General features: G+C 57.0%; 42 protein-coding genes and 1 pseudogene. 16 read left to right on the top strand and 27 right to left on the bottom strand.

The features are described 5' to 3' along the window. The 8 genes from HMPREF2609_RS00450 to hemE form a co-directional block, all read right to left on the bottom strand. Positions 1 to 1,346, bottom strand: a 1,346-nt coding sequence (locus HMPREF2609_RS00450) for a type IIL restriction-modification enzyme MmeI (RefSeq protein ID WP_141745248.1), incomplete at its 3' end; no start/stop codon positions are given. 293 nt (positions 1,347 to 1,639) lie between these two features. Next, entirely contained in the window at positions 1,640 to 2,635 is a 996-nt protein-coding gene (gene hemB, locus HMPREF2609_RS00445; protein WP_070534463.1) for a porphobilinogen synthase, read from the bottom strand. Between the two features lie 39 nt (positions 2,636 to 2,674). Beyond that, entirely contained in the window at positions 2,675 to 3,580 is a 906-nt protein-coding gene (locus HMPREF2609_RS00440; protein WP_070534462.1) for a uroporphyrinogen-III synthase, read from the bottom strand. A 3-nt stretch (positions 3,581 to 3,583) separates the two neighbouring features. After that, a complete protein-coding gene (hemC, locus tag HMPREF2609_RS00435) occupies positions 3,584 to 4,699 on the bottom strand; it encodes a hydroxymethylbilane synthase (RefSeq protein WP_070534461.1) in 1,116 nt (371 codons plus the stop codon). Between the two features lie 79 nt (positions 4,700 to 4,778). Next, entirely contained in the window at positions 4,779 to 6,143 is a 1,365-nt protein-coding gene (locus tag HMPREF2609_RS00430) for a ferrochelatase (protein ID WP_070534460.1), read from the bottom strand. Further along, positions 6,140 to 6,931 (bottom strand): hydrogen peroxide-dependent heme synthase, encoded by a 792-nt coding sequence (hemQ, locus tag HMPREF2609_RS00425; RefSeq protein ID WP_013397467.1) that lies wholly within the window; start codon positions 6,929 to 6,931, stop codon positions 6,140 to 6,142. The genes HMPREF2609_RS00430 and hemQ overlap by 4 nt, the downstream gene beginning before the upstream one ends. 180 nt (positions 6,932 to 7,111) lie before the next feature. Continuing rightward, on the bottom strand, positions 7,112 to 8,575 hold the full coding sequence (hemG, locus tag HMPREF2609_RS00420; protein WP_013397469.1) for a protoporphyrinogen oxidase: 1,464 nt from the start codon (positions 8,573 to 8,575) through the stop codon (positions 7,112 to 7,114). A gap of 47 nt (positions 8,576 to 8,622) precedes the next feature. Then, positions 8,623 to 9,810, bottom strand: coding sequence for a uroporphyrinogen decarboxylase (gene hemE, locus HMPREF2609_RS00415; RefSeq protein WP_070534459.1), 1,188 nt, complete (start codon positions 9,808 to 9,810; stop codon positions 8,623 to 8,625). Between the two features lie 276 nt (positions 9,811 to 10,086). Between hemE and HMPREF2609_RS00410 the strand changes: the two genes are divergently transcribed. The 4 genes from HMPREF2609_RS00410 to HMPREF2609_RS00395 all read left to right on the top strand — a co-directional run bounded on the left by HMPREF2609_RS00410 (position 10,087) and on the right by HMPREF2609_RS00395 (position 15,122). Continuing rightward, positions 10,087 to 11,334 (top strand): glutamyl-tRNA reductase, encoded by a 1,248-nt coding sequence (locus tag HMPREF2609_RS00410; protein WP_070534458.1) that lies wholly within the window; start codon positions 10,087 to 10,089, stop codon positions 11,332 to 11,334. 148 nt (positions 11,335 to 11,482) lie between these two features. After that, complete coding sequence (locus HMPREF2609_RS00405; protein ID WP_004005102.1) at positions 11,483 to 11,710, top strand: DUF3107 domain-containing protein; 228 nt, start codon at positions 11,483 to 11,485, stop codon at positions 11,708 to 11,710. 420 nt (positions 11,711 to 12,130) lie between these two features. Next, positions 12,131 to 13,873: a DEAD/DEAH box helicase gene (locus HMPREF2609_RS00400; RefSeq protein WP_070534457.1), complete on the top strand. Its 1,743-nt coding sequence runs from the start codon at positions 12,131 to 12,133 to the stop codon at positions 13,871 to 13,873. Positions 13,874 to 13,880: 7 nt separating this feature from the next. After that, positions 13,881 to 15,122 (top strand): DNA-methyltransferase, encoded by a 1,242-nt coding sequence (locus HMPREF2609_RS00395; RefSeq protein WP_246825521.1) that lies wholly within the window; start codon positions 13,881 to 13,883, stop codon positions 15,120 to 15,122. Positions 15,123 to 15,236: 114 nt separating this feature from the next. Here the strand turns inward: HMPREF2609_RS00395 and HMPREF2609_RS00390 are convergent, their stop codons facing one another. After that, entirely contained in the window at positions 15,237 to 16,100 is an 864-nt protein-coding gene (locus HMPREF2609_RS00390) for a PHP domain-containing protein (RefSeq protein WP_070534456.1), read from the bottom strand. Positions 16,101 to 16,226: 126 nt separating this feature from the next. Here HMPREF2609_RS00390 and HMPREF2609_RS00385 point away from each other — a divergent pair, with 126 nt between their 5' ends. Further along, positions 16,227 to 17,756, top strand: coding sequence for an aminopeptidase P family protein (locus HMPREF2609_RS00385; RefSeq protein WP_004005107.1), 1,530 nt, complete (start codon positions 16,227 to 16,229; stop codon positions 17,754 to 17,756). A gap of 94 nt (positions 17,757 to 17,850) precedes the next feature. Here the strand turns inward: HMPREF2609_RS00385 and HMPREF2609_RS00380 are convergent, their stop codons facing one another. Continuing rightward, positions 17,851 to 18,858 carry a hypothetical protein gene (locus HMPREF2609_RS00380; protein WP_070534455.1) on the bottom strand — a complete coding sequence of 336 codons (1,008 nt, stop codon included), beginning with the start codon at positions 18,856 to 18,858 and terminating at the stop codon, positions 17,851 to 17,853. Positions 18,859 to 19,042: 184 nt separating this feature from the next. On the opposite strand from HMPREF2609_RS00380, the gene HMPREF2609_RS00375 reads away from it, so the two are divergent. The 3 genes from HMPREF2609_RS00375 to HMPREF2609_RS00365 all read left to right on the top strand — a co-directional run bounded on the left by HMPREF2609_RS00375 (position 19,043) and on the right by HMPREF2609_RS00365 (position 22,595). Then, positions 19,043 to 20,371, top strand: a complete 1,329-nt coding sequence (locus tag HMPREF2609_RS00375; protein ID WP_004005110.1) for a magnesium transporter MgtE N-terminal domain-containing protein — start codon at positions 19,043 to 19,045, stop codon at positions 20,369 to 20,371. Beyond that, positions 20,364 to 21,155, top strand: a complete 792-nt coding sequence (locus HMPREF2609_RS00370; RefSeq protein ID WP_070534454.1) for a DUF1003 domain-containing protein — start codon at positions 20,364 to 20,366, stop codon at positions 21,153 to 21,155. Before HMPREF2609_RS00375 ends, HMPREF2609_RS00370 begins: the two co-directional genes overlap by 8 nt. 183 nt (positions 21,156 to 21,338) lie before the next feature. Next, positions 21,339 to 22,595 carry a P-loop NTPase gene (locus HMPREF2609_RS00365; RefSeq protein WP_070534453.1) on the top strand — a complete coding sequence of 419 codons (1,257 nt, stop codon included), beginning with the start codon at positions 21,339 to 21,341 and terminating at the stop codon, positions 22,593 to 22,595. 165 nt (positions 22,596 to 22,760) lie between these two features. Here the strand turns inward: HMPREF2609_RS00365 and HMPREF2609_RS00360 are convergent, their stop codons facing one another. The 5 genes and pseudogenes from HMPREF2609_RS00360 to dapE all read right to left on the bottom strand — a co-directional run bounded on the left by HMPREF2609_RS00360 (position 22,761) and on the right by dapE (position 28,037). Continuing rightward, a complete protein-coding gene (locus HMPREF2609_RS00360) occupies positions 22,761 to 24,239 on the bottom strand; it encodes a hypothetical protein (RefSeq protein ID WP_070534452.1) in 1,479 nt (492 codons plus the stop codon). A gap of 164 nt (positions 24,240 to 24,403) precedes the next feature. Beyond that, positions 24,404 to 24,775 (bottom strand): twin-arginine translocase TatA/TatE family subunit, encoded by a 372-nt coding sequence (locus HMPREF2609_RS00355; protein WP_004005117.1) that lies wholly within the window; start codon positions 24,773 to 24,775, stop codon positions 24,404 to 24,406. A gap of 154 nt (positions 24,776 to 24,929) precedes the next feature. Beyond that, a complete protein-coding gene (locus HMPREF2609_RS00350; protein ID WP_070534451.1) occupies positions 24,930 to 26,432 on the bottom strand; it encodes a hypothetical protein in 1,503 nt (500 codons plus the stop codon). After that, entirely contained in the window at positions 26,429 to 26,650 is a 222-nt protein-coding gene (locus HMPREF2609_RS00345; protein ID WP_070450482.1) for a hypothetical protein, read from the bottom strand. Before HMPREF2609_RS00345 ends, HMPREF2609_RS00350 begins: the two co-directional genes overlap by 4 nt. A gap of 252 nt (positions 26,651 to 26,902) precedes the next feature. Continuing rightward, a pseudogene (gene dapE, locus HMPREF2609_RS00340) lies at positions 26,903 to 28,037 on the bottom strand (succinyl-diaminopimelate desuccinylase). Between the two features lie 107 nt (positions 28,038 to 28,144). Here dapE and dapD point away from each other — a divergent pair. The 6 genes from dapD (at position 28,145) to HMPREF2609_RS00310 (ending at position 34,069) form a co-directional block, all read left to right on the top strand. Then, positions 28,145 to 29,119, top strand: a complete 975-nt coding sequence (gene dapD / locus HMPREF2609_RS00335; RefSeq protein WP_070534450.1) for a 2,3,4,5-tetrahydropyridine-2,6-dicarboxylate N-succinyltransferase — start codon at positions 28,145 to 28,147, stop codon at positions 29,117 to 29,119. A gap of 331 nt (positions 29,120 to 29,450) precedes the next feature. Continuing rightward, positions 29,451 to 30,464, top strand: a complete 1,014-nt coding sequence (gene galE / locus HMPREF2609_RS00330) for a UDP-glucose 4-epimerase GalE (RefSeq protein ID WP_070534449.1) — start codon at positions 29,451 to 29,453, stop codon at positions 30,462 to 30,464. Positions 30,465 to 30,812: 348 nt separating this feature from the next. Continuing rightward, positions 30,813 to 31,574, top strand: coding sequence for an amino acid ABC transporter ATP-binding protein (locus HMPREF2609_RS00325; protein ID WP_004005123.1), 762 nt, complete (start codon positions 30,813 to 30,815; stop codon positions 31,572 to 31,574). 10 nt (positions 31,575 to 31,584) lie between these two features. Beyond that, the gene (locus tag HMPREF2609_RS00320) at positions 31,585 to 32,433 is read left to right on the top strand and encodes a glutamate ABC transporter substrate-binding protein (RefSeq protein WP_070534448.1); all 849 of its coding nucleotides are present in this window, start codon (positions 31,585 to 31,587) and stop codon (positions 32,431 to 32,433) included. Between the two features lie 20 nt (positions 32,434 to 32,453). Beyond that, the gene (locus HMPREF2609_RS00315; protein WP_004005126.1) at positions 32,454 to 33,137 is read left to right on the top strand and encodes an amino acid ABC transporter permease; all 684 of its coding nucleotides are present in this window, start codon (positions 32,454 to 32,456) and stop codon (positions 33,135 to 33,137) included. Then, entirely contained in the window at positions 33,134 to 34,069 is a 936-nt protein-coding gene (locus HMPREF2609_RS00310; protein ID WP_070534447.1) for an amino acid ABC transporter permease, read from the top strand. The genes HMPREF2609_RS00315 and HMPREF2609_RS00310 overlap by 4 nt, the downstream gene beginning before the upstream one ends. Before the next feature lie 102 nt (positions 34,070 to 34,171). Here the strand turns inward: HMPREF2609_RS00310 and dapC are convergent, their stop codons facing one another. From dapC to HMPREF2609_RS00280, 6 genes are all read right to left on the bottom strand, one after another. Continuing rightward, entirely contained in the window at positions 34,172 to 35,329 is a 1,158-nt protein-coding gene (gene dapC, locus HMPREF2609_RS00305; RefSeq protein WP_070534446.1) for a succinyldiaminopimelate transaminase, read from the bottom strand. A gap of 176 nt (positions 35,330 to 35,505) precedes the next feature. Then, positions 35,506 to 35,826, bottom strand: coding sequence for a ferredoxin (fdxA, locus tag HMPREF2609_RS00300; protein WP_004005129.1), 321 nt, complete (start codon positions 35,824 to 35,826; stop codon positions 35,506 to 35,508). A gap of 323 nt (positions 35,827 to 36,149) precedes the next feature. Continuing rightward, the gene (locus HMPREF2609_RS00295) at positions 36,150 to 37,529 is read right to left on the bottom strand and encodes a PIG-L family deacetylase (protein WP_070534445.1); all 1,380 of its coding nucleotides are present in this window, start codon (positions 37,527 to 37,529) and stop codon (positions 36,150 to 36,152) included. Between the two features lie 134 nt (positions 37,530 to 37,663). Next, positions 37,664 to 39,574 (bottom strand): translational GTPase TypA, encoded by a 1,911-nt coding sequence (gene typA / locus HMPREF2609_RS00290; protein ID WP_070534444.1) that lies wholly within the window; start codon positions 39,572 to 39,574, stop codon positions 37,664 to 37,666. A gap of 206 nt (positions 39,575 to 39,780) precedes the next feature. Next, the gene (locus tag HMPREF2609_RS00285; protein WP_070534443.1) at positions 39,781 to 40,677 is read right to left on the bottom strand and encodes an NAD(+) diphosphatase; all 897 of its coding nucleotides are present in this window, start codon (positions 40,675 to 40,677) and stop codon (positions 39,781 to 39,783) included. 158 nt (positions 40,678 to 40,835) lie between these two features. Next, positions 40,836 to 43,007, bottom strand: a complete 2,172-nt coding sequence (locus HMPREF2609_RS00280) for an acyltransferase family protein (protein WP_070534442.1) — start codon at positions 43,005 to 43,007, stop codon at positions 40,836 to 40,838. 410 nt (positions 43,008 to 43,417) lie between these two features. Here HMPREF2609_RS00280 and pgi point away from each other — a divergent pair, with 410 nt between their 5' ends. After that, entirely contained in the window at positions 43,418 to 45,088 is a 1,671-nt protein-coding gene (gene pgi, locus HMPREF2609_RS00275) for a glucose-6-phosphate isomerase (protein WP_070534441.1), read from the top strand. Between the two features lie 109 nt (positions 45,089 to 45,197). Here pgi and HMPREF2609_RS00270 read toward each other — a convergent pair whose 3' ends face one another. Further along, positions 45,198 to 45,872 carry a pyroglutamyl-peptidase I gene (locus HMPREF2609_RS00270; RefSeq protein WP_070534440.1) on the bottom strand — a complete coding sequence of 225 codons (675 nt, stop codon included), beginning with the start codon at positions 45,870 to 45,872 and terminating at the stop codon, positions 45,198 to 45,200. A 36-nt stretch (positions 45,873 to 45,908) separates the two neighbouring features. Here HMPREF2609_RS00270 and HMPREF2609_RS00265 point away from each other — a divergent pair, with 36 nt between their 5' ends. Then, positions 45,909 to 46,328, top strand: coding sequence for a hypothetical protein (locus HMPREF2609_RS00265; protein ID WP_048754168.1), 420 nt, complete (start codon positions 45,909 to 45,911; stop codon positions 46,326 to 46,328). 97 nt (positions 46,329 to 46,425) lie between these two features. Here the strand turns inward: HMPREF2609_RS00265 and HMPREF2609_RS00260 are convergent, their stop codons facing one another. From HMPREF2609_RS00260 to HMPREF2609_RS10845, 5 genes are all read right to left on the bottom strand, one after another. Continuing rightward, positions 46,426 to 46,971: an LOG family protein gene (locus tag HMPREF2609_RS00260; protein ID WP_004005139.1), complete on the bottom strand. Its 546-nt coding sequence runs from the start codon at positions 46,969 to 46,971 to the stop codon at positions 46,426 to 46,428. Between the two features lie 160 nt (positions 46,972 to 47,131). After that, complete coding sequence (locus HMPREF2609_RS00255; RefSeq protein ID WP_013397498.1) at positions 47,132 to 47,608, bottom strand: NUDIX hydrolase; 477 nt, start codon at positions 47,606 to 47,608, stop codon at positions 47,132 to 47,134. A 42-nt stretch (positions 47,609 to 47,650) separates the two neighbouring features. After that, complete coding sequence (locus tag HMPREF2609_RS00250) at positions 47,651 to 48,028, bottom strand: DUF488 domain-containing protein (protein WP_048779436.1); 378 nt, start codon at positions 48,026 to 48,028, stop codon at positions 47,651 to 47,653. Positions 48,029 to 48,782: 754 nt separating this feature from the next. Continuing rightward, positions 48,783 to 50,282 carry an amino acid permease gene (locus HMPREF2609_RS00245; protein ID WP_070534439.1) on the bottom strand — a complete coding sequence of 500 codons (1,500 nt, stop codon included), beginning with the start codon at positions 50,280 to 50,282 and terminating at the stop codon, positions 48,783 to 48,785. 339 nt (positions 50,283 to 50,621) lie between these two features. Beyond that, positions 50,622 to 51,711 (bottom strand): hypothetical protein (locus HMPREF2609_RS10845; protein WP_371326025.1); only part of this gene is annotated, 1,090 nt, incomplete at its 5' end.

Raw genomic sequence — 51,711 nt, 5'->3', positions numbered from 1 at the left:
CCGTGGAACTGCGAAATGGAAAGGCGCGTGTTCAGCGATGCATCCAGTGTAAAACCACCCGAGTCCTCTAGCCGATGAATTTCGGTCAGTACCCGAGTCTCAAGCTCACGCAGCCGCATATACGCAACCTGCAAGAAGTTCCCGGAACCGCACGCCGGATCCATAAAGTGCATGCTCCCAAGCTCGTCAAGAAACGCTGCAAGCTCAGCTCGCTTAGTCTTAGACCCCTTGGTAGAAGCAATCAGACTTTCTGCGCGGGCGCGCAAATCATCCAGAAAAAGCGGGTTAATGGTTTTAAGAATATTCTCTTCCGATGTGTAATGCTCACCTGCCGCGCGGCGCGCCTCACGTGACTTCACAAGCTGGAACATTGACCCGAAAATAGCGGTTGAAATCTGCGACCAGTCGAAACCGCACGCAATCAACAGCTGTTCGCGAAGCTCGCGCGTAAAATACTCGGTCGGGGTGCGCTCGGCGAACAAAGACCCGTTCACATAGGGGAATCGAGCCATCAACTCGGGTACATGACGCATGCGGGTACGTTTAGATTCTGGGGTATCTAGATACTCGAAGAGAGCATTAATCTGCGTGCCCAGGTCTGAACCGTCTTCGCGGGTGTGCTTACGCAGAAACCGGGTAAAGAGATGCATTTCCCAAATACCGGCATCATCGCCAAAGAGCAGGAAAAGGATACGGGTGAGGAACATTGAAGTTTCCTGCACGCGAAGGTCTTCATCTTCGGCATTCTGCGCGGCTTCTTCACCGACAGGAGTATCAGTATCGCCCATCATCGCCTGATATAGGTTCGCCATAATTTTCGATGCGGCTATCGTGAGTTCCTGTTGTTCCTCGGCGCTAATAGCTTCTTCGCCCGCTAGGAATTTCAAAGTGTCGTAGCGTTCCGGTAACTTTTCGAGTGTGAACTCTTCCCGGTCACCAGTGCGGCGGTTCACGAATATGAAACGCTCAAAATCACTAACCGCAAGGTAACGCGGCAGGTTCTCTTCGGGAATACTCCCACCAGCTATGTAATCGCGAGCCTGATCGAGCGCTTCCTCAAGGTTTTTACCTTCGGTCTTTTGCTCGACCAAAAGTACAGAAGGCCAAAACACATCGATTCGCCCATGATTACCGGTGCTTGCGCGGCGTGCGGGACGCTCAAACTCGGCGACGGTGCCGGGTTTAATACCAAAACACGCAAGAAGGGAATTCCAGAAGGTTTGGGTCTCACTAATTTCAAAGTTCTTGCGAGATGACCGTCTATGACTGTCAATTTTCTGCCGCCACTGCTGTGTGAAACGGCTAAGTTCGCCCTGAATATAGGTGCGATCATAATAAGTCTGCATCAGATGTCCAGTCCTGATTGATGTGGTGATATAGCGTTTCTATTGTGCCCGGTGGGAAAGGTAAAAACCTAATATTTCTCTGTTGGTATGCATAAAACGCACAACAAATTACGGGTGCGGTAACTATCGTCCGTCGCGGGCAGCGCAGGAACGAGCACGCTCGTCCGTGTTTGAGCAGGGTCGGGGGCGCATCTGGCAGGGTTAAACACAACAAACCCGCACAGGTATACGCAACGTCGCTCGGTTTACGTATACCTTTGCGGGGTCCGAGTGTCAGTACGGACTCCCTAGGTTTAGCCTTCACGCAGCCAGCGGGCGGCTTCGGTTGCATAGTAAGTGAGAATCATGTCCGCGCCCGCGCGGTGAATCGAATGCAGAGCCTCTAACGCCACGGCGCGGCGGTCGATCCAGCCGTTTGCCGCGGCGGCCTCAATCATGGCGTACTCCCCCGACACCTGGTACGCCGCCACCGGGACAGGTGAAAACTCGGCGACCTCACGCACAATATCGAGATAACTTCCGGCGGGCTTGACCATCACCATATCGGCGCCCTCGTCAATATCGGTCTGCACCTCTAGGAGAGATTCACGGCGGTTCGCCGGATCCTGCTGATACGTTTTGCGGTTCCCGGTAAAGCTAGACTCTACCGCATCACGGAACGGACCAAAGAACGCGGAGGCATACTTCGCCGAATACGCCATGATAGAGACGTTCTGGAACCCGGCCTCGTCCAGCGCGGCGCGCATGGCGGCAATCTGCCCGTCCATCATGCCTGAAGGAGAGACCGTGTGCGCCCCGGCGCGTGCCTGGGAAACCGCCATCTTGCAGTACAGTTCCACGGTTGCATCGTTATCGACATTCATGGTGCCGTAACCATCATCGACAAGCACGCCGCAGTGCCCGTGAGAGGTGAATTCATCCAGGCAGGTATCGGCCATAATAACAATCTCGTCGCCAAACTCGGCACGGCAGGCAGCGATAGCGCGGTTCAAAATGCCGTTGTCGTCCCAAGCCGCCGAGCCTACTTCGTCCTTATCATCATCCAACGGAACACCGAAGAGATCAATGCATTTAATGCCCGCCTCCGCAGCCTGGCGCACAGCAGGAATCAGAGACTCCAGAGTGTGCTGGTACTGCCCGGGCATTGAGGAAATCGGCTGTGGTTCGCTAATGCCGTCGCGCACGAAAAACACCTGAATAAGCTGCTCGGGACGCAGCGCAGTCTCGGCGGTGAGGGCGCGCATGGCGGCAGTGGTGCGCAGTCGGCGGGGTCGTCGGGTAAGATTCATCGACATAACCTTTCACATAATACTTCTATTATTTAGCGTCTAGGCGGAACGCAGCAGTTCAACGGCTGCTAGAGCTAGGGCCTCCGGGGTGGGAGAATCAGCCATCCTATGGCGCAGCCCCAGTTCCTCGCAGGTGCGGGCTGTTGTGCGGCCGATAGCTGCCACCGGAGGGATTCGTTCAGGGTTTGGGTTCTCCCCCACCAGCTCTTTGAGCCTTGACGGAGCGGTGGCAACAATAACGTCTACCGCGGCGGAATTCGAGCCAGTACCGGCACCGGCAATAAGCTCACGAGCGTTCACACAGGAGATCTCTCCCGCCTCAAGTACGGAGGCGGTCGCCGGCACCATCTCATATACCACCGCACACACGGCACGGAAGCCTAACCCCACTAGCCCTTCACGCAGAGTTGGGCGGGCGTTTGCCCCTTCAAAGACGAGCACGCTCGCCTGCGCAGAAAGCATATCGTCCCAGCCCAATGCGGCAGATTCCGGGGTATTCTGCGGCTTACGCAGGCTCTCAGGAATGCCCAGCTCGGGGTTGGCGCCCTCGGTAGGGAATTCTGCGAGCATGCCCAGAGCATCCTGTTTTTCAGGCGTGAAGTGGGGTTCCAGGCCGATCTCACGTAGCGCCCGTGCCGTTGCAGACCCCACACAGGCGATCCGGGTTCCGCCATCACGCAGCGCCCACGCAAAGGATGTGCCAAAAAGCTCGGCGCAGGAACGCACCGCATTCGCGCTCGTGAAAGTAGCCCAAAGAAAGGCTCCCTCCGCCGCTAAGCTTACCAAGGAAAACAGCGAATACTCAGGCGCAACTGTACGGGGCAGCTGCATGGGCGCAAAATCCACCTGAATCTTCGGAATGCCTCGCTCCGCCGTCAAATCGTTCAAAGCACGCTCAAAAGGCGTGCCTTGAGCCGCCGTGCGGGTCAGCAGAACACGAGCCACGCTCTATTTCACCTCAAGACCGGCAAGGGCCGCGGCGCCCATCTGAAGCAGGTCTTCGGCAACGCGAATACCCAGTCGTTCAGCGCCGGGAACATCAAGCTCACCGGTGGCGGACGTGTGGCGCAAGCTTTCGGTACCGTCAGGCGATGCGACAACTGCTGTGAGCACAAGATCGCCGTCTTTGACGGTAGCATAGGCGCCAATGGGGGCGGCGCATCCGGCCTCAAGACGGCGCAGAAGACGACGTTCGGCAGTGACCTCAAGGTGGGTTTCAAAGTGGTCGGCAGCAATAAGCGCTTCCCCCAGGGTGCGCACGGGCCGGGAAATTTCAGAGTCGAATAAAGTCGCGGTATCGGGGTTAGCAAATTCTGTTTCGCGTACCTCAATGGCGAGCGCGCCCTGCCCGGGGGCAGGGAGCATGCGGGAGGGGTCAAGGTATTCGGTAATAACGGATTCTTTGCCGAGGCGTTTGAGCCCCGAAACGGCGAGGATGACGGCATCGCAATCACCCGTGTTTTCGGTACCGATTCCACGGTGCGCGGCTTCGTCGGTTTCGGTGCTGTCACGCACGACGACTTGGCGGTTTCCGTGTTCTTCGAGCCCTTTCACGCGGGCTATGCGAGTGCCCACGTTGCCGCGGATATCGACGATTTCAAGGTCGGGGCGCAGAGCACGTACTTGTGCGGCGCGGCGCGGTGATCCGGTACCGACGCGAGCGCCCGTAGGCAGGGTATCGAGGGTGAGGTTATCGCGCGCTACCAGGGCATCGCGCGGGTCTTCACGTTCAAGAATTGCCGCGATGACGAGCCCGGGGCACGGTTCGGCAGGTAAGTCTTTGAGCGAGTGCACCGCAACATCGACTCCACCGGGGGTATCACCGTCGAGAAGGCGTTGGCGCAGTGCGGCGGCGAAGACTCCGGTGCCGCCGAGGGTTGCGAGCGGTCCGGTGAGCACATCCCCGTCGGTTTTGACGGTGGTGATGTCAAAGGATAGGGTGCGTTCGGCGCCGTGTTCGCGGGAGTGAGTGTTGAACACCTGAACGATGTGTTCGGCGGCAAGGGTGCTCTGGGTGAGCGCCAAGGCTGAGCCTCGGGTGCCGAGAATATAGGGGTCGCTCATGGTTCTCCTCAGGTTTTATGGGTGCCGTATGTGCGGACTCATCAATACGGTTGGGATGAACCCGCACATACGGCAGCGCTTATACGCGCTCATTGCAGCAGGCGCAGTCTTCCTTAGGGGTGTACTCCGCAATTACAGGTTTTTCCTGACCGCGCAGGGGTTTACAGCAGTCAGGGTCGCATTCGTCGAACCAACCGAGTTCGCCGGATATGGACTCCCCGAAAACGCTTTCGCGCCTGTCGTGATCGGATTCTGCGGGCTCGGCCATACGCTCGACAATCAGGCGGCGCAGCGATTCCACATAGGCGGGGTGCACGCCGGGAGTGGGGGTGCGCACCGCCACGATACCGTGGTTACGGCAGGTTTCCATCGCCTCGGTATCGAGGTCCCAGAGGACTTCCATATGGTCAGAGACGAATCCCAGCGGAACCATAATGATGCCGTCTACGTCACCAGCGATTTTGTCGATGGCGTCGTTAACATCGGGCTCTAGCCAGGGGGTGGAGGGTGAGCCGGAACGCGACTGATAGACGAGCTCCCAGTCGGTACTATCCAAAAGGCTCTCGTCCTGTTCGCGGATCTTTGCAAGAATAGCGCGCGCCACCTGCAGGTGTTTCTCTACGTAGGCAGAACCGCCCTCGTAGTCGATTCCGCGCGGGCCCGCCTCATTAGCAGCAGAGGTCGGCACCGAGTGGGTGCAGAACATAATGCGAATACGCCCATTCCCGGCAGCCGCCGTTCCCTCAGCAATGCGCTCCGCCACGGTATTGCGAACCTGTTTCAGCCCGTTCTCTAAGCCCTCAGTAAAGGCCTCAACGAACCCGGGCGCATCGAAAAATTGGCGAATCTTATCAATGCGCATGCGGTCTTGAAGACCGAGTTTCTCCAACGCCACCCCGTAGTCTTCGCGGTATTGGCGGCAGCTGGAGTACCCGGGGTAGGCGCTAGTGGCGAGCACCAGAATATTGCGGTGCCCTTCCTCATAAGCCTGCTGTACTACGTCGGTCACATAGGGTTTCCAGTTGCGGTTTGCCCACACGATCGGAATATGCGGCCCGCGTTCCTGCATGACTTCTCGAAGTGCTACCAAAAGCGCACGGTTCTGCTCGTTAATAGGTGAAATACCACCGTTTGCGCGGTAGTGGGTGGCGACTTCTTCCAGACGTTCATCGGGTATGCCGCGCCCCGCCGTAACGTTGCGCAGGAAGGGAATCACATCTTCCTGTCCTTCGGGCCCGCCGAAGGAGGAAAGAATCACCAGGTCATAGGGGGCAGGCACGGCGGTGCGAGAACGGGTAATACCGCACTCCCCCCGGTACGACTTTAGCGTCTCGGGGGTAAGCACTGCTGGCCCGTTAGAAGCGGTATTCGCGGGGTCTGTAGCGTTCGGGCAAACATCGTCCGGGATGTTCCCGCAGCACCCTGCGCGTACGGTCTCACTCACGCGAGCACCTCGGCGACATCGGCGGCGTTCACACGACGACCGGTGTAGAAGGGAATTTCTTCACGCACATGCAGGCGTGCCTCGGTATTGCGGAAGTGGCGCATCATATCGACCAGATCGACCAATTCGGGAGCCTCAAGGGCGAGTACCCATTCGTAGTCGTTCAGACCGAAAGTTGCCACGGTGTTCGCGAGCACCTGCGGGAAGTCGATAGCCTTCATGCCGTGGTTCTTGAGCATTTCGGCGCGGCGTTCGGGATTCATGTAGTACCAGTCGTAGGAACGCACGAAGGGGTACACGCATACCCATGCCTCGGGTGCCTTCTGGCGCGCATAGGCGGGTGCATGGTTGCGGGTGAATTCTGCCTCGCGGTGCACGCCCATAGTCGACCAGACAATGGTGGTCGCGCTGAAGAGCGCGGTACGGCGGATCTTACGCACGGCTGCCTGCAGCTTTTCGGGGGTCGGCCCGTGGGTCCACACCATAACGTCTGCGTTATCGCGCATAGCGGAAACATCGTAGAGCCCGCGCAGCGTTACGCCGTCCGCTTTGAGCTCTTCGATGAGCTGCTCGAACTCGGCGATAGCTTCCGCCGAGGATGCGCTCTCGGCACGCTGCCCGGCACGGGCGAAGACGGTGTACAGGGTATAGTGCAGAGTTTCGCCCTCTTCACGACCGCGTTTGTTCTCATCAGCTGGGGAATGCTGCACGGCATATCCTTTGGGTGCGCCCCCGTACCCGCTTCCATGAGAGCCGTGGGCTGCATTCTGATGTTCTTCGTGAGACATTTTCTTCCTTTCGGTGAAAACCGCCCAAGATTCGCCGGATACGTCGTATTCACCTGCGAGCCTTGACCAGACAGACCTTAATCTGCCTGCGGTTTATGCTCCTCACTCGTGAGGTTTTGTCTTCTGTTTTCTTTGGTTAACACGGTGCCTGCACTGCGCGGGCAGCCGCAAGTATCTTCGTCACTTCGAGGCGCGTTTTTGTGTTATGTGTGCGATGAATTGATCCAGCTGTTCCTGGGTATCGCGCACCACGGCGGCGAGTCCGGAACCTGCGGCCCACGAACCAACCGTGCAGACGGTATCGAGTTCTGCCGCGCGTTCACGGAAAAGCTGCACACGCTCGCGGTATCCGGGCGTTGAGAGAGGCAGCACGCCATTCCAGCGAACCACATCCGCATCCACCAGATTTTGGGCGGTAATGGGCACATCGAGCAGTTTCGAGGCGTCGCGCAAGGCGAGAGTGATCAGCTGGTCTTCGTCAAGAGAAACGTCGGAGAAGGTACTCTGTTCTCCCCCGCGGCCGTAGGAAAGTCGCACCACGTGGCGGTTCTTGCCCGCCTCTTCGGCTACCCACGCCCATTTAGCGGTAGCATGGGTGAGCGCTTTGGCACGCACATTCGTCACAGCTTCGGAAACCAGCAGACCCGTACCACGCGGGTTCGAGTTAAGCGCGGGCTGATCGACAACGAGCGTTACGAGAGCAACCTCGGGGCCGGGGTCAATATTAGGCAGAGAACTTCCCTTAATATGCGGTCCGAGCAGACGCGCAGCGGTGGAACCATCGGTAGCAATCACCAAATAATCGGCACCCACCGATGCAGCTTTCTCACCGTCGCTGCGGCGGCGAATCACCACCCATTCATTGGTGATGGGGTCACGATCCACCGCAATCACACCGCATTCGGGAATGTACCGCACGGGTGCGGGCATCTTCTCGATAAGCTGTTCGATCAGCAAGTGCATGCCACCAGAAAGTCCGGCGACCTGGGAACCTGCGGGTGCTTGAGCGCGTATCGCGGCGGAGGCGGCAGCTAGGGACTTATGCTTTTTCAGCCCTTCGCGTAAGCCGGGGATAACGGCATCAATATCGAGCATATCCGGGTGGGTCGAGTACACCCCGGAGACCACGGGCGCAACCAAGTTATCGAGTACTTTTTTACCCATACGGGCACGTACCAGTTCGCCCAGCGTCTTTGCGTTTGCCCCAACCGAAGCAGGCAGCACCTTATCCATGCGAGCGCGGCGCAAACCGCTTTTACCGAGCACACCAGCCAAAGATTTATCAGAAAGATCGCCGGGAATGCCCATAATTCCAGTACTCGGGGTTTTGCGGGCACCCTGAGGCAGATACAGCCATGAACCGTGGGAGTTGGGATGCACAATCTGGTCGTCTAGACCAAGCTCTTTGACGAGGTTTGTCACGGTTGGGGTTCGGGTCGCATAGGATTCCGCACCGGAATCTAGCACCAAACCGGCGACCTTATGCGCGCCGAGGGCGCCTCCCAGATAATCATTCTGGTCTAGGACGGTTACGTTCACTCCGGCATCGGTAAGACGACGCGCCGCCAACAACCCAGAAATGCCGCCGCCGACTACGATGGCGCTTGGTGCATGATGATTCTTGTGCTGATGTACCATATTCATCCCCGTTAATGTTTCGGTTCTAACTGCCTCTCTTAAGAGTATCCGTTTTATGGGCGTCGAGTGCGTTCGTGAAGATATGTCACTAGATCGGTGAGCACCTGCGGGTCCGTTGTAGGCGGTACCCCGTGCCCCAGGTTCACAATATGGGCGGGGGCGCTCGCCCCGGCGGCGAGTACCTCATCCGCGTGAGCATATAGAGTCTCACGCCCTGCAGCTAAAAGCGCGGGGTCAATATTCCCCTGAAGCGGCACCGCACCGTTGAGCCTGCGGTTTGCCTCATCAAGGGGCAGGCGGTAGTCCACCCCGATCACATCGGCACCGGCCTCATGCATGGCGGGCAGCAGCTCGGCGGTTCCGGTACCAAAGTGGATGCGCGGCACCCCAAATTCTTCGACCATGCTCAAGGCGGTGGCAGAGTGTTCCTGCACATACCGGCGGTAGTCTGCTTCCCCTAAAGAGCCTGCCCAAGAGTCGAAGAGCTGCACGGCGGATGCACCCGCCTCGATCTGAGCCCGCAAAAACTGTCCCGAGGTGCGCGCGGCCCACTGCGCTAACTCGCGCCAGGTAACGGGGTCGGCATGCATCATGGTGCGGGGGCGCAAGTGATCGCGGGAGGGACCACCCTCAACCATATAGGCGGCAACGGTAAAAGGTGCACCCGCAAAACCAATGAGAGGGGTGGAACCGAGCATGTCGACGGTTGCTGCGACTGCCTCACGAATGGGGTCAAGTGCCGCATCGGTTAGTTCAGGCAGGGAACGCACTTCATCAAGCGTGCGCACGGGATGTTCGAGTACGGGACCGCGGCCGGGCACAATATCGACATTCACGCCCGCGAGTTTCATGGGGATAACGATATCCGAAAAGAAAATACCGGCATCGACTTTGTGACGGCGCACCGGCTGCACGGTAATCTCGGCGGCAAGTTCGGGTGTCAAACAGGCGTCCAGCATGGGAATTCCCTCGCGCGCCTTGCGATACTCGGGCAGCGAACGCCCCGCTTGGCGCATAAACCAGACCGGACGATGCTCAGATGCGCGCCCGGTGAGCGCCTGCAGCATCGGAGAATCGGCGGTTTGAGCGGCACGCAGCGGGTGAGATGCGCTCAGGCGCGACAGCTGCGCCTCGGTCAGCAAATCACGCTGGCGATCTCTCGGGTGAGCACTCACCGTAGAGCGCGACTGCTGAGAATCTGCACCATTGGCGGCTCGCTGGGGCTGCTGGGTTTCGGTCATACCCTCTAGTTTGACAGGTTTTCGCGCCTGTTTTTATGACACGGTGTCATAAAGTACCCCTTCGTAACCTTTATAAATTTTGGTGTAGGGTTACCTTATTTTTAAAGCTGTTTTAGCTATCTCAAAATTTATTTACCCTAAGTTTTTATACACCGGTTCTTTGCTGGGCCTTGTTGGGCATAGTTCGGGACCTTTTCACACAAACTCACACTATTGGGAGCCAGCTCACGTTAGGTTACACTCACCGACTAAAAATGTGTTTATGATTATTGTCTAGTGGCTACGTATTCATTTGTTGCATCACACAGGATCATCGATCTCACCACCGTCGCTCTACTGAGCAACGGTGCAGCTAGCATACCCGAGCTTTTTCGTACCGAAACCGCGCAAAACTTGGGCGTTACCGGCACTATTGTGCTGGCAACCTGCAACCGCCTCGAAATTTATGTGCAGCTCTCGGTGGCCGAGCATTTAGGCCCCGTAAGCGATATGCTCTACGCCGAGATTGCGCAAAAATCTGAGCTCGATGCAGAGCTTATTGCAGACAGTTTTGAAATCTACGAAAACCTCGAAGCTGCCAAACATCTCTTTACAGTGGCATCCGGGTTAGAGTCCGCCGTGGTCGGCGAGCGCGAAATCGCCGGGCAAGTGCGCCGTGCGCTTGCCTACGCCCAAGAAGAAGGGACGGTTCCCGGGGAGCTTGTACAGCTTTTCGAGCATGCGGCACACACCGCCCGTCAGGTTGGGCAACACACCACTATCGGGTCACAGGGGCGTTCCATCGTCTCGGTCGCCCTGGATTTGGCGGATGCGGTCGCCGAGAAAGACTGGAAAACCCGCCGTGCTCTCGTCTTTGGAACGGGTGCCTACGCGGGTGCTACTATTGCAGCCCTGCGTGAACGCGGATGCGAAGACATTTGGGTTAACTCCCGTTCGGGCCGTGCCCCGGAGTTTGCCGCAAAACGCGATGTTCGCGCGGTTCCCAAAGGTGAAACGTATAAGGCCATGGAACAGGCGGATGTGATTGTTGGCTGCTCGGGCGGGTCTGACCCGCTCTCCCCCGCCGAAATTCCACCGGGGCATCATACGATCCTCGACTTGGCGCTCTCCCGAGATTTTGACCCCGCTATTGCAGATCTGCCGCAGGTGGAACTTATTACCTTAGAGTCCGTGCGTTTGGCAGCCCCCGAAGAAACTGAGGAGGCGGTCGCCACCGCCGAGCGCATCGTCGAGTCTGAGACTCAGGCCTTTGCTGCACGGCAAAAGACCCGCAATATTGATTCGGCGATCGTGGCGCTTCGTTCTCATACTATGGAGGTGCTGGACGAAGAGCTCGATAAGGTACGCAGCCAATTCGGTTGTACAGCCGCCACCGAGCAGCTCGAACTTGCAATGCGCCGCATGGTGAAGTCCCTTCTGCACACCCCCACGATACGCGCGAAACAGCTCGCAACCCAGGGGCGAACCTCCGACTACATTGCGGCGCTCGAAACGCTCTACGGAATCACCATCGACGACCGCTAATTGCGGGATAATCTTCTGCACGCTGCGCTTTATTCCACCGCAGCCCTAAGCCACAGGCGAATCATGCGCGCATCCTTACGGCATCCGCCTGGCAGGCACGGTACACTAAATCCAGAAGAAAACACCGCTGACGGCTTGAAGGGTCATCATGGAAATCAAAATCGGCATTCGTCACATTAGCCGCGAAGTTACGCTCGAAACCAAGGAAAGCGTAGAGACTATCCGCACCAAGGTAGCCGACGCCATTACGAACGGTTCCCTCCTTGAAATCACCGACGATAAGGGAGCAACCACCCTCGTACCCGGTGAGCAGATCGGTTATGTTGAGCTCGGCTCCGAAGAGAAGCGCCGCGTTGGGTTCGGTGTCGGCGCCTAACAGCAGGGGCACACCCAATAATTTTTACGAAGCCCGCGTTCACGGTTTTGCCGTATGAATGCGGGCTTCGAGCGTTCCTATGGCAGTACGCATACTCGACATATCGACCTGTAAGGGTGCATCTGACGCCAAGACGGGTTAAGATTTAAGGGTTAAGTGGATGCCCGGTCGTTCTTGATATACCAGACACCGCGTCTTTCCGGGAGCCTGAGTTCTTTTACAGCAGGTACATCTTCAAGAGCTCGACTTCGGAACATGAATTTCCCGCGATCGGCTTCCTTCACCTCGCGCCAGCCCGGCGTCGTGAACACACCGTGCTCCCCGCAGTACTCGGGCAGCTACACGGCACAACGCCTGTGCACACTCACGCACAGGTACGGGTGCGGCGCAAACCGCCCGATAAGGGCAGGAAGATATGAGATGACCGACGCTCAAAACGCGACGACCGATGAGGCCCAGCCTTCCTCAACACCACAGTCTTCCCCCAAGTCCTTTGCCGATTTTGGGGTCCGCCAAGATATTAGCGATGCACTCGCCGCTGTGGGCATTGTGAGCCCCTTCCCCATCCAGGAAATGACCCTGCCGGTCGCACTCGCCGGGCATGACATTATTGGGCAGGCAAAAACCGGTACCGGTAAAACCCTCGGGTTCGGTCTCCCCACGATTCAGCGTGTGGTGGGCCGTGACGACGATCAGTGGGGTTCACTGCAGAAGCCGGGGGCACCTCAGGCACTTATCTTGGTACCCACCCGCGAGCTTGCAATTCAGGTGGGTAACGATTTAGCGGCAGCCTCTAAACTGCGCAATGCCCGCGTGGCAACCCTGTACGGCGGTGTTCCCTACGAGCCTCAGGTCGAGCAACTCACCAAGGGACTGGAAGTTGTGGTCGGCACTCCCGGACGTCTGATCGACCTGTACCAGCACGGTGCGCTCACCCTCACCCAGGTTAAGACGGTGGTGTTAGATGAGGCCGATGAGATGCTCGACCTAGGCTTTTTACCTTCCGTCGAAAAAATCATGGGATACCTACCCACCGACCGCCAGACCATGCTGTTCTCGGCGACGATGCCCGGCCCGGTAATCACGATGGCGCGCAAATACATGACTAAGCCCATGCATATTAGCGCGGCAGACCCGGAAGATCACGCCAAGACCAAGGCCTCGATTCGTCAGGTGGTTTACCGCGTGCACCATATGGATAAGGACGAAATGCTCGGCCGCATCCTGCGTGCTCATGGGCGTGGACGCACCGTGATCTTCACGAAGACCAAACGCGATGCTGCGCGCGTTGCCGATGAGCTTATCGCGCGCGGATTCGCCGCCGCTCCCCTGCACGGCGACCTCAATCAGGGCGCTCGCGAGCAGGCTTTGCGTGCTTTCCGCAACGGCAAGGTGGATATTCTGGTGGCGACCGATGTTGCGGCTCGCGGTATTGATGTGGAAGACGTGACCCATGTGATTAACCATCGCGTGCCCGAAGACGAGAAAACCTATCTGCACCGCACCGGGCGTACCGGCCGTGCGGGTCATGAGGGTACCGCCGTAACCTTCGTGGATTGGGAAGATATTGCCCGGTGGCGCCTCATTAATGATGCGCTCGATCTAGGCGTTTCCGACCCCGTAGAAACTTATTCTTCTTCTGAGCATCTGTTCTACGATCTGGATATTCCGCCGGGAACCAAGGGCTGCCTGCCGCGTTCCGAGCAGACTCTTGAAGGTTTGGATGCGGAGCACCTTGATGATTATGGCGACTCGCGCTCTTCGCGGGGCGGTTCCCGTTCCTCTCGGGGCTCGCGTTCGCGCGGTTCTAAACCCCGCGGCTCCCGCGGCGGTTCCCGCAAGGCGAAGTCCGAAAAGCGCGGGGAGGATTCGCCCTCGAAGGATGCCGCACCGAAGCGTGAACGCCGACCGCGTCGTCGTACCCGACGCGTTGAGGGTGAAGCTGTTGAGACGCGCACCGAGAAAACCGCAGGGAAATCCGCCGAGAAAAAATCGGCTAAGAAATCCGGCTCTGCCAAGGATGGCTCGGTCGAGAAAACAGAGTCTAAAGACTCGTCGCGCCGCCGCAGCCGTCGCCGTTCCGGGAATAAGGGCAAGGCAGACTCGACTGCAGCTAAGAAAGCGGGTCGAAAAAAGTCTGATACCGCATCGGGTGAGGAGTAAATAGCGAGTGAGCGAAGCAGTATCCTCCACCGATACATCTGTGCCCAAACGGTCGGGCACCGGCGATGTTCCAGTTTTCGATCCGAATGGTTCATCGCTGGTGGTTCAGGCCGATAATCTGGCGTATCTGAGCGAGCTGCCAAGTGCCTCGTTCACTGTGATCTACATTGATCCGCCGTTTAACACCGGCAAAACTCAAACTCGGCGTACCCTCAAAACCGCCCCCGCTGCAGAAGGCGAAGAACAGGGTAAAGGCAACGGTAATCGTACCGGATTTCAGGGCAAAAGCTACACGAGTGCCCTGCAAACCCTTGCGAGTTATCACGATGCTTTTGAGGACTACTGGGCGTTCTTAGAGCCGCGTATTAGGCAGGCTCACCGTCTGCTCACAGAGGATGGCACCCTCTACCTGCACCTCGATTGGCGTGAAGTTCACTACGCCAAGGTCATGTGCGACATGATTTTTGGGCGCGATTGTTTTATCAACGAGATCATTTGGGCCTACGACTACGGCGCAAAATCGACAAAGCGCTGGCCCACTAAGCACGACAATATCTTGATGTATGTCAAGAACCCGCAGGAATACTACTTCAATGCGGATGCGGTAGACCGTGAACCCTATATGGCACCCGGTCTGGTGACCGAAGAGAAAGCGGCGCGCGGAAAACTCCCCACCGATGTGTGGTGGCATACGATCGTTTCGCCCACGGGTAAGGAAAAGACCGGGTACCCCACGCAAAAGCCGCTGGGTCTGCTCAAGCGGATGATTGCTGCTTCATCACGCCCGGGCGACTGGGTGCTGGATTTCTTCGCTGGTTCCGGTACCACCGGTGCGGCTGCGGCGGCATTGGGGCGCAGGTTCGTGTGCGTGGATCAGAACCCGCCCGCGATTGAGGTTATGGCGAAACGCCTGAACGTGGATGCCGAATCGTTTGCCGACTACCGCGGTGTGCCGCGCGGTGCGGCGGTGCTGTTTACTCCGCATCGTCACGTGGGGGTTCGCGGGGGTACCTCTCGGGATGCGCTCACGGCGGCATCACGGCGCGCACTGGCGGAACAGAGCGAGAAGATTCGGGAGCGTGTGAAGCCTATTGACGGGGCGCACAGCCAGTTTGTGCGGCATCCTTCGACCGATATTTTGGAACGCGAGCTGCGCATCCAGGCCCGCGAAAAACTGCGTAAAGACCGCAAACGCCACGAGCTGACGAAGAAGCGGAAGCAGGTCAAGGAGACGGCGCCGTCTTCATAGCGGACTGACCCGGCGTATGCCGTACACTTTGCTGCATCTTCGTAGGGTTTAACCGTACGATATGCGGCAAAGTGTACGACTTACAGTGATTACTTTAGTTGTCGGCGGCGAGCTTTAGCTGCGAATCTGGGCGCGGATCGCCTCAACAGTTTCGCGGGCAGTGGTATTCTCCCCCAGCTGGTTTGGTTTGCCCGCGCCGTGATAGTCGCTGGAACCTGTCACCAAAAGCTCGCGACCGCGCGCAAATTCCAGCAGACGCGCACGGTTCGGCTCAGAATTTTCGCGATGGTAGACCTCGATCCCGGCGAGGCCCGCATCCGCCATCTGACCCAGGTACTCAAGCGGCAACGCAGGCCCACGGTTTTCACTCATCGGATGCGCCACCACCGGCACACCGCCCGCCGCGCGCACCAGCCGGGTCGCCTCCAGCGGGTCCATGCTCTCCTGCGGCACATAGTAGGGTGAGCCCGCATAAAGAATACGACCGAACGCTTCCTCACGGCTGGCGACGATTCCGGCGGCGATCAGCGCATCCGCAATATGTGGGCGCCCCACCGATGCATTCTCTTCACCCGTCTGTTCCTGCACATGCTCCCAGGTGAGCGGGTAGTCTGCGGATAGCAGCTCAACGATGCGCCGTGCCCGCCCCGCACGCGAGCGCCGAATTTCCTCAACTCGCCGCGCCAACTCGGAGGATTGCGGGTCATACCCGTAGGCCAGCAGATGCACGCTCTTAGTACGCTTTCGCCCCTGCTCATCGCAGTACGTGTACCGGCACGAAAACTCGGCACCGGGCAGAAAATCCAGCCCGTACTCCCCCGCCAGCTCGGCCGCCTGCGACCATCCGCACGCGGTGTCATGGTCGGTAAGCGCGAATCCTGTCAGTCCCGCCTTACGAATAAGCGGAATTAATTCGGTGAGCGGCTGAGTACCATCGGAAATTGCGGAGTGAATATGCAGATCGTAACGTTCGGTCATAGTTCTAACTCTAACGCACCCCGCGTCCGCCTCACCCGCGATAGCGCCTTGCTCAAGGCGATTTCCTGCGGAAAATAGCGGCGGTATACCGGCGATTTCTCGCGGCGCGTGGGATAGAATACAACTATGACTGAAAATACGAAGAAGAGCACCGGAGCTCCAACAACAGATCACCGCGATACCCCCAAAGCATCAGCTTTTCAGGAGTTCATCGCATCTAATTGGGAGCCCGCTGCTGATGATGGCTATACCCGCGAACGCGTTGCCGATTTTGCGGCGCAGCGTCGTAAGAAGATTTCCCAAAAGTTCCCGGGTGAGCGCCTGGTTCTGCCCGCAGGGCCGCTGAAGGTTCGCTCGAACGATTGCGATTACCGTTTCCGCCCGCATTCGGCGTTTGCACACCAGACCGGGTTGGGTGTTGATCATGAGGCTGACGCCGTGCTGGTTTTTGAGCCCGTAGATGAGGGCACCGGCGATAACGGCTCGAACCATGAGGTTACCCTGTATTTCCGCCCGTTGGCTGGCCGTGACACCACGCAGTTTTATGCGGATGCGCGCTACGGCGAGTTCTGGGTTGGTCCGCGCCCCACGCTCAAGGAGTTTTCGGAGCGTTACGGTGTGCGGACGAAGGACCTTTCGGAGCTTGAAGTTGCGATTACGAAGAACGCCGGAGCTCAGGCGTTGGGCGGGGTGCGCATCCGACTGGTGCGTGAGGTTGATCCTTCCATTGATGCGCTGGTTGATACCTCCCGGTATAACACGGGCGTTGCGCTGGAGGAATCCGATAAGCTCGATTCTGAGCTGACGGTGGCACTCTCTGAGGCCCGCCTGATTAAGGATGAAATCGAGGTTGAGAACCTGCAGCGTTCGGTCGATATGACGGTTAAGGGCTTTGAGGAGGTCGTGCGTGAGCTTCCGAAGGCGGTGGCGCATCATCGTGGTGAGCGCGTGGTGGAGACAGCGTTTTTCTCGGTGGCACGTACCGACGGCAACGACCTGGGCTATGACACGATTGCGGCGTGCGGGAATAACGCGACGATTCTGCACTGGATTCGCAATAACGGCACCGTGGATGAGGGCAAGCTGCTGCTGCTGGATGCTGGTGTTGAGGACGATACCCTGTACACCGCCGATGTAACCCGCACGTTCCCGGTGAACGGCAAGTTCACCGAGGTTCAGGCGAAGGTCTATAACGCGGTGTTGGATGCTGCGGATGCGGCGTTCAAGGTTGCTGTGCCGGGTCGTAAGTTCCATGAGATTCACGATGCCGCGATGGAGGTGCTGGCGCATCGTCTGGAGGAGTGGGGGCTGCTGCCTGTTTCGGCTGAGGTTTCTTTGACGGTTGAGGGTGGTCAGCATCGCCGGTGGATGCCGCACGGCACCAGCCACCATTTGGGTTTGGATGTGCACGACTGCGCGCAGGCGAAGGCGGAGCTGTACACCGGCGCAACTTTGGAGCCGGGCATGGTCTTCACGATTGAACCCGCGCTGTACTTCAAGGATGAGGATTTGTCTGTTCCTGAGGAGTACCGCGGCATCGGTATTCGCTTGGAAGATGACGTGCTGTGCACCGAGGACGGCAATGTAAACCTCTCGGCGGCACTGCCCCGCACGGTTGAAGAGATTGAAGCGTGGATGGCGAAGCTCGCCCAGTAGTCTCTTAGTTTCACAAACGAAAGTCCCCGAAGCCAGTCCTGTCCTGGCTGCGGGGACTTTTTCGTTGTGTCAGATGCCTCTGTGGCGTTGGACGCTAGTCTTCCTTGACTCCCTTGGGCTTAGGAGTCTCACGAGTTGGAGCTTGCCGGATAGTTTTGGCATATTCTTCCGGATCGTCAATGCGCAGACCGAACCGCTGTGCCGCTTGCGTCTGAGACTTGTGCTCGCGGGTGTCGGCGGCGGGCGAAGACTGCTCAGAAGAATCGTCGGACTGGGTTTGCTGCATGGCAGTCTGTGATGCAGCGGCTTGTGTCGCTTGGGAATCCCCACCGGCTGGGCTTTGCCACGGAATCTCCTGTGCCGCTATACCCTGTTGTCCGCCCGCATCCGCTTGCTCGGGATTCGGGTTCTTGGCAGCGCTATCGCGGTTTTCGGTGTAGCCACCTTGCTGATCCGTCACAGTCGACGGGGTGCTCGGAGCCTGCGAAGATTCACCGGCAGACGTTGGTGTATAAGAGACATAGGGGCTGGCGGCATGGGGCAAGCCGGTACCTGCACTCGGCGTTCCCGAGGATGCCGAAGCTACCGCCTTCTGAAACAGCGGGTTCGCCGAGAGGATGCGCCGCGCCTCCGAAGAATAATCACTCAGGGCGTAGACTATGGTGCGTTCCGGGACTGCCTCACCGCGCATCGGGTAGCGACCGGAACCGCCGCGGCGAAGCTCAAAAATTTTCCAGACCACGAAAACCGCAACAGCGATCGGCACGGCTGACGAGGCGGCAGCCCAGAAGTTCGTGCCCGCGGTGGAAACTAACGCTGAGTAGAACAGGCCCGCAAGAATACCCTGGATAAGAGCGACCAGAAGCGGACGGCCGTACCCCTGCTGGGTGGGGTATTCGACCTGTTTGAGTCCTTCGTTCACCAGGTAGAGCGCGGTAATGGGGTAGTTCGCGGCGGCAAGCACGTCAAAAGCGGCAAAGGCTTCTTCACGGCGGCTGAAGGCTGCCACGGGTTCACCCTGAGGCATAAGCTGTCCGTTAGCCTGCGCCAGGCGAGACGCTAAATAAGAAGACGGGGGCATATTGGGAGGCATCTGAGTCATGCCCTATATTTTACCGGCAGAGGGCCTGCAGGCGGCGGGATATTTGCGATGGGCTTAGTTCCCCACGCATAGAAAAATTTTGCGCATCGGTTAGGGCCTGCAGCCCCACACCAGTCATGACTCGCAGCGTGCCTAAAGCACTGGTGAAGTGCGTATTCGGGGTTCACAGCGTACCCTAGATAGAGTGAGCAATACTAAATTCAGCGCCCCCAGCAAAATTTATATCGCCCGCCTGCTCGGTCTTGATGTCTTCGACCCCTTCGGTGATCGCCTCGGTCGCCTGCGTGATGTGGTCGTACTCAAGCGCGGTTTTGGCGCGGCGCTGGCGGCTGGTGCTCACCTGCGCAAAGGCAGCGAACCCGTGGTCGTGGGCATCATTATTGAGGTGCTCGGCAAAAAGCGTGTCTTCATGCCAATGACCCGTGTGCGCAGCATCGACGCCTCACAAATTATTTCAACCGGGCTCGTGAATCTGCGCCGCTTTGAACAACGCAACTCCGAGACTCTGGTTGTGGGCGAACTTTTCGACCGCCGTGTGCGCCTGCTCGACGGCAGCGGGGATGCCGTGATCGAAGACGTCGCCATTGAACAGCGCCGCAACGGTGATTGGGGCGTGACCGAACTCTTCGTATCCCGTGTGAGCAGTTCCAGCGGGTGGCGCCGCCGCTCCAAAGAGACCCTGGTGGTGGACTGGGATCAGGCAATGCTCTCCACCGAGCTGGAGCCGCAGGCCGCGACCGCTTTCGTGGCGAACCACGAAAATTCTAAACCTGCCGACCTTGCCGATGCGATCCACGAGATGAACGATAAACGCATGGTCGAAATCGCGGCGGAACTGCAGGATGAGCGCCTGGCGGACGTGCTTCAAGAGCTACCCGAAGAGGACCAGGTACAAATTCTTTCCTACCTAGCAGACGAACGCGCCGCGCAGGTGCTCGAAGAGATGGAACCGGATGACGCCGCCGACCTGCTGATTGAGCTCGACGACGTGCAGCGTGAAAAGCTGCTGGAACTCATGGAACCGGATGAGGCAGACGATGTGCGCCGCCTGCTCGAATATGACGAGGGCACCGCCGGTTCGCTCATGAACCCGGTACCGATTATCCTCTCCCCCGAAGCCACAGTTGCCGAGGCGCTAGCGCATATTCGCGCCGAAGAAATCTCGCCCGCGATGGCCGCCGCAGTTTTGGTAGCCCGACCGCCCCTCGAAACGCCGACCGGCAAATATTTGGGGCTGGTGCATATGCAGCAGCTTTTGCGGGTGCCGCCAAGCGAATCGATCGGCCACATTCTCGACACAGACACCGAACCGGTCTCTGACCAGGCAAGTCTTGCGGAATTAGCGCGCGTACTCGCCGCCTACGACTTGACCATTATCCCCATCGTGAACGAATCTCACCGACTGGTCGGTGCGGTCACGATTGACGACGTACTCGATGCGCTCCTGCCCGAAGACTGGCGCACATTCGACGACGGAACCCCCGTACGAAAGGTAGGGCGACGCTTTGTCTGATCAGAACCGCCGCAACGAAAACCTGAAGCACGAGGAAAATCCGAGGATCGATAAAGCGCGCATCCTCAAAGACCGTCTCGAAAAGAAATACGCCGAACGCAGCCGCGACACCCGGGAAAACAGCAGGAGCGGTAACCGCGCTGAGTCTCAACTGAGCACCCCGGCAGAGCGCAAGAACAAGCTTTTTGCGTACAACCCGAACCCGGACGCTTTCGGACGTATGACTGAGGCGTTCGCTCGGTACATGGGTACGCCTCAATTTTTGCTGTGGATGACCGTCTTCTGTGGAGTGTGGCTGGGCTGGAATACGCTCGCCCCCGAAGAGCTGCAGTTCGACCCGCGAAGCCTCAACTTCACCCTGCTCACTCTGATGCTCTCATTGCAGGCATCCTACGCCGCTCCCCTGCTGCTGTTGGCGCAGAACCGGCAGGATGACCGCGACCGCGTGGTCGCCTCCGAAGACCGCAAACGCGATCAGCAAAACCTTGAAGAGACACAGTATTTGACGCGCGAGATCGCTTCGCTGCGCATCGCCCTGCGCGAGGTTGCCACCCGCGACTTCGTGCGCAGCGAGCTTCGGGATATTTTGGAAGAGCTGAAATCTATTCAAGAGGAGCAGGAACGCCAAGCCGAACAGCTGCAGGATATTGGCGACGATATCGAAGAGCTTGAAGACTTAGACGGGGAAGAAAACACCGAGGCTGAAAGTCACACTGCTAATACCGAAAATTCTCCTGACGCCAAGGCACCAACGGCGCATAAAGGCGAACGACCCACATCCTAAAGTGTGTTCCGCAACCCGGTTAAGCTCTTAAGCTCGCAGAACACCAGCCTAGACAAATAATGCGCAAACGCGCATGATAGTAGCACCGCAGCCAACCATCTAAGCGGCGGTGTTTTTATCGCCCGGTGCGGCATCGTCACCGCGACGATACATACCCTCATATGAACGCGCTGAGGAGATACCATGAGTAGCCCTAACGCCACACCGCACGATCGTTCCCGCGAGAACGAACCGGCGCCCGATAATCCCCTTGAGGATGCGCTCTGGGCGGCGCTCGCGCGCGTGGAAGACCCCGAGCTGCGCCGTCCTATCACCGAACTTGGCATGGTGGAATATGCCCGGGTTCTCGCCGAAGAAGACGACCCGCAGCGGCGTTATGCCCAGGTGAAAGTTCTGCTGACCATTGAGGGTTGCCCGCTCAAGAACACAATCGACGCCCAAGTGCGCGAGGCGGCTGCTGCCGTCACCGGCATCGATCGCGTGCAGCTTGAGCTTGGTGCCATGAACTCCGAACAGCGCGGCGCCCTCAAATCCCGGCTCAAGCCCGAACGCACCAATCCCTTTACCGCGCCCGGATCGCTCACCCGCATCTTCGGGGTGGTTTCCGGTAAGGGAGGCGTGGGGAAATCCTCCATGACCGCAAATCTCGCGGCGGCATTTGCCTCGCGAGGTCTTGCCGTCGGCATTATCGACGCGGATGTGCACGGCTTCTCAATCCCGGGACTCATGGGCATTACGGAAGCCCCCACCCGACTGGATGACCTCATTATTCCCCCGACCGTAGACATTCCCGCCTCGGTACGAGGTAAAGACGATACGGGCGGGCACGAGTCGGCGGCTGGCGCATCCGGCGGTTTTGTGAAAGTTATTTCAATTGGCATGTTTCTCAAAGATAATCAGCCCGTCGCCTGGCGCGGACCGATGCTGCACCGGGCGCTTGAACAGTTCATTCTTGACGTTCACTTTGGCGCGCTCGATGTTCTGCTGCTTGATCTTCCCCCGGGTACCGGCGATATTGCGATCTCAATGGCACAGCTGCTTCCCAACGCTGAGTTGATTCTGGTCTCCACCCCGCAGCATGCGGCGGTGGATGTTGCTGAACGTGCCGGTACCCTCAGCCTGCAGACACAGCAAAAGGTGGTGGGCGTGATCGAGAATATGGCGGCGATGACTCTACCCGACGGTACTGTGTTAGAGATGTTCGGTTCAGGCGGCGGCGAGCATCTGGCAAAACGTCTGACCGAGGCGCTGGACTATCCGGTGCCGCTGCTCGGTTCGGTTCCTCTTGATGTTGCCCTGCGTACCGGCGGTGATGAGGGTATACCCGTGGTGTGGGGCCACCCGGAGTCCGCAACTTCTGTAGAAATTAAGAATATTGCTGCACAACTCTTGCACCGCAAGGATTCCCTGGCGGGCAAGCCGCTGTCGCTAATCGTATAGAGTTTCTCGGATAGCTCGCAGAAGAGCTCACAAGAATATAAGTATGCTGGGCATCGAGATTCGTATTCTCGATGCCCAGCATACTTATGCGCAACCGAACGCCTCAGGGTTTAGGACAAGAGCATCCCGGGGACCACCCACCCGAACGCTCAAAGGGCACAATCATTAGGGTATATTCAAGTCCCCCGGACCGTGACTATGCCACAGCCAACCTACCCATATCAGCTGTAAAACAAGCCCGAAGAACACCAAAAGCCAGCGGTACGCCCTTGAGTCTTTTCCATAGTTTATGAGCACGAGCGCAAGTGGGAAAAGAGGCAGCAGAATACGGAATGTTGAGGTCTGCGGAAGCCAGAAGACCCCCAGATAAACCATATAGGCAGCACACCAGATCAGCATGACGGGATGCAGCAGAGAACGGGTGCTACGCGAAAAAATCCAGCAAAAATAAGCGAAGAACCCTACGGCAACCAGCAGGGCAACAGCCCACATGTTCCACTGCGGCAAATAGGTATTCAGGTTGGTAACCCATTGCACCACATAGTGCTGCCCATCATCGACGGTACGCCCGCTCCAGCCTATTTCAGTGGCAAGATAAGCGTCTATTCGCCCAGTCGCAATTGCTGCGTGAAGCGCATGCCCCAGCGCGAAGAAACACACGATCAAGGCACTGATAAGGTGCAGGGATCGTGCCGCGAACGCACTCATCAAGGCTTGCCCGGTGCTGAGGGCCGAAGGCCCATCAGTCGCGCGGCGAACACGGTATTCAGAGACCACACAATACAGCCACCATATACCCGCGAGCGCTCCGAGGGGCACGCCGACAGGTCGGGACTGCGTGGCGAGGAAGGCCACCGGTATAGCCCAAAGGTACCGGTCATATGCCAAAAGTAGGATAAACAGGGCGATCGCGAAAATGGTCAGAGACTCCGCATACCCGGTTCCAAAAATAACCGCTGGCCCGCAAAAGCCATAGGCAGCAACCGACCATAGCGCCAGGGAACGATGCGGTGATTCCTGGCTCGCACGAATCTCGAATACTCCGTGCTCACGCCAGTTGAGGCATCCCACGAAGAGCAGGTAGATGACCCACGCGAGGGCAAAGCTCACCACTACGCTGAGCATCACAGTGCTGAGGACAAAAGGAATACCCGTGGTATCGGCTATGAACCCTGCAATAGTAGGTTGGGCAGGAAGGAAAGCCCACGTATTATGCCCAACAACTCCGTTATCGTATATGGGTAGTTGGATGGGGTATCCGTTCTTGTAAATCCGTTCGTACCATTCGGCGTCCCACCACCCTAAATATTCAAGAAGGGTGGGCACATGGCCGTCGCCCTTTTTCTGCTGACCGGCAACCTGCTGCATACCGACGATCCAGAAAACGATAAAACCCCATAGGCGGCTGGGTGCCCAAATACTCAGCACCTGAGCCCAGGCCGGTAACGCAGCAAAACGATGCGCCACCCGGCGCAGAGCAGCAGTCGCGGAAGTACCGAGGGAGTCGAAAAAGGAGAAGCCGCCGGTATGTAAGGTAAAACGAGTGGGATTAAAACGTTCTGCCCTGCGCGGGTTTAGCGGTGAAATGGGGTCCCGTGGTTTTTCCGCCTCACCATACGTGGGGCTATCAAGGCTTTCGCTCATCGGCGTATTCTCCTGGGCGGTGCGGTGTCTCGGAAGTTAGGTGATGTTTTTGCTGAAGATTTATGTTTCTCAAGGCTTTATCTATGTGACTGCCGCTAGGGCTTCGCACATAGTAAATCCCCTGCCGTAGGGCTAGGGGATCTTCCATAGAATCTAAGCCTTGTTTAGGTCGCTTCCGTATCGTAGGGAGCGTAGGCACCGCGCGGCAGCCGGTTTAGATTTGATGCGGCGGGCTTGTTCGCTTCGGAGCGTTCTTTAGCTTCACGTGCCCGTTCTGCATCGTCTTCCGCGAAGGCTTCGCGCACAATAACGCGGGGGTCATACTGACGGGGATCATACTGACGCCAGTTGATTTCGTTGAGTGTTGCATCCCCCAGCGTATCTTTAAACTCGTCTCGGGCGTCGAAGGCCATTCGACGAACTGTTTTGATGAGTTCCTTGATTTGGCGCACGTATTCGGGCATGCGTTCGGGGCCGATCACGAAGAACGTGAGAACGGCTAAGACGACGAACTCAGTGCCACTAATACCAAACACAAGATATAGAGTACCAGCATCTTGAGTACGACGGGAATTGCCACGAAGGCTTTTATGAGGTGTTTCGCACTGAGCTACACGGTTTTATCGTCTATATGTGATGCGCATCCCGCCGTAAGTTCTCGCCGGGATGCGCCTGGGTATACCGTTCGGTTTAGGGCGGGTAGTCCCCGCCGCCCGGTAGTTGCTTCCAATGCCACAGCCAGCCCACCCAGACAAACTGCAGAAGAGCCCCGGAACCAATCAGCAGCCACCGGTAGGCGCGCGAAGAGGATATCGCCACGATAGGAAGCATGAGTGGAAAGAGGGGCAGAAGCAGCCGGAAAGTTGAAGACTGCGGGTTGAGGAAAATCAGTAGATAGGCGCCGTAACATGCGCACCAGAGGATGATAGGACTTGCGAGAACCCGTTTCACGAGCGGGCTTGCCAGAAAGGCTGCATACCCCACAATCAGGAGCGGGAAAAGGAGGATCGTAAAGTACCCGAAATATGCTATACCCTGAGAAATCCAGGGTGCCACGGGTGCAAGATCGCCCTGGCGCCAGGCGGTTTCGGTGGCGGTGTAGGCATCAATACGACCGGTTATTTGCCAGGCATAGATTGGCCAGATGAGCGCGCAGAAGCAGATGAAAAGGGCACTGCCAAGCTGCGGCAGGCTGCGTAAGAAAACGCTCTCGAATCCTTCTTGGTCTTCGCCGCGCTGGCGGCGCTGCTGCTGTGCCTTAGCCTCTGTAATCAGGCAGGCGAACCACCATAGCCCGGCGGTGGCACCCAAGGGTACTCCAACCGGGCGGGACAAGCATGCCAGGAGCGCGACGGGCATCATGAGCAGATACTGCTTGCGCATCATCAACAGCAGAGCCCAAACGAGGAATACGAGGTTTAAGGATTCGGCATAGGGCACTTGCAGCACCGGGGCAACCGGCAGAAACGCTACCGCCGCAACCGCCCAGAGCGCCAGATTGTGCCGTGAAGTTTTTACATCCTTCGGGTCTTCGGTGCTCGACGCTGCCTCAGATACATTTTCGCCATGCGATTGGTCTCGGTAACCCACAATATTCAGGCTCGTGGTGAAGAGCAGGTAGATAACCCATGCGGCAGCGAACCCAGCCAAGAGTGCCACGGTAGCCGCTACCGGATAATAACCGATCCCTGTAATCCGGTTAATACTGCCAGCGAGCAGCGGGAATAGCGGGTAAAATGCCCAGGGATTTTGTGCCACCGCTCCGGTGGAATCATAGGGCAGCTTACTCGGGTACCCGGATTGCGCAATCTGCCCGTACCAGCTGGAATCCCAGGTGCTAATGAAGGGAAGGTACCCCAGATGCTGGCCCCAGGGACCGAGCAGCTGTTGGTTGCCAACCACAGAAAAAATAATAAATCCCCAGACGCGGCTGAAAGCGTAAACGAGCATGACTTGCAGCCAAGCGGGAAGTCTTAGAAAGGCCTCGCCCATACGGCGCAAACGCTCCCCCGATGCTATATACAACCATGTGATATCGGCATTGAGGGTAGAGGTTTTTGAGGGGTTTTTATCCTCATCTCGGCTGGATGCGCTGGCAGGTTTAACCTGCGTCGCCGGTTTGTTCGCTGAGCTCCAGGGAATAGAGGGCACGGTGGTGTGCTGCTGGGGAGTTTTATCAGAGGGATTGTTCATCGGGAATGTTGAGGTAGAACCGGTGATGAGGTCAAGGTGCTTTCGTCGCTTACGGACTCCCGAGGTGCCGTTTTACCCGCAAACACGTCTAGTCCATCCCGAGCGATATAGGCCGCTAACTTCTTGCCGGGGTATAGTCGCTGGCTGGTGAGACCAAAAGTTCCCAGCAGGGTGAGGATCAGAACCACCACCGCCAGAAGCGTGATCAGGATGTTCATGGGATACCTTTTCGGTTCAGGTTCGGTTCACGGGTCCTATGAGCCCTCAGATACGCCTGTCATAGGAAACACGTGTTTCTTAAGGCGTACCCAAAGTAGCTGCTGATCGCCGTTGCCTGCATACAATAACGCATCCAGCGGGTGGGCGGCGCATCGCGGCTCATAGATTTACTCTATCTGTTCAGTCTAGCCTACCTGCCCGGCTGGCACAGATATTAAAGTGCGTATTTGTATCGGTGTAGGGTTTATCGGTTAGTCTTCATCGACTTCGGTATGCAGCCAAAAAAGCAGATCGGTATAGCAGCGGGTAAGTGCGCTGAAGCTCACGTGCTCGTTGTCGGTGTGAGCGAGGAGCGCATCGCCGGGACCAAAATTCACCGCAGGAATACCAATCTCACTGAGCCGCGCCACATCTGTCCACCCGTATTTGGGTTTGGGTTCCTGCCCGACAGCCGCGATAAGTGATGCCGCCAGCGGGGTATCTAATCCGGGCCGCGCCGCCGGCGAAAGGTCTACGAAGTCGAGCTCATAGCCGTTGAAAAGTTCAGTGACGTGCGCTTTTGCCTCATCCAGGGTCTTATTCGGGGCAAACCGGTAGTTAATGTGCAGGGCGGCAGCATCGGGAATAACGTTCCCGGCAACTCCCCCGGAAACCTGAACGGCGTTGAGCCCTTCACGGTACGCTAGCCCCTCAACCTCGTAAGTTTGCGGCTCGTATTCCTCCAGAACACGCAGCGCCCCAGCGAGCTTGTGGATTGCGTTTTCACCCTTCCAGGCACGCCCGGAGTGCGCCGCGAGCCCGGCGGTGCGCAGGTAGAAACGCATCGTACCATTGCATCCGCCCTCAATAGTGCCGTCGGTGGGTTCCAAGAGCACACCAAAATCAGCGTCAGTCAGAAGCTCACCGTGGTTGCGAATGAGCCGCGCCATGCCGGAAAGTTCGCTGGCGACTTCCTCATGGTCGTAGAACACGTAGGTGAGGTTGTAGTCGGTATCGTGCTCGCCCAGTTCTGCCGCCAATTTGAGCTGCACCGCAACGCCGCCCTTCATATCGGTGGCACCGCGCCCGTAGAGAATCCAGTCCCCGTTATCTTCAACAATGCTTGCGGGTACGGTTCCGAGCGATCCCGCAACCGTGGGCAGGGGCACGGTATCCAGGTGACCAGCCAGCAGAATGCGCGTGCGTTCCTCACCGTTGCGGGGGCCAAATTCGGTACGGGCTATCATAGCGTCACCATCGCGGGTGAGATGCAGATGCGGATATGCGCTGAGAGCCTCATAGACGGCGTCTGCAATAGTTTTTTCTTCCCCGGAGAACCGAATAAATATCAAGGAGCGTGCGGGTGAGTTCGGGCATCGAAACATTCAGATCAAGCGAAGTGGTCATCAAGGGATCTTCCGTGGTTGCGCAACAGTCTTCGTGTTCAACCCTAGCATTTCAACCCGTGGGAGGCCGCGCGGTTTCCCTATACGGCGCCCGATAGCGCATCTATAATGGTGGGCATGTCTGAAAACCTATCTTCCGAATCCCGTTATGCTTCCGGCGTCGCGCTGGTGAATGTCGTGGCCGCCGGGAATGAGGCTGGGACCGTGCTCGATGCTTGGTTCCCCGCCCCCGCGCTAACCCAGACCCCCGACCTTTCTCTCGCCGATGAGCTGGATGCGCTCGTCGCCGACCACCCCGAACGTAACGCCCGTACTGAGGTGCGCACTGCCTCCATCAACCTGGATGAGGCCCCCGAGGATGCGGTCGATGCTTACCTGCGCCTGCACTTACTTTCGCATACGCTGGTACGCCCGAACAGCATCAATCTGGACGGACTGTTCGGCAAACTGGCAAACGTGGCGTGGACGAATCACGGACCGGTACTCGCCAGCGAGTTTCAGAAACTTGCGCTGGGGCTTCGTAAGCTCGGGCACCTGAGTGTGAGCCATATCGATAAGTTCCCGCGCCTGGTGGATTATGTGGTTCCCGCCGGGGTGCGTGTGGGCGACGGCGACCGCCTGCGTCTGGGTGCGCATCTGAGCCCCGGTACCACGGTCATGCACGAGGGCTTCGTGAATTTCAATGCGGGCACCTTGGGTACGTCGATGGTTGAGGGGCGCATTTCCCAAGGCGTTGTGGTGGGCGACGGCTCCGACGTGGGCGGCGGCGCCTCTACGATGGGGACGCTCTCTGGCGGCGGCACGCAGCGCGTCTCGATTGGTGAGCGTTCCCTACTGGGTGCGGAGTCGGGTATCGGCATCGCGCTCGGCGACGACTGCGTGGTGGAAGCCGGTCTGTATGTGACCGCCGGATCGCGCGTGAGCGTGCTCATTCCGGGCAAGGAACCGCGCGCGGTCAAGGCCGCCGAGCTTTCGGGGGTCTCAAACCTGCTGTTCCGCCGCAATTCGGTCTCGGGTGCAATCGAGGTTCTGCCGCGTGCCAAGAACACCGTGGAACTCAACGATGCGCTGCACCTGAACTAATGCCGCTCCCCTAAATTTTTCACACGAAAAGTCGCCTATTGGTCTCACATGTTCAACCAGTGGGCGGCTTTTCGGCATAAAAAGTATTCCAAAAGTCACGCGGATCAGGGCTAAGTGGTACAGATGGTTTTCAAACGTGAAATACGCGAAGAACCTCCAGGTCAGCATACCGTTAAGACATACACAACACAGTCGCACAGGTCTCAGAAAACCCGCCGGGCGCATCCAAGGCGGGCTACTATATTAAGCGACGTTATCACGGGGTGAGCACTCACCCACACACCATGAGGAAGCACGGGCAAAGCCTCGCGCCTTCCGCGAAAGGACAATGATGAAGGTTCTCGTCACCGGTGGCGCCGGTTACATTGGTTCCCACACCGTTCTTGAACTCCTCAATGCCGAACACGAGGTTGTCGTCATGGATAACCTGTCGAATTCCTCCGAAACTTCGCTACAGCGTGTTGCCGAGCTCGCCGGTCGCGCACCCGAGTTCCATAAGGTTGATCTGCTGGATTTTGAGGGCATGAAGAAACTCTTCCTCGAGATCCGCCCGGATGCGGTTATCCACTTCGCGGGATTGAAGGCAGTGGGTGAATCAGCAGAGAAGCCGCTGTGGTACTACCAGACGAATGTCGCCGGTACCCTGAACCTGCTCTACGCTATGGATGCCGCAGACTGTCGTTCTATCGTATTCTCATCGTCCGCAACCGTGTACGGTGAGCCCGAATCCATGCCGCTCATTGAGAAGCTGAATATGGATGCACAGTCATGCTACGGCCGCACCAAGGAGCATATCGAAGACATGCTCGTAGATTTGGCGGCTTCCGATGACCGCTGGAATATCGCTCTGCTGCGCTACTTCAACCCCGTGGGTGCGCATGAATCCGGGCGTATCGGTGAGGATCCTTCGGGTATTCCCAACAACTTGGTGCCATTTATCGCTCAGGTTGCGGTTGGCCGCCGCGAGCATCTGAACGTGTTCGGCAACGACTATCCCACCGTCGATGGCACCGGTGTGCGCGATTACATTCACGTCGTCGATCTTGCCGATGGTCACCTTAAGGCGCTGGATTACATTAGCGAGCACGGCGGTCTGCACACCTGGAACCTGGGTACCGGGAACGGCTACTCGGTGCTTGAGGTGCTGCATGCCTTCGAGAAAGCCTGCGGTAAAGAGTTGCCCTATAAGATCGTGGCGCGCCGCCCCGGTGATGTTGCTGTTTCCTATGCCGATCCTTCCTCGGCACTGGCTGATCTGGGGTGGAGCGCATCCCGAGATATTGACACTATGGTGCGCGATCACTGGAACTGGCAGAAAAATAACCCGAATGGTTACGATGCCTAGCCAACTGCCTCGTTAAGAGGTTCCTAAGTCGGGTGTCTTATGCAAACTTATGCATAAGACACCCGACTTTTATATTTTTAACTCTACGTAAGTACACCTGAAGTACAATAAAAACAACATAAAGTATTGCGTGAGGTTCATATATTTACATGGTATTTATTGCTTTTATATGGCCTCTATTTCGAGTCACCAAAACTATAACTATGCACAGAAGATAAATTTTTCAATAATTTTTACAGAAAACCCGGCAGCTGTTACATACCCGTTACAAACCTGACGTAAGCTAGAATCTCATTCGTTTTATGAAACCCACGTCATAGATGCATCTCACATGAAAGGGTTATCACCGTGACACAGGCATCTGCACCCGCAGAAAAACCACTCGTAGAGCTCAACGAGGTCAATAAATATTACGGCACCAACCACGTGCTCAAGAACATCAATTTAGCGGTCAATAAAGGCGAAGTTATTATCCTTCTGGGCCCTTCCGGTTCCGGCAAATCAACCCTCTGCCGAACCATCAACCGCCTCGAAACTACTTCCTCAGGCTCTATACATATCGACGGAAAAGAACTGCCCAAAGAAGGCCGCGAGCTCGCCAAGCTGCGCGCAGAAGTAGGTATGGTCTTCCAGTCCTTCAACCTCTTTGCCCACAAAACCATCCTTGACAACGTGACGCTAGGCCCACGCCGCATCCGCAAGCTCTCCAAAGAGCAGGCCGAAGCCGAAGCTATGGAACTTCTCGCCAAGGTCGGGGTAGATTCCCAAGCAGAAAAAATGCCAGCCCAGCTTTCGGGCGGTCAGCAGCAGCGCGTCGCTATCGCCCGCGCTCTCGCGATGAAGCCCAAGGTCATGCTTTTTGACGAGCCCACCAGTGCGCTCGACCCCGAGATGGTGAACGAAGTGCTCGATACCATGGTCTCCCTCGCCCGCGACGGCATGACCATGATCGTCGTAACCCACGAGATGGGATTCGCCCGTAAGGCCGCCGACCGCATCGTCTTCTTGGCGGACGGCGAGATTGTTGAAGAAGCCACTCCGGATGAATTCTTCACCAAGCCTAAGAGCGAGCGCGCCCGCGACTTCCTCTCCAAGATCATCGACCACTAGGGGGTGTGCCATGAAAAAATCATTCTTTAACCGCGCCGCCACCAAGTTTTTCGCCGTGAGTACCGCAGCTGCGCTTGCCCTCGGTTTCACGCTGACCGGGTGCTCCAGCGCCTCGGACTCTAAACCTAAGATTCGCATCGGCATTAAGTACGATCAGCCCGGCTTGGGCTACCAGGACGGTCAGGATTACACCGGTTTTGACGTAGATGTGGCGCGCTACATTGCCGGTAAGCTCGGCTACTCAGAAGATCAGATCGAGTTCGTAGAGTCCCCCAGTGCTAACCGTGAGAATATGCTCTCCAACGGTCAGGTCGATATGATTCTGGCGACCTATTCCATTAGCGACAGCCGTAAGAAGAGCGTTGATTTTGCCGGTCCGTACTACGTTGCCGGGCAGGATTTGCTCGTGCGCGCCGATGAAACGAGCATTACCGGACCCGATAGCCTGAACGGAAAGAACCTATGCTCGGTGACCGGTTCGACCAGCGCCAAAAAAATTCAGGATACCTACGCCAAAAACGTGAACCTGGTGAAGCAGAATAGCTACTCGGACTGTGTGGTCGCCCTCAACGGCGGCGTGGTAGATGCGGTGACGACCGACGATATTATTCTTGCGGGTCTTGCCGCGACCAAGGCGAATAAGGGCAAACTCAAGCTGGTTGGCAAAACATTCACCACTGAGAAGTACGGTGTTGGTCTGCCTAAGGGTACCGATAAGTGTGAAGCCATCAATAAAGCTATTAACGAGATGGTAGAAGACGGCACCTGGGAGAACCTGGTGAAGAAGCACACGGACGGCACCGGCTACAGCTACAACACCGAAAAGAATCCGCCAAAGCCTTCGGCGTCCTGCGCTTAGGCACGGAAGAGAGGAAAACGATGTCATTCTTTGACCAACTCGGCGCTCTCTTCGCCAAATACGATGTGTTGGGCGCGTTCTGGGTGAATATTCAGCTAACGTTCTGGGCCGCGATCGGGTCTTTCGTACTCGGTGCGATCCTGGCGCTGATGCGTATCAGCCCGGTTCCCTCGCTGCGCTGGGCGGGTACGATCTATGTGCACTTATTCCGCAACACCCCGCTGACGATTCTGATGACTCTAGCGTTACTGGGCGTGTGGACGCAGTTTCAGCTGTCGTTCTCGACTGATTTTGAGACGAACTTCTTCGTGTATGCCGTGATCGTGCTGTCGATCTATCACGCATCTTTTGTGTGTGAGGCAATCCGTTCGGGTGTGAACACGGTTCCCACCGGTCAGGCGGAGGCGGCTCGTGCCATTGGCCTCGGCTTCATGGATACTGCGCGCATGATTATTTTTCCGCAGGCGTTGCGCGGCTCTATTACTCCGCTGGGTAATACGCTCATTGCATTGGCGAAGAACACGACGGTCGCATCGGTAGCATCCGTTGCCGAAGCCTCCGGCATGATGAAGTCCATGATTGAGTTCGATGCGAACATGGTGTTAGCGATCTTCCTGATCTTCGCACTGGGATTCGTGGCGATTGTGGTGCCTCTAGGCATCCTGACCACCTGGTCCTCACGTAAATTGGCGGTGAAGCGATGAAATTCTTTAATTCTGATGTAACCACAAGCACCACTGTCCTCTTCGACGCCCCCGGCCCCCGTGCGAAGGCTCGCACCCGTGTCTTCAATATCGCGGCGATTCTGGTTTTTATCGCGTTCGCTGTCTATGTGCTGAGCGTGATGGGCGCTAAGGGCCAGCTTGAGGCAGAAAAATGGACCGACCTCTTCACCGCAAAAGCTTGGGGTTCCTACTACCTGCCCGGTCTGATTTCAACCCTACAGGCGGCGGGTATTTCGGTAATTACCTCTATCGCTTTCGGTGTTATCTTCGGCATGGCACGCCTGGCGCAGAACCGCGTGCTTCGTTGGTTCGGCACCATTGTGGTTGAGTTCTTCCGTGCCGTTCCGGTGCTGATGATGATGATTTTCTTCTGGCTGTTCCTCAGCCGGTTCAGCTGGATTAACCCCTCACAGCTGCCGTTCCTTGCGGTCGTGATCGGTTTGACCTTCTATAACGGATCCGTGATTGCAGAGTTGCTGCGTTCGGGTGTCAAACAGCTGCCGCGCGGTCAGGGTGAGGCAGGCCTGGCGATCGGCCTGACCCCCGGTCAGACCCTCCGCACGATTCTTATGCCGCAGGCCTTCAACTCCATGATGCCTTCGATGCTCAGCCAGTTTGTGGTGATCCTCAAGGACACCGCGCTCGGGTACATTATTTCCTACCCCGAGCTGCTGGCATCCGCACGACGCATCGGCTCGGGTGACGGCAACGTGCTGCAGACCCTTCTGTTGGCGGCGGCGCTCTTCGTCATCGTGAACTTCGCGCTCACGGCGCTGGCAACCTGGCTGTCCTCGTTCCTAGCCTCACGTACTTCCTCGAAAGTTCGCAAGGTGGACTTGGTTCCCGGCGAGGTCGATAACCCGAATCCGCCCACCCTCCAGATGTTCTTGCTCCCCGGCAAACGCAAGTAATCGGGGGTGCGCATCCGGTATAGAAGATGCCCGGAACTTCCTGTATTGGAGGTTCCGGGCATCTTTATTTCTCAGGTGGTTTTATTTTTTTGCAGCGTTTTCCTACCCTGCGCTTGCCATCAGACGCTCGGCCGCCTTCGCAATATCCTCATCGGATGCGGTCAGCGCTATACGCACATACCCGGCGCCGTCTTCACCGTAGAAGACCCCCGGTCCCGCGACGATTCCCAGCTTGGCCAAACGTTCGATAGACGCCCACGTATCCTCGCCGAAAGTGGTCCACAGGTACAGCCCAGCCTCAGAGTTTTCGACGCGCCCGCCTGCGGCGGTAATAGCTGCGAGAAGCGCCTCCCGGCGCGCCCGGTACTTATCTTTCTGCGCCGCCACATGGGCTTCATCTCCCAAGGCGGCAATCAGCGCACGCTGCACGGGGGCGGGAACAATCATCCCGGCGTGCTTGCGGGAGTTGATGAGGTTAGGCATAAGCTGCGCATCACCCGCAATAAACGCGGCACGGTACCCCGCCAGGTTCGACTGTTTTGAGAGCGAATATGCGGCGAAAAGCCCGGTAAAGTCGCCGTCGCATACGCGGGGATCAAGAATAGAGGGCACCCGCTGACCGCCGCGAGCTTCATCCCACGCGCCCCAGCCGAGTTCCGCATAGCATTCGTCGCTGGCTACCACAGCACCAATATCACGTGCCTGCCGCACAATCTCGCGAAGCTCAGCAACATCACGCACCACGCCGTTCGGGTTGGCGGGCGAGTTCACCCACACCAACCGCACGCGCCTGCGCACATCTTCGGGCAGCTCATCAAGCGAATCTGCGGGCACGGACTGCGCGCCAGCGAAGCGCGCCCCCATATCGTAGGTTGGGTACGCCACGCGCGGGTAAACCACCACATCGCGCTCTTGAGTGCCGGGGTCAGTTCCTAGTCCCAGTAGAAACGGAAGCCACGCCACAAGTTCTTTGGAACCAACCGTAGGCATCACCTGGTCGGTGCTTAGCCCGGTGACCCCGCGGCGGCGTGCAAACCAGTCTACGATCGCCTGGCGCAGTTCAACAGTTCCGTGCGTGGTCGGGTATCCGGGGGCGTCGGATGCGGCGGTGAGCGCATCCTGAATCAGCTGCGGGGTGTCATCGACCGGGGTGCCGATGGAGAGGTCTATGGTCCCACCCGGATGTTCAGCAGCAAGTTTGCGGTAGGGAATAAGGGTTTCCCAGGGGTATTCGGGTAGATCTAGACCGTAGGCACGCATGGTTCTCCTTGTGCGGCGTTGTAAACCGGCAGATACCGGCTGTTCTTTCGTGCGTAGTCATTGTATCGCGCGTTTGAGTGCTGAGGGTATGGCAAAGCCCCCGTTCCCAGCGTGCGAGATCCGGGGGCTTTAGCCTGTCTTAAGTTTTCAACGTGAGGGTGCGCCGAATGCGCCAGCTACTCCCCCTGCGGTGGTAGGGCAGCGATGAAGGGTACGTCTTTACCGGTTGGTCCCATCTTCGCGGCACCGCCGGGTGAGCCGAGGTCGTCGAAGAATTCGGCGTTGGCGGTAATGTATTCGGACCATTCTTCGGGTACGTCATCTTCATAGTAGATAGCCTCGACGGGGCAAACGGGTTCGCAGGCTCCGCAGTCCACGCATTCATCGGGGTGGATATACAGTGTGCGGTCACCCTCGTAGATGCAGTCAACGGGGCATTCCTCAACGCAGGCGCGATCTTTCACGTCTACGCAGGGCAGTGCAATTACGTAAGTCATGGGTGCCTTTCTAAACCTAGCAGCGTGTGCCTGCCCTGTAATCCTGCAGGGTCGTCGTCCGGCACACGTCGTCACGAGGGTTATGACCTCGTGGAAGTCTGTGTATAAGTCTAGCTTGCACAGGGCATTTAAGCAGATTTTCGTGTCGTAGCAGACAGCCATAATGCAGCCCTTCGTCGGCATTTTTTAGGCTAGGCTTTCCTGCGAGTAAATATTATTTCCCCTAGTCAGAGCCAATAAATTAAAATATAAATTCCAATAAGTTATATTAATCACAACATTTTTCGTGACGCCTCTATGTCATTCTTTAGCTTCATCACAGCTTATGGTGCAGTGCGCGAAGAATTATTAAGCGTTTGAGCTCGGCGTGCTTTCTCTTCGGCCCTGCGATGGCGCAAATGGACCTGTCGCGGGGTGTTATAGAAGGCGTTTCCTTCTTTGGTACGGATGAAGACGAAAAAGGCGAGCAGAGAGATAACGGGCGTGCCCAAAAGCCATAGCGTGCCGTATAAACCAATCGGCGGGTAGTCCGGGTTTACCAGCACGAAGGGCGAATCTGGGCGCATAAAGGCGAGCGCATATATCACCAGGAATGCGAAGGCGCCGGTGATAATCGTTGCCCCGCCACGACGCAGTGCGAGGGAAGCCCACAGTGATGCAAAAAATACGGTGGCGAAGCCGAATACGAGCCCGATTGGAAGCGGAGTTTCACCCGTATACATGACCCAGGCGTGGTAGATTGAGCCCGCGATACCTGCGAGGGTTCCCAGAAGAATGCACGTTATCAGAAGCGATACGATGCCTGCCTGCGTGGGGGTTTCGGGAATTTTGCGCTGTGCGTTACCGTCGAGCAGGCGGTAGGTTTCGACCGCCGAAATTTTCTGCTCTACCTTGTTTGAGAATTCAAAGGTGGTGTCCCCGGTGACCACAATCTGCGTTCCGTGGGCTCTCATCGCTTCACGTTTGGCCTCGACTGAGCCGGTGATAGCGCATTGTTGGCGCGCATCCTGCTCTGAGAATTCTCCTTCAATACCCCAGGTCAGTATGGGGCGGTCGTTACTATCGCCCAAGATTTTGAGTGCTTCAAGCACGGCCTGGTGAGTGCGCACATGGTCGGGGTGCCCGTAGCCGCCGTCGAGGTCATAGGTAATCAGAACATCGGGCTTAACATCGCGAATGGCATTAGCAATAGCCTCGGCCTGCGGGGCGATCGGCTGGGTGGTCAAGGAATCTTCACTCGCCTTCGGGTTCGCCACCGGTTTACCGTCTTTGCCCCACGCCATGCCGGAATCACGGTAGATGTTGAGCGCGCCCGGCGCCGTGGCGGGTTCCTCTCCCAGGAAGAAACGCTTGCGCACACCCAGCTTTGTCGTCGCGTTGTTGAGCTCAACGGTTCGGTACTCCCCCAGTGCCTCACCGTTGTCGCTGTTGCCGGGTTTGCCCACTTCAAGATGCTGCAGCTTCGGCGGAATGACTTCTCCCATTTCGCCTCGGGTGAGAGTCAGCAAATACACCTTGGCACCCTTCTTGGCGTAGTACGCCATCGTTGCGCCTGTTGCCGTGGTCTCGTCGTCTGGATGCGCGTGTACGAACAACATCACTGCCTCGGAGGGCGTGTAGCCGCTCGGCAGCAAGTCGCGTTTCGCGTTTTTCATCAGGTGCTCCCCTTGGGCGGGGTACTGCGGCGCGGAAGTTTCAGGCATAGTGTCAGGTGACCTTCTGTCAAAGAACAGTTCTTCTATATCTTAAACCACAACCGGGAGCGGTACGGTTATCGTTGCTTGTCATGACGACAAACGCCCGTACTGCTCCCGGCGGTTAGCTATGCTCGTGTGCCCTAGTTGGCGCGGGCACGGCGGCGGAATTCACGCACTCGCTCGTTCGCATCCAGAATAACCTTGCGGATGCGAATAGCTTCGGGGGTGACCTCCACACATTCGTCTTCGCGGGCGAATTCGAGGCATTCTTCCAGCGTGAGCTTCTTGGGCGGGGTCAGGTTCTCGAAGCTGTCTGCGGTGGAGGAACGCATATTGGTCAGCTTCTTTTCCTTGGTGATGTTTACTTCCATATCGTCCGCACGGGAGTTCATGCCCACGACCATGCCCTCGTATACTTCGGAGGTCGGTTCCACGAAGAAGGTGCCACGTTCCTGCAGGTTAATCATGGCGTAAGGGGTTACCACGCCGGCACGGTCGGCGATCATCGAACCGTTGGTGCGGTACTCAATATCGCCAGCCCAGGGTTCAGGGTCGATCGAGTACGACGACGAGATACCGGCGCCGCGGGTTTCGGTGAGGAACTGGGTACGGAAGCCGATCAGGCCGCGCGCGGGTACCGCAAATTCCATGCGCACCCAGCCGGTGCCGTGGTTCGACATGTTCTCCATGCGCCCCTTACGTGCCGCCATCAGCTGGGTTACGGCACCCAGGTGCTCTTCGGGCACATCAATAATCATGTGTTCCATCGGTTCGTACAGTTTGCCGTCGATGGTTTTGGTGACTACCTGCGGTTTACCCACGGTCAGTTCGAAGCCTTCGCGGCGCATCTGCTCCACCAAAATAGCGAGGGCGAGCTCGCCGCGGCCCTGAACTTCCCAAGCATCCGGGCGCTGGGTGGGCAGAACCTTGATGGAGACGTTACCGATAAGTTCACGGTCAAGACGGTCCTTGACCTGGCGTGCGGTCACCTTCGCACCTTTGACGCGGCCCGCCATCGGAGAGGTGTTAATGCCGATGGTCATGGAGATCGCCGGGTCGTCCACCTTAATAAGCGGCAGCGGCTTGGGGTTTTCAGCGTCGGTCAGGGTTTCACCAATGGTAATGTCTTCGATACCGGCGACCGCCACGATTTCGCCGGGGCCTGCTTCTTCGGCGGGAACACGTTCGAGCGCCTTGGTTGCCAACAGCTCGGAGATACGCACGTTCTTAATATCGCCGTCTTGACGTGCCCAAGCGACGGTCTGCCCTTTCTTGAGGGTGCCGTTGAAGATACGCACGAGCGCCAGACGACCCAGGAACGGCGAAGAGTCGAGGTTGGTCACGTGCGCCTGCAGCACCTCATCAGGGTTGTAGGTGGGGGCGGGCACGTGCTCGATAATGGTCTTAAACAGCGGTTCCAAATCGTCATTATCGGGCAGGGCACCGTCGGCAGGTTGGTTCAGCGATGCGGCGCCAGCCTTGCCGGAGGCGTAGACGACCGGCACATCGAGCACACTGTCGAGGTCAAGGTCGGGTATCTCCTCGGCCAGGTCAGATGCCAAGCCGAGCAGCAAATCCATAGTTTCGCTGACGACCTCGTCGATGCGCGCATCCGGGCGGTCCACCTTGTTCACCACCAAAATGACGGGCAGCTTCGCGGCGAGTGCCTTGCGCAGCACGAAGCGGGTCTGCGGCAGCGGGCCTTCGGATGCGTCCACGAGCAGCACCACGCCATCGACCATAGAAAGGCCGCGTTCGACTTCGCCGCCGAAGTCGGCGTGCCCGGGGGTATCAATCACGTTAATGGTGATGGTTTCACCGTTCGCGGAGGGGCCATCGTAGAACACGGTGGTGTTCTTCGCGAGGATGGTAATGCCTTTTTCCTTTTCAAGGTCGCCGGAGTCCATCACGCGGTCTTCGACGTCTGCGTGCGCCGAGAACGCGTGGGTCTGCTTGAGCATCGCATCCACGATGGTGGTTTTGCCGTGGTCAACGTGTGCCACGATCGCCACGTTGCGCAAATCAGGGCGCGAAGCGGTGTTTTCAGACATGCGTAATTTTTCTCGCTTAAATCTAGGGAATACTAGGGGCACGCCGCGTTAGGTGCGTGAGCTTAGATACGCGACGCGGATATCAGTGCTGCATGCCCGAGCGTTCTCGTGCGGGCGCGCCAAAACGCGCCTCTGTCTCGGGCTTGCCTATCCAGTGTACCACTTGCCCTAGTTTGTCTTGAGCGCAGGTTTTAGTCGGCTTCGACTCAGCGCCCGGCATTTTTCTCGTGCAGCCAGTCGTCCAGCATGCGGCGGGCAACCGCATTCGTGCCGGGCAGCTCCAGTTTGGGCACTCCCTGTTTCTGGCGTATAGCTTCAGATTCGGCGATAGCCTGCGCCAACTCGGGCGCGGTGAACCAGCGTGCGGCCCGGATTTCTCCGTCCAGATGTTCCACGGGTTGGGTGTCATCGACCGTCACCCGGTAGCAGATCATGAGCGAACGAGGGAAGGGCCACACATCGCTCATACGATAGTCAAGGTTGAGAGCCTGCAGCCCGGTTTCTTCATAGACTTCGCGGGCTACTGCCTGTTCCAGGTTCTCGCCGGGGTCCACGAACCCGGCGATGAGGGCGAAGCGGTTTTCGTGCCAGAGCCGGTTATTCGCCAACAGCACCCGTTCGCCGTCGCGGCTGAGGACGAGCGCCATAACCGCCGGTTCGATGCGCGGGAATACGAGCTCGCCGGATGCGGTGCGCCGCACCTGGCGTTCCCCGTCGATCAGCGCGGGATCTCCCGAATACGCGGAATACTCCATTTCAAGAAGGTAGTCGCGTTTAGCAAGGGCGGCGGCGTAGCGGGCGCGCCCGGCGGGGTCTTCGTGCACGGGGTAGAACCAGAACCCATTCTGCGATGCGGTGATGGGCGCATCCGTGTTAGCTCGGGAGAGATCTTCTGCGAGCGCGAGCAGTTCTTCATCCTCCAGGTAGGCTGCGTGGTAATCGGTGCCTTCCCGGTCGGCAGGCTTTCTAAATTTAGGTTCCAGGCTGGTTTCGATGATGGTGTTTTGTGGCGCTTCAGGCAGGTAATGAACGGTTCCGTCACGGTTCATGAGAGTTTCTCCACGTCGAGAAATAACCAGGTAAAGATTCTGCTGCACGCTCATGGTTTCCACTCTACCGCATACGGCCTTCACTCCCCCGCCTATGCGGCCTGATATGCCTAAAATCTGCCCGAAATCTGCGTACGTGATGCGCCCCCGCTCATCTGGCATAAGCGAGGGCGTATCTCTGCAGTCTATTCACTAGCCCGGCGGCCTGAGAGTTATGACCCTGAGCGCCCTTCCGGCTTCCAGCCTGCGGCGAGGGCACGCTCATATATTGTCTCTGCGAGGGTATGTTCGAAGGCTTTGGTGAGGTGGTTAGTATCCGCGTACACGTATACGTTGCCGATGACCGAGCGGCATAGACCGTCCGGGCAGTAGATATCCTTCAAATCGAGCAGATAGGCACCACGGTCTGCATATTTCTCGAAAATTGGTGCGGCGGGATTATCACCATATTTCTGCTCAATGGGTTCAGAACAGCTGCTCTTATCCCCCTGAGCCCTAATCGCACACACATACATATCTTGAGCAAATCGGGGGTTATCGCGCAGACCGATCACCTGGATGCCCGCATCAGTGAAGACGCGCAGGGTTTCGTCGAGGTTGGGGTCTGCGGTCTCGGCATCAGCGCTTGTGTCGGTTGTGGTTGCGATAATCACTACGGTCGTCGGCTTAAGGCGCAGAATTTCTTCCGTGGCTTTCTGTGAGAACGCGATGCAGCGTTTCTTGCGGTCGTTGAGATAGCCCTCGGGGGCTGCGAATGGGTAAGGGCATCCTGTCTCTAGAAGGTTCATCTGATTGGTGCCGGTGCGCTGGGCAATAGGCTCGAACGCAGCCGTCATCTGTAATGCGTGCGAGCTGCCAACAACAATGATGAGCGGTGCCGAATCGTCCCCATTCTGTTTGACGGCGCAGGATGTATTCAGAGATTCATGCATGGGGGTAAAGGGTGCGGGGCATCCCTCTCCCCAGTCAGCGAGCATGCCGTAGATGGGGATATCCTGCGGAATAGGCTTTGATACGCGCGACATTTGGTCCGTGCCGACTGCTCGGGCGCCTGGATATGTTGCTTCATCATTTTTCACTAGCTCTTCAGTATTCTGAATCACGGTTATATCGCGTTGCTGTGCCCAGGCGCGAACGCTCAGAACAGGAGCTCCGATCACCAGCAGAATCACGAGTACATAGGCGAGCTGATTCACCCAAAGAGTGGGGGTGAAAATCGTGGTCACGCGCAGTTTCAAGACCGTTTTATCAAGAAATACGCCGGATCGGCTGCGCAGCGGCTTCTCGATATAGGCGCTCAAAACCCATGCCAAACCGATTGAAACGACAATAATTGCTGCGCCTTCCAGAAAATTCACGCGAGGTTTATTAACCGCAGCGCTGTAGAGCACGAGCAGGGGCCAATGCACTAGGTACAGGGCGTAAGAAATATTGCCCAAGCTTTGCAACGGCGTGGAGACTAGCAGACGGTCGATCGCGAATTTATGGTCGGTGCGCCCAGCGATCATTACCAGCGCGCCGGAGAGCACGGGCCACAGCGCCAAATAACCGGGGAAGGTTCGTTCAACCGGTAAAACAGCGCCGCAGGTTATTAATCCCAGGGCGCCCACCCATCCCATCACCACGCGGGTTCTCACATGGCGCGGCTTCCATTTCAGCGTCATCACCGCAAGCAGAGTACCAATCGCAAACTCCCACAGGCGGGTGCGGGTATCAAAATATGCGTAGGCGGAAATCTGCTTTGTCTCCCAGATTGAGAAGGCAAACGAGGTCATGAATACAGTGCCGAATACCGTTACCGCCGCGGGTACGGGCTTGAAGCGTACCCGATGCACGAGAAACGCAGCCACCGCGAAAAGTATCGGCCAGAGCAGGAAAATTTGTCCCTGAATCGAGAGCGACCAGAAATGCTGGAAGGGCGATTTATCGCTTATACCCTGGGCGAAATAATTGACCGCACCGTTCGCCAGGTTCCAGTTCTGGTAGTAAAACAGCGAGGCTTGGGCATCAACGGCGCGCGCGTTCCAATACAGCGCTGGCAAGATAGTTAAGGAAGCCGCAAGAGTCAGCACGATCACCACGGCTGCGGCAGGCAACAGGCGCGCGAACACATGAGTCCAGTAGGCCAGCAGGTTCAGCGCTTTGCCCTCGTTGATTTTCCGCATGAACGAGAGCGAAAGCAAGAAAGCCGAGATGAAGAGAAAAACATCCACACCGCCGGAGACTTTGCCGATCCACACGTGGTAAAGCACCACGAGAAGCACGGCGAAGGCGCGCAAACCCTGAATTTCGGGGCGGAATCCGCGAGATTCCAGAAATGATTCATACGGCGGGGTATGCTCTGCAGCGGGTACACGAATTCCCCGCAGCGGGTTTATAGGCATAAACAATATCCTGGAGTGAATGTGTGAGTTATGAGTGAGTTTTCATGATGCACTGCGCCGTCGAGAACTTCCACGCACGCTATGCAAAAAGCCAGCATCGCTCGTGCCCGCATTACCGGATACACTGAGGCAGGTCTATAAAGACGTCCCCAGTCTACCACCGGTATTCTCCCAAATGTACGCGAGTTTTCGTGTACATTTAGGGGACGGTTTGCTAACCCTTGAGGGCACCCTGAGGATTCGTAAAATCTCCCCTCCAATGCGCGCCGTTCATGGGGATAATGCCTGGCGGGAATTATGCACCGCACCCAAACGTTGTGGTCACCAAAAGCGCAAGAACGCGCAAAACCTTCAGGTAAACGCCTGTATAAAGGTGACATCACCGGGTTGAAAGAGAGAAAATAAGAACCATGACTATTACGAACCCGACGACCACCAGCGCGTGGTCAGCACTAACCCAGCACAAAGCATCGCTCACTCCGAATTTGCGAGCCTGGTTCGAGCAGGATCCTTCCCGCGCCCAGAAATTTAGTTTTAATGCCGCAGACCTGCACGTAGACCTCTCGAAGAACCTCATCACAGGAGAGACCGTGCAGCTTTTGCTCAAACTCGCCGAAGAGGTGAACCTCGCCGAACGCCGCGATGCTATGTTCACTGGCGAACACATTAACGTGACCGAGGACCGCGCGGTTCTGCACACCGCGCTGCGCCGCCCCAAAGGCTACTCCCCCGCCCTCATTGTTGATGGGCAGGATGTCGATAGCGATGTTCATGCCGTTCTGAACAAGATTTACGCTTTTGCCGATCGTGTGCGTTCGGGCGAGTGGACCGGTGTGAGCGGCAAGCGCATCGAGACCGTGGTGAATATTGGTATTGGCGGTTCTGACCTTGGTCCCGTGATGGTGTACGAGGCGCTTAAGCCTTACGCCGATGCCGGGATTTCCGCACGGTTCATCTCAAATATCGACCCGACCGATGTTGCCGAAAAAGTTTCTGATCTTGACCCCGAAACTACCCTGTTCATCGTTGCTTCGAAGACCTTCGGCACCTTAGAAACCCTGACCAACGCTCGTGTGGCACGCGACTGGCTGCTCACCGCGCTTGGCGAGGCGAACGCCCTGCAGGGAAAAACCGCAGAAGAAGCCGTGGCTAAGCACTTTATCGCCGTTTCAACCGCGCTCGATAAGGTTGCTGCCTTCGGCATTGACCCCGAAAATGCCTTCGGCTTCTGGGACTGGGTAGGCGGTCGCTACTCCGTAGACTCGGCGATCGGTACCTCGCTGGCCATCGTCTTCGGCCCGAAGGTATTCGAAGAATTCCTCGCGGGCTTCCACGCCATGGACGAGCACTTCCGCACTGCGCCCTTTGAAAAGAACGTGCCCATACTCATGGGCTTGCTTAACGTATGGTACGTGAACTTCTTGGGTGCCGAAACCCACGCGGTTCTACCCTACGACCAGTACCTGCACCGTTTTCCCGCCTATCTGCAGCAACTTACCATGGAGTCCAACGGTAAATCCGTGCGCGCCGACGGTTCCTTCGTGGACTACTCCACGGGCGAGGTTTTCTGGGGCGAGCCCGGCACCAACGGTCAGCACGCTTTCTACCAGCTTATCCACCAGGGTACCCGCCTTATCCCTGCGGACTTCCTGGCCTTCGCCAACCCGGCTCACCCCACCAAGGATGGCGAGCAGGATGTGCACGAACTCTTCCTCGCAAACTTCTTTGCACAGACTCAGGCGCTCGCTTTCGGCAAGACCGAGGATGAGGTACGCGCCGAAGGTACCGCCGAGCATGTGGTAAACGCCCGTATCTTCAGCGGCAACCGTCCTTCGACCTCTATCATGGCCTCCCGCCTGACCCCGCGTGTGCTGGGCGAGCTGATTGCCCTCTATGAGCACATCACCTTTGTGCAGGGTATCGTGTGGGGTATCGATTCCTTCGACCAGTGGGGCGTCGAACTCGGCAAGAAGCTGGCGCTCGATCTGGTGCCCGCTATCAAAGGCGACCGCGAGGTTCTGGCACGCCAGGATTCTTCGACCGCATCCCTGATCGACTACTACCTTAAGCACCGCAAGTAGCAGTGTCTTAAGCTAATATGCGCGGTGCCCCCGATGAATGTCTGATCGGGGGCACCGCGTTTTAACCGCCGCTTTCACTCGTCTTCCCAGTTCTACGGCATGAATGAGCCTACATAACCTTGAGGGTATCGCGCACCAGCTCCACCACGATGCGCGCAACCACCGCCTCAGGCAGAGTCGGCACCGATTCGCTCTCTACTCCCCCAGCATCGGCATGCGCAGTAAACGTTGTCTGTACTTCAGAGGGCTCATGATCGGGTCGCATGGCGGGAATATGCACAAACCCCGCAGGAATCCGCCGCCCCTGGAGTTCCAGAATACGGTGTACCTCATAAAATACGTGGTTGCACACATAGGTTCCGGCGGTGTACGAAATCTCAACCGGCAGTCCCACACCGCGCAAACGCTCATAGCTTGCCCGCACCGGCAGGGTCGAAAAATACGCTTCGCGTCCATCCGGGGCGATCGCCTCATCCACACGCACCACACCGTCATTATCCTCAATATCGGCAGAATCCAGGTTGATAGCGACCCTCTCAAAGCTCACCTTATCCCGTCCGACTGCCACACCCAAGCTGAGCACCGCATCCGGGCGAATATCGGTCAGCATCTCCCCTAAAGCTTCTGAAGAACCCGCATAGCTCACCGGAACCTCACGGGTTACAACCCGTACCGCAGATTCGTCGGCAAGTACATCAGCCACCTGCCGCGCTGTTACCCCGCTCGGGTTCACGCTCACGCCGGGAAACGGGCCGAAATAGGTGATGAGAAGGGTCTTTGTCATCGTTGTCCTTTACACGTCGTCGGGTACCCTAGAGGTATGGCACGCACACACCGTCACAAAGAAGAACCCGTTTTTCTTCTCCAGGATACCCCCGATGCCCTGCGCGAAATCGGCGTTGATGATGAGCAGGAGGCGCTAGCCGCTGTTCGTGAACCCGCACAGGCGTTAGAAGGTGCCTCGTTCCTTCAGGCGGTGGGGCGGTTTTACCGCTTCTACACACTCGGTCGCGGGCACGCCAGCCGCTCCGAAGTGCTGTGGGCATTGCTCTATTTGACACTCACCACTGGCGCGGTACTGGGGTTGACGGTCTATCTGGGCATGCTCTCAGAAGACCCTCACATGGAGTCCCTGATTCGGGTTCTCTATATGCTTATGATGACGCTCACGCCCGTATGGATTATTGTGCATATTCTGCCGCTTTCTTCGCTTCTGAGCAGGGCGCGCGGTAAAAACTAGACGCGTCCACGCCCCCCCTACCGACGGGTGATGCAAAAACGCCCGCAGCGCTCAGGCCACGGGCGTGTAAGTAGTTGGTTTCTCCAGAGCTTCCGGGCTATTTCCCAAGCACCTTCATAAGCTCTTCGGGAGTGTCAACAACAATCAAACGTTCCAGGTATGAAGGGCGCAAAAGCTCAGTGCTAGCCATATATTGCATCGCCTCAACGAGCTTATCCCAGTACCCATTAACATTCAGGAGCGCCACAGGCTTCGTGTGAATCTTGAGGAATTGCCAGCTAAATACCTCGAAAAATTCTTCCAAGGTTCCGGGGCCACCGGGCATCGCAACGAAGGCGTCGGCCTTATTAATCATGGCGATCTTACGCTGATGCATGGTATCGACAATATCGAGGGTTGTCTGCCCGGGGTACACGCCCTCCCACTCCACGAGCTGGTGGGTGACCACGCCGTAGACTTTGCCGCCCGCATCCAGGGTCGCGCCCGCGACGGTTCCCATCAGACCGGTGCGGCCGCCTCCATAAACTACCCCCACGCCACGTTTTGCGCATAGGGTTCCCAACTCACGGGCGCAGGCGGCAAAATCGGGGTCATTGCCCATAGTAGCGCCGCAATACACGGCAAGGTTAAAACTATCTCTCATGTTCTGCTTCTTTCATCGGATGCGTTCATACACGCGACGGTGCGCGGAACGCGTGCGTCAACGTAAAATTTTTACGGGTGATTTATCCCTATGCACCCTACCGCCCCCGCGCAGCCGAGCGCAAGCCTTATCGCTCATATCGCGCATATTTTCAGCGGATTCACAGCGGCACCGATGGCGTTTCGCCAGGACTTATTCTGCAGATAAGCGGGAATATACACTCAGTGTTCAGAGGTGCCTGATCGGTATAGTCCGCTGCGGGGTCTACCCAACGTAATTCAGCAATTTCGGCATGCGGGCTCAGCTGCTCAAGTATCTTTTCCTCTTGCGGATGCGGCATATATTCAAAAGTTTCGGCCCGTACCACGAATCCGCTTTCGTTCAGGGCGGGGGCGTCAAACTTGCCAAGGTACACCATCTGGGCAGGATCCGGCGCAAATCCCAGCTCTTCAGTAACCTCACGCACCGCCGTATACAAGGGGCTCTCCCCCGCATCGGGTTTACCTCCGGGCATCATAAACCCATGTGAGGCGGCTTTACGCACGGTCAGTACGTGCCCGGCGTGATTGCGGATTACCACTGCAGAAACATGCACAATTCTCTGTGCCGTATCAATTGCTGAATGTTCATCAACCATCTTTCTACAGTAGCTTATGTACAGCGCGTATCAGCCAAAATTTCAGAGGCTCTTCAGCCGGTCTATGAGGTAATCACGCAGAATGACCGCGTGGTTGCAGGTAGGGCTCTTAGCGCCGTACAAAAGCGTAACGCGAGAGGACTGGAGCTTCTGCGCACCCGCAACCATACGCTCAAGCTCGGGGTGCACCTCTGAATTACTGTCAAGCTCGTTCAGATAGCGTTGTTTGAAGGATTCAAAATTCTCTGGTTTATGCCCAAAATCTCGGCGAGCCTCCGTCGAAGGAGCTAAGTCCTTCGCCCATTCATCAAGATGAGCCTTATCTTTTGAGACTCCGCGCGGCCAAAGCCTATCAACGAGTACCCGGTATCCGTCATCCGGGGAAGGCTCTTCATATATGCGCTTAATAACTATATCCATAGTGCCAATCCTACGCCGGAGAATCTGCCCGGTACACCTAACGTTAAGATAGGTGGCCCGCCAGGATATGTACATTATCGATGTATGACTACATGCTCTATATATATGATATTTTTCCGGACAAAAGTATTTTCTAATTTTATTGTGGAGTATATATAAAAATTTTCATCATCAAAAGAAAATACTGCCGCGTCTAAATCCCCAGTTTTAGTGCGTTCACATCAATTCCTGCACGGGCAGGCTTAGACCCCCGCCGTGCCTCTACCCTAAACACGCTACGGGGGTCTTATCCTAGCTTGAGCATTCATGTCTGTGCTTTTTCCCAGAGGGCACATCCCCTGAAAACAGTGAGTGCTTCAAACGAATCTATACATCCCCGACGATACCTTACGGGGTATTCTCATAGAGCGCTCACATGAGGCTTAACCGATCGTAAACCTACGCATGCACGAACCAAAGGTCAGGAAGCTTCATATCGTACATAAGAGAAAGTTCACAATAGTGAACGTTCTATGTCTTTACAAACATACCCTGCTCACAACACGGAGGTAAAGCATTTCGGGCAAACTTTATTATATCTTTATATTTACCCACGGAGTTGAAACATATATACCGTTAAAAAATGGTACTACCGCATAATAGTTTACCGTGAAACTCTTTATCAAAATGTGATTTTATAGCAATAAAACCCGCCGGGGAATACCTCACGATATTCCTCCGGCGGTCTTTTTATTGATAATTCCGTTCGCCGAAATTACTTGCCCGTTTTAACCTCAAGACCCGAGACGTCCACCTGTTCCAGCGGAATCAAACGGTCGCGGGTTACGATAGCGTGAATAGCCCAAACTGCCACAAAGACCGGCAGGCCTATATATGAGCTCATCACGCCCACCCAGTCTCCCGCAAGGATCGCCTCGTAGTTCTGCCCACCGATCACCAGCAGACACATAATGAAGGCAATAATCGGCCCCACCGGGAAGAAGGGCGCCGTATAGGGAAGATCGTTAAGGCTATGCCCCTGCCGCATGTAGGCGCGGCGGAACCTATAGTGCGCCACCGCGATACCAACCCAGGTAATGAAACCGGCTAGACCCGAAACATTAACTAGCCACAAGTAGGCCGCATCCGGCGAAATAACGGAGGCGATAAATCCGACAGCTCCCACGGCGGAAGTTGCCATGAGGGCGGGCATCGGCACGCCCCCCTTATTGACCTTCGTGAAAATCTTGGGAGCTTTACCCTCCTGCGCGAGTGAGAACAACATGCGTGCCGAAACATAGAGGCCCGAGTTACCTGCAGAGAGCACAGCGGTAAGAATCACGGCGTTCATTGCTGCAGCGGCGAAGGCAATACCAGCGCGTTCAAAGATAAGGGTGAAGGGAGAAATGTTAATATCGCCTTCGGCTGCGGTGAGCAGATTCGGATCGGTGTAAGGAATAAGGAATCCTATAACCACCATGGCACCGATATAGAACAGCATGATGCGCCAGAATACGCTGGTGAGTGCGCGCGGCACATCGCGACGGGGGTTCTTGGATTCTCCGGCGGCAATACCGATCATCTCGGTACCCTGGAAAGAGAACCCGGCGACCATGAAGATAGCGAAAATAGCGACGGGCCCGCCCACAAAAGGAGCTTCGCCCGTGGTCCAGTTTGAGGTACCCGGTGATGCGCCTCCGAGAACCCCGAAGATCATCGCGATTCCCGCAATTAAGAACACGATAACGGTGACCACCTTAATAGTGGCAAGCCAGAATTCGCCCTCACCGTAGGCTTTGGCAGAAAGAGCATTAAGCCCCGTCAAGAGAACTAAGAAGATGCCCGCCCACACCCACGAGGGAGTTTCAGGAAGCCAATACTTCATCACTTCCCCGACCGCTACAAGCTCGGCCGCGACGGTGATTGCCCAGTTAAACCAGTAGTTCCACCCCATGGCAAACCCGAAGGATGATGAAACGTAACGTGTTGCGTAGGTTTGAAACGAACCTGGGACGGGCAGATGCGCTGCCATCTCACCCAGAGACTGCATGAGGAACAGCACCATAATACCGATCAGCCCGTAAGCAACGATAGCGCCGCCCGGCCCGGCGGTAGAGATAGTTTTGCCGGATGCAACAAACAGACCGGTGCCGATAGCGCCGCCGATGGCGATCATCTGCATATGACGTGCCGAAAGACCGCGTTTCAGATCAGTATCTGCAGCAGCATCACTCGCATCCGATGCTGACGAAGACTGTTGTGAAGTTTGTGCCATTGTTTTCTCTCTATTCTGAAACTTCCCAGATATGCGGGTGTCACACAGCCATCAGCTTTCTCCTGGTGTTCCCTCAATATCTAAGCCGGAAGATCTTATGTGCGTATCCTCTGAAGAAACGCCGTTACGGCATCCTGAAGTATTTCTAATGATGCCTAAATTTTTCTAATCAAGCTCTAATACTACATCTCTCATACGTGCTACGCCACTTCGAAAGCTGTATGTGCACTGCCCCCATCTAGGCAATAACCGCCTTTACGCACAAAAACGGGGTGGATACCTCATGAGAGAGATACCCACCCCGAATTTGTAACCTCTATAACGACAATTCGTCGTTAATTAGGCCTTGTTGCGGCGAGTCAACAGAACCACAAGTCCGGTCATCAGGGAGAGCAGACCCAGCCCAGCGGCGAACAGAACGCCACTGACACCGGTGTGTGCCAAGCTTCCTGACTTCTGGGAGCTCGCGGAGCTACCGTTGTCTGCCTGAGTGGCCTGGTTAACAGCTGCGTTGCCGCCGCCGTTCACCTGTGCGGAACCGCCGTTGCCGTTATCGCCAACGAGACCGGCGCCACCGCCATTAACATTGGGAGCATTGCCGACGAGGCCGGCGCCGCCACCATTGTTATTCTCAGAGCCTTTGCCAACAAGACCGGCGCCGCCACCATTAACATCTTCAGAAGTATTGGTGTTCACGGCCTCGCTACTGCGGGATACCGCGCCAGCGTTGAGGTCAATATCGACATCGTTGCTGATGGTCACAGTACCCTGACGCTGGGGAGCCCGGTTGTCACCGGTCTGACCCAAACCACCCCGACCGTTATCGGAATCGTTATCAGCAGTCAGGTCCAGTCCGCCATGATCTTGATGACGCTGCTGCTCCTGGAGGATTTCACCTTCAGAAGTGCGAGTGTAGCTCTCGCTCAGCTGACCGAACTGTGCACCCTGGCTTTCGCTTCCGGTAGCCTGTTCAGTTTCGGTGGTGGTGTTACCACCAACCTGACCGAGACCGCCCTGACCAGTGGTGTCAGGAGCTACCGACTGCGGGGTATCACCAGTCTGACCCAAACCGCCCTGACCGTTAGGTGCGGGCGTATTTCCAGCATTACCTGGGGTGTTAGGAGTAGCGTTATCGCCTACCCAACCAAGACCGCCGTGACCGTTAGGTGCGGGCGTTACGGCATTATTTTCCCCAGGAGTTACCTGAAAAAAATTACCGCCGCCTTGGAAGCAGTCGTCACCACCGTTGTCCCACTGACCCCAGCCGGGAACGGTTGCACCAAAGTCCCAGCCACCTTGATAGTGACCGCTGAGGTTGAAGTCACCTTCGTAGTAGCCGCCGCCACCGATGTTCCAGTCGCCGCCACCGTTGTTACCACCGGGCTGACCGGGCTGACCGGGAGTGCCGGGCTGGCCGGGCTGACCATTG

The sequence above is a fragment of the Rothia sp. HMSC058E10 genome (assembly GCF_001809415.1).
GTDB classification, from domain to species: Bacteria; Actinomycetota; Actinomycetes; order Actinomycetales; family Micrococcaceae; genus Rothia; species Rothia dentocariosa.
The sequence above is the reverse complement of the archived record's forward strand: the minus strand, read 5'-3'. Positions and strand labels throughout refer to the sequence as shown.

What these genes read in the sequence shown, in the direction of transcription:
- hemB (WP_070534463.1), bottom strand. Translation starts at nt 2,635, where the DNA reads ATGAATCTTACCCGACGACCCCGCCGACTGCGCACCACTGCCGCCATG.
- hemC (WP_070534461.1), bottom strand. Translation starts at nt 4,699, where the DNA reads ATGAGCGACCCCTATATTCTCGGCACCCGAGGCTCAGCCTTGGCGCTC.
- hemQ (WP_013397467.1), bottom strand. Translation starts at nt 6,931, where the DNA reads ATGTCTCACGAAGAACATCAGAATGCAGCCCACGGCTCTCATGGAAGC.
- hemG (WP_013397469.1), bottom strand. Translation starts at nt 8,575, where the DNA reads ATGAATATGGTACATCAGCACAAGAATCATCATGCACCAAGCGCCATC.
- hemE (WP_070534459.1), bottom strand. Translation starts at nt 9,810, where the DNA reads ATGACCGAAACCCAGCAGCCCCAGCGAGCCGCCAATGGTGCAGATTCT.
- HMPREF2609_RS00405 (WP_004005102.1), top strand. Translation starts at nt 11,483, where the DNA reads ATGGAAATCAAAATCGGCATTCGTCACATTAGCCGCGAAGTTACGCTC.
- HMPREF2609_RS00400 (WP_070534457.1), top strand. Translation starts at nt 12,131, where the DNA reads ATGACCGACGCTCAAAACGCGACGACCGATGAGGCCCAGCCTTCCTCA.
- HMPREF2609_RS00390 (WP_070534456.1), bottom strand. Translation starts at nt 16,100, where the DNA reads ATGACCGAACGTTACGATCTGCATATTCACTCCGCAATTTCCGATGGT.
- HMPREF2609_RS00385 (WP_004005107.1), top strand. Translation starts at nt 16,227, where the DNA reads ATGACTGAAAATACGAAGAAGAGCACCGGAGCTCCAACAACAGATCAC.
- HMPREF2609_RS00380 (WP_070534455.1), bottom strand. Translation starts at nt 18,858, where the DNA reads ATGACTCAGATGCCTCCCAATATGCCCCCGTCTTCTTATTTAGCGTCT.
- HMPREF2609_RS00365 (WP_070534453.1), top strand. Translation starts at nt 21,339, where the DNA reads ATGAGTAGCCCTAACGCCACACCGCACGATCGTTCCCGCGAGAACGAA.
- HMPREF2609_RS00360 (WP_070534452.1), bottom strand. Translation starts at nt 24,239, where the DNA reads ATGAGCGAAAGCCTTGATAGCCCCACGTATGGTGAGGCGGAAAAACCA.
- HMPREF2609_RS00350 (WP_070534451.1), bottom strand. Translation starts at nt 26,432, where the DNA reads ATGAACAATCCCTCTGATAAAACTCCCCAGCAGCACACCACCGTGCCC.
- HMPREF2609_RS00345 (WP_070450482.1), bottom strand. Translation starts at nt 26,650, where the DNA reads ATGAACATCCTGATCACGCTTCTGGCGGTGGTGGTTCTGATCCTCACC.
- dapD (WP_070534450.1), top strand. Translation starts at nt 28,145, where the DNA reads ATGGTGGGCATGTCTGAAAACCTATCTTCCGAATCCCGTTATGCTTCC.
- galE (WP_070534449.1), top strand. Translation starts at nt 29,451, where the DNA reads ATGAAGGTTCTCGTCACCGGTGGCGCCGGTTACATTGGTTCCCACACC.
- HMPREF2609_RS00320 (WP_070534448.1), top strand. Translation starts at nt 31,585, where the DNA reads ATGAAAAAATCATTCTTTAACCGCGCCGCCACCAAGTTTTTCGCCGTG.
- HMPREF2609_RS00315 (WP_004005126.1), top strand. Translation starts at nt 32,454, where the DNA reads ATGTCATTCTTTGACCAACTCGGCGCTCTCTTCGCCAAATACGATGTG.
- HMPREF2609_RS00310 (WP_070534447.1), top strand. Translation starts at nt 33,134, where the DNA reads ATGAAATTCTTTAATTCTGATGTAACCACAAGCACCACTGTCCTCTTC.
- dapC (WP_070534446.1), bottom strand. Translation starts at nt 35,329, where the DNA reads ATGCGTGCCTACGGTCTAGATCTACCCGAATACCCCTGGGAAACCCTT.
- fdxA (WP_004005129.1), bottom strand. Translation starts at nt 35,826, where the DNA reads ATGACTTACGTAATTGCACTGCCCTGCGTAGACGTGAAAGATCGCGCC.
- HMPREF2609_RS00295 (WP_070534445.1), bottom strand. Translation starts at nt 37,529, where the DNA reads ATGCCTGAAACTTCCGCGCCGCAGTACCCCGCCCAAGGGGAGCACCTG.
- typA (WP_070534444.1), bottom strand. Translation starts at nt 39,574, where the DNA reads ATGTCTGAAAACACCGCTTCGCGCCCTGATTTGCGCAACGTGGCGATC.
- HMPREF2609_RS00285 (WP_070534443.1), bottom strand. Translation starts at nt 40,677, where the DNA reads ATGAGCGTGCAGCAGAATCTTTACCTGGTTATTTCTCGACGTGGAGAA.
- HMPREF2609_RS00280 (WP_070534442.1), bottom strand. Translation starts at nt 43,007, where the DNA reads ATGCCTATAAACCCGCTGCGGGGAATTCGTGTACCCGCTGCAGAGCAT.
- pgi (WP_070534441.1), top strand. Translation starts at nt 43,418, where the DNA reads ATGACTATTACGAACCCGACGACCACCAGCGCGTGGTCAGCACTAACC.
- HMPREF2609_RS00270 (WP_070534440.1), bottom strand. Translation starts at nt 45,872, where the DNA reads ATGACAAAGACCCTTCTCATCACCTATTTCGGCCCGTTTCCCGGCGTG.
- HMPREF2609_RS00265 (WP_048754168.1), top strand. Translation starts at nt 45,909, where the DNA reads ATGGCACGCACACACCGTCACAAAGAAGAACCCGTTTTTCTTCTCCAG.
- HMPREF2609_RS00260 (WP_004005139.1), bottom strand. Translation starts at nt 46,971, where the DNA reads ATGAGAGATAGTTTTAACCTTGCCGTGTATTGCGGCGCTACTATGGGC.
- HMPREF2609_RS00255 (WP_013397498.1), bottom strand. Translation starts at nt 47,608, where the DNA reads ATGGTTGATGAACATTCAGCAATTGATACGGCACAGAGAATTGTGCAT.
- HMPREF2609_RS00250 (WP_048779436.1), bottom strand. Translation starts at nt 48,028, where the DNA reads ATGGATATAGTTATTAAGCGCATATATGAAGAGCCTTCCCCGGATGAC.
- HMPREF2609_RS00245 (WP_070534439.1), bottom strand. Translation starts at nt 50,282, where the DNA reads ATGGCACAAACTTCACAACAGTCTTCGTCAGCATCGGATGCGAGTGAT.